Below are 57,671 nucleotides of genomic sequence, written 5' to 3'. Positions count from 1 at the left end.
CGGCGAGCTGCCATCGACACTGTCCTTGCTGGACCAGCGCTGGACGCAATCGGTACTGGCTACCGCGCTGGTTGCCGGTCAGCGTGGCGAAGAAGCCATTCCCGTCCTGCGGGGACTGATCTGGAGTGACAGCCAGCTGTCGACGGCCGAGCGCATGGGCTGGCAGCGTTTGCTGATCCGCGCCTATGAGCAAGCCGACCTGCTCGACGAGGCGCGCATGGCCATCCAGCGTTACCAGCAGGATTACGAATTGCAGGATGACGACTGGACCATCGAGCGTGCGCGACTTGCGTTGCGGGTCATGGCACCCGAGGAGGCCGTCGCACTGCTGCAAGACGTCAATACGCAGAATGCGCAGGTACTGCGCATGATCGGCAAGTTGTGGTCCGGCGCGACACCCCCGGAGAAGATCGTCGAGCAGGCGGTCTCGCTTGGCGTGGACAAGAACATCAAGGAAGGACTGCGCCGCGAGGCCTGGGCAGTGGCAGCGGAAGCTGCAGACATGCTCAACAGTCGCGAAGCACGAATCGCGGCACTCGAACGTGGCCTGATCCTTTCACCGGAGCCGGGCGTAGCACCGATCATCGAGATCAATGCCGACGCCTTGTGGGATGCCTACGTGAAGTATGGCGAGCGTCTCGGCAACCAGGAGCAGTTGATCGTGGGCGAGGACGAGGCCTGGTTCCTGGCGGCGTCCAATCGCTATGACAAGAGTCCCGTCCAGGCGAGAGCCCTGTTTGCCGTCGTTGCACGCCAGGCTTTTCGAGAAGACCAGGCCGACATTGCCCACTGGCAGCTGGCCTCGTTGCTGGACCAGCGGGTCCCCAGTGGCGGCAAGCTGATGCAGGCGCTGTATCTCGATTCGGAGCATTTCCCGACGCCTGACAGCATTCCGCCCGCTGTTCGTTACCTGCTGGTCAATCACGTGCTGGCAATTCCCGACATTCCGCTGGCGTCGAAGCTGGTACGCGGCCTCGAGCAGGCGCCGGAGGAGACCGACCCGGTGGAATGGCATTTGCGCCGGGCGCGCGTGCTGCTGCTGGGCGGCGCGATCGATGCCGGTATCGATGCCTTGCAGACCCTGTTTGGCGGACGCGCCAGCGGCGAGTACACGCTGGATCGCGATCGGGTCCTGCAGGTCGTGTTCGACCTCCAGACCCTCGGTCGACACGCCGCCGCGCTGCGCTTCTTTCACCAATTGTCCATGCTTGAGGCTTCGGAACAGGCGCGGCGGGAACTACACTACTGGATCGCGGATTCGCTCAGTGCAATGGGCCGTCATGCCGATGCCGCGCGGGAATACCTGAGGTCCGCACTGCTGTTTGATCCCTATGCGGCCGATCCCTGGGCGCAGACGTCGAAGTTCAGGGCTGGCGAGGAAATGGTAAAAGCAGGGCTGTACGGCGATGCGCGGGTGCAGTTCCAGGGTTTGTTGAATGCCACACGCGACCCGGGCCGCAAGGCGGTCCTGCGGAATCACTTGCAGCAGGTCGAGCTGCTGGAGCGCGGGACCGAATCCCGTGGCCTGCCGCAGTCGCCGCTGACGGAGCGATAGATGAGAGAACGGATTTTCATGTTGCTGTTGCCGCTGGTCACCCTGCTGGGCAGTGGCTGCGCCAGCCTGGTCAGTGGTGCCACGGACAACCTGTCGCGTGCCATCCTGAACCATGATGATCCGGGCGTGGTGCAGGATGCTGCGCCGGCCTACCTGGTACTGGTGGACAGTTTCATTACCGGCGATCCGGACGACGAGGACAGCCTGCGTGTCGGCGCCAGCCTGTACGCGGCGTACACCGGCATTTTCATCACGGACACCGAGCGTGCCATGCGCCTGTCGGACCGGTCCTATGATTACGCTCGCCGTGCGCTGTGCGAGTACGAGGACGAGCTGTGTGGCCTGGACAAGATGGCGTTCCCCGAGCTGACACGTCGACTCGCCGAACGTGATGACGAGGATGACCTGCCGTTTCTCGGCACCCTGGCGCAGAGCTGGCTGGTCTGGATCCGGGCGCATTCCACCGACTGGTCTGCGGTTGCCGACCTGCCACGCGTCGAGGAACTGCTGAAGACGGTGCTGCGAATAGACGAAACCTGGGAGCAGGGAACGGCCCACCAGTACATGGGCATGCTGCTGACCGTTCGCCCGCCTGCGCTGGGCGGCAAGCCGGAGGAGGCTCGCAAGCATTTCGAGCGGGCCATCGACATGTCCGGTGGTACCAACCTAGGCGCCAAGGTGGCGATGGCAGAGAGCTATGCCCGCCTGGTATTCGATCGCGAGTTGCATGATCGCCTCTTGAACGACGTGCTCGAGGCGGATGTAAATGCCGAAGGCCAGACCCTGCTGAATGTCATGGCCAAGCAGCAGGCCCGGGAACTTCTTGCCTCGGCAGATGACTATTTCTAATTACCTTGTGGCTGGCCAGGCCGTGGCGCTGCCATCCTGAATTCAGAGCGGAGAATCACCTTGAAGCGTTTTGTCATTTCCGGGCTGCTGCTGGCAGCCGCCTTTGTTCTGCCGGCCCATGCCGGTGAAACCACGTTCAAGATTGCCACGCTGGCTCCTGACGGCTCGTCCTGGATGGTCGAGATGCGCAAGTCGGCAGAAGTGATTGCCAATGCGACGGACGGTCGTGTGAAATTCAAGTTCTACCCGGGCGGTGTCATGGGCAATGACAAGAGCGTGCTCCGGAAGATTCGCATCGGCCAGTTGCATGGCGCAGCGTTCACGGCAGGCGGCATCGCCGAGGTCTATCCGGACATCCTCGTCTATTCATTGCCGTTTGCGTTCCGCAGCCACGACGAAGTCGATTATGTCCGAGACAAACTCGACCCGGTGCTGAAAGCAGGCCTGGAAGATGCGGGATTCGTCACCTTCGGTTTTGCCGATGGGGGCTTTGCCAAGATCATGTCCAAGTCGCCGATTCGTTCCGCAGCCGATCTCGATGGCGAGAAGTCCTGGGTGCCGGAAGGAGACAAGATCTCCTATGACGTCCTGAGTGCACTGGGCGTGTCCCCGGTCACCTTGCCGATCACGGACGTGATGACCGGCTTGCAGACTGGCCTGGTCTCGGCAATCGGCGCATCACCGCTGGGTGCCATCGCCTTCCAGTGGCACACCCGTGTGCAGTACATGACGGACGAACCGTTGATGTACCTGATGGGTGTATTCGCCATCGACAAGAAGCGTTATGCGCAGCTCAGCGATGCCGACAGTAAGGTCGTGCGTGACGAACTGGAGCGACTGTTTGCAGCGCTCAACCAGCAGAATCGAAAGGACAACAACTCGGCGCATGAAGCATTGAAGGGCCAGGGTATCGAATTCGTCGAGCCGACCGATGCCGGCCTGGAAGAATGGCGTACGACTTCGGAAAAGGTCAGCCGCCAGCTGGCAGCCGAGGGCGAGTTTTCCGTCGAGCTGACCAACCGCGTTTACGATCTTCTCGAAGAGAAGCGCAATGGCGGCCAGGCTTCCCACTGAGTGATCTTTGCCAACATGCAAGGACGGATGAAAACCTGGCTTGAACGGGCTGACCGAGGCGGTCGCTGGCTGGAGAATGCGCTGCTGGCATTGATGCTGGGCAGCCTCATCCTGTTGTCGGCAGGGCAGATCCTGTTGCGCAACGTTTTCGACTTCGGCTTTGCCTGGGCCGACCCCATGCTGAAGGTGCTGGTGCTCTGGGTCGGCATGCTGGGTGCCGTTGCGGCATCGCGCGAAAACAAGCATATCGCCATCGATGTGTTGTCGCGCATTCTCAAGGGTCGCGCGCTTGCCGTCTTGCAGATGGTGGTGGCGCTCTTCACCTTCATTATCTGTTCCTTGCTGGCCTGGTATTGCTACCAGTTCGTGCGTGACGAATTCACCTGGAGTGACGTCGAGCTGGCGGGGCTGCCCATATGGATGTGGCAGGCGATCCTGCCCGTCGGTTTCGGCCTGATCGCCTGGCGCTATCTCGTGCTGGCTGTCGAGCGACTGGTCGAGTTGCTTTCCCCGCAATCGGCAGGAGATGCGCAATGACAATTGTCATCCTGCTGTTGCTGCTGTTGCTTGCGCTTTTCGGCGCGCCGCTTTTCGCGGTGATCGCTGGCAGTGCCATGTGGTCTTTCTACCAGGAAGACATCGACCTCTCGGTCATGGGTATCGAGATATTCCGCATTGCCGAAATGCCGATTCTTGTTGCGATTCCCCTTTTCACATTTGCAGGTTATCTCCTCAGCGAATCCGGTGCGCCGGGCCGACTGGTGCGCATGACGCGTGGCATGCTCGGCTGGATGCCCGGTGGTCTTGCGATCGTTGCATTGGGTGCCTGTGCGTTCTTCACTGCGTTCACCGGCGCCTCCGGTGTCACCATCATCGCGCTGGGCGCACTGCTCTACCCGGCATTGAACCAGGCCGGGTACCCGGAGAAGTTCAACCTCGGCCTGATCACGACATCCGGCAGCCTCGGCCTGCTGTTTGCACCGTCCTTGCCGCTGATTCTGTACGGCATTGTCGCGCAGCAGGTGAATGTCGGCGAGTCGGTATCCATCGATGACCTTTTCCTGGCTGGCATCTTCCCGGGCCTGCTGATGCTGTTCATGCTCTCCGCTTACGCGCTGTGGGTGAACCGTGCCAACGACATGCCGCTGGAGAGATTCGAGTGGTCGAAAATGAAGGCGGCATTGAATGAATCCAAGTGGGAACTGCCGTTGCCGTTCATCGTGCTCGGTGGCATCTATTCCGGATATTTTGCTGTCTCCGAAGCAGCTGCTGTCACGGCGGTTTACGTCATCCTGGTCGAGGTGTTCATCCTTCGGGAGATTTCCCTTGCCGACCTGCCGCGCATCATGCGCGAGTCCATGGTGCTGGTTGGGGGCGTGCTGGTCATTCTTGGCGTGTCGCTCGCCTCGACGAATTACATGATCGATGCCGGTGTGCCGCAGCAGCTGTTCAATACCATCAGTGGCTGGGTGGAGAGCCCGCTGGCATTCCTGCTGCTGTTGAACGTGTTCCTGTTGCTGCTGGGTGCGATGCTCGACATCTTCTCGGCCATCGTGCTGATCGTGCCGCTGATCCTGCCGATTGCCGTGCAGTACGGCATTCATCCGGTGCATCTCGGCATCATCTTCCTGGCCAACATGCAGCTGGGTTATTCCACGCCGCCCGTCGGCTTGAACCTGTTCATTGCCAGCTTCCGTTTCGACAAGCCGGTCACGTTGCTCTACAAGGCAACGCTGCCGTTCCTGGCGATCCTGCTGATCTCGGTATTGGTCATCACCTATGTTCCTTCCCTGTCGATGACGCTGGTAGAGTAGGGGCCGGACAAGAAGAGGCCTCCCCATGTGGTTTGATCGCGAGCGTTTCCCGCTGATCGAAGACGCCGTAGCGAAACTCGCTGCCGGCTATTCCAACCTGCCCGCCGATGACTCGGCACCGGACTGGGACGCGATCAAGGATGTACTCGGCCGCACGGCCGAACGGCTGCATGACAACTTCCCCTATGGTCATCCGCTCTATGCCGGGCAGATGCTCAAGCCGCCGCACCCCGTCGCGCAGCTCGCCTACTGGCTGGCTACCTTCATCAATCCGAACAACCACGCGCTCGATGGCGGTCGCGCATCCTCGGCAATGGAAAAGGAAGTGGTTGCGGAACTGGCTGGCATGTTCGGTTTTGGCGAGCAGCACCTTGGCCACCTGACCTCGGGTGGCACCATGGCGAACCTGGAAGCGCTTTATGTCGCGGGTCAGGAACGCGAAGGTGTCATCCTGGCTTCCGAGCAAGCGCACTACACCCACTCGAGAATTTCCGGCGTGTTGCGCCTGCCGTTCGAATCCGTCCCGGTCGATCGCTTTGCGCGCATGGACATGGACGCATTGGAACAACGGCTGAAGCAGGGCGGGGTTTCCACCATCGTCGCGACACTCGGCACCACCGCGGCCGGTGCGGTCGATCCGCTGGTCGACATTATCCGGCTGGCACGCGAGCACGGCGTGCGCGTCCACGTCGATTCGGCCTACGGCGGTTACTTCATGCTGGCGGAAGGCCTGTCGGAGAAAGCGGTCATGGCCTACGGCATGATCCGCGAAGCGGACTCGGTCGTCATCGATCCGCACAAGCATGGCCTGCAGCCCTACGGCTGCGGCTGCATCCTGTTCCGCGATCCGAAAGTGGGCCGTCACTACGCCCATGATTCCCCGTACACCTATTTCTCGTCCGACGAACTGCACCTCGGCGAGATTTCGCTGGAGTGTTCGCGCGCCGGTGCTGCTGCCGTTGCGCTGTGGGCAACGCACCAGTTGCTGCCGCCCGAGCGAGGTGGCGAGTTTGCCAACGATCTCGATCGTTGCCTGACCGCCGCGCATCAATTGCATGGGGATCTTGCACAGTCCGAACACTGGCAGACCTTCATGCCGCCGGAGCTGGATATCATTCTCTTTGCAGAAAAGGGTGGAGACAGTGCTTCGGTCTCGGCTCGCAGCCAGGCAATTTTCGAAGCCGCGGCGAAGCAGGACCTGCATATTGCCGTCGCGCGTTTCCCGCGGGCGCTGATCGAACCCTGGTGGCCGCAACTGGAGTGGAATAGCGACAGCATCACCTTGCTGCGCTCCTGCCTGATGAAGCCGGAACACCTGCACTGGCTGCCGGAGATTCGAAACCGACTTGAGGAATCTCTTAACTAACTGTTTTTATTGAAAAATAGAATAAAGCTATCAATGCGGAAATAACAATTCATTAGACCTATAAGTGCTGCTGCGTTTCAATGGCGACCGTTGAAACGCAAACCCACACTCAAGGAGTAATGAACATGTTGACCGTTGGAGACAAGTTCCCCGAGTTCAAGACCACCGCGACCGTGTCGACCGATATGGACAAGGCCTTCGAGGAGGTCACCCACGAGTCCTATCCCGGCAAGTGGAAGGTCGTCTTTTTCTATCCCAAGGACTTCACCTTTGTCTGCCCGACCGAGATCGCGGCATTCGGCAAGCTGAACGAAGACTTTGCCGATCGTGATGCCCAGGTTCTCGGTGCCAGTGTCGACAACGAGTTCGTGCACATGGCCTGGCGGAAGGACAAGGAAGAACTGAAGGACCTGCCGTTCCCGTTGCTGGCTGATGTCAATCGCAAGCTGTCCAGCGGTCTCGGCATCCTTGACGAGGAAGAGGGCGTCGCCAAGCGTGCCACCTTCATCGTCGATCCGGACAACATCATCCGCTTCGCCATGGTCACCGACATGAATGTCGGTCGCAACCCGGACGAAGTGCTGCGTGTCCTTGATGCCCTGCAGACGGACGAGCTGTGCCCGTGCAACTGGACGCAGGGTGACGACACCCTCGAAGCCGCCTGAGGCCGTTCGCATGAAGCCCATGACGTTGGTGATGGCCGTGATGCTGGTGACGACCTTGTCGTCACCGGCCCTGGCCAAGAAGAAACCACTTCGAAAGCCGCCGGCCGTCGCTGAAGTCGTGTTTATCGAACTGGCTGAAGGCCGCACAGAAAAGGAGATTCACGCATGAATATCGATCCGATCAAGAGTCTTGTTCCTGGCTTTGCCAAGGACATCCGCCTGAATGTTTCGTCGGTGTTGAAGGACTCGGGTGCCCCGGGGCTGGATGAAAAACAGATCGCTCTGGTCACGCTGGCATCCGCCTTCGCCGCGCGTAACGCGGCCCTGACAGCAGCTACCGAGGAGGCGGTCAGTGAAACGCTGTCGGCCGAAGAAATCGACTCGGCACGAACTGCGGCAGCGCTGATGGGCATGAACAATGTCTACTACCGTTTCCTGCACCTCGTCGGAAATGACGAGTACGCCAAGCTGCCGGCTCGCCTGCGCATGAATGCCATGCAGAATCCTGGCGTGGACAAGGCCAGCTTCGAGCTGATGAGCATCGCAGTTTCCGCCATCAACGGCTGTGGCATGTGCATCGAGTCGCATGAAAAGGTCCTGCGCAAGCATGACGTTTCGGCCGAGGGCATCCAGAGCGCGGTGCGCATCGCGGCCGTGCTGCACGCTGCAGCCACCGCCATCGAAGCCGCCGGCGGTGATGCCGAGGCAGACCGACAGGCTGCCTGAGTACCGTCCCCGCGCAGCCCGGCCACCTGCCCATTCCCCGGCCGGGCTGCAGCTGCGTCGCAATGCCCCTGGTTTCCCTGCCAGAGCGACGCATTTCACCCCGAGTTCGATACGCTCGGGGTGTTTTTTTTGCACTGCGTCTTAAATGCAGTTTGCGCTGTCGGCACGCCTTCGATACCGTTTCAGGCGTGTCCTTCCCGCTACCGGAATTCCGCGCATGAAAGCAGCGTTGCTGACAATGGTGGTCGCCATGGCCGCGTACGGCCAGCCGGCCGGAGCAGTGCCACTCGACGATATCCGCCTGCCGGACGGCTTCGAGATATCGGTATACGCCGAGGTTCCCAATGCCCGGTCACTTGCGCTCTCGGATGACGGTGCGGTGTTCGTCGGCAATCGTGCCGGTGACAAGGTGTGGGGCCTGCGTGATACGGATGGTGATGACCGGGCTGACGAACGCTGGGTCGTTCTCGAAGGCCTGGACATGCCAAATGGCGTTGCCTGGCACGAGGGTGCGCTATTCGTGGCCGAGAACCAGCGCATTCTTCGCATTGGCAGGGAGGAGGCCATGCGTCGTGATGGCGCGCAACGTTACAAGGTCGTTCGTGACGACCTGCCTGACGACGATCACCATGGCTGGCGCTTTATCGATTTCGGCCCGGATGGCCTGTTGTACCTGTCGATCGGCGTGCCCTGCAATGTCTGCGAGGAACCTGGCTTCGGCCACATCGAACGCATGCGGCCGGATGGCAGCGAGGTGGAAGTCGTGGCGCGTGGTGTTCGCAATTCCGTCGGCTTCGATTTCGACCCCGCCACCGGCGACCTCTGGTTTACCGACAACGGTCGTGACTGGATGGGCGATGACCTGCCGTCCTGCGAGCTGAATCACCTCAGTGAAGTCGGCCAGCATTTCGGTTTTCCGTATTGCCACCAGGGAGACCTGCCCGATCCGGAGTACGGGCGAAACGCGAACTGTGAAGATTATCGTGCGCCGGCCGCCTTGCTCGGTCCGCATGTCGCACCCCTGGGCATGGCGTTCTATGATGGCGGGCAGTTTCCGACGGAGTACCACGGCAAGATATTCATTGCCGAGCATGGTTCCTGGAACCGTTCGGAAAAGATCGGTTACCAGGTCGTGCTGGCGGATCCGGATTTCGATCGCGACAAGGGCAAGGCCAAGGTAACGGTTTTTGCGGCAGGCTGGTTGCAGGGGCAGAGCGCTTCCGGGCGGCCGGTCGACGTGCTGGTGATGCCGGACGGTGCCTTGCTGGTTTCGGATGATGCCGCGGACCTGGTCTACCGCATTTCCTACCGCAAGGCGGATTGATGTTTTCGATAATGGAAGGTGAACGTGGCTACTGTTGAATCCCCATTCCGACAGTTCGTGAAGGTGCTCGATACGATTCGAAGCATCGTGCTGAACACGCTGTTCCTGGTTTTCATGATGTTCCTGCTGCTGTTGTTCTTGGCGGTCGCCGGGCTGATGGCGGAGGAGCCGCCCATGGTTGTCGCAGACGGGTCGGCCCTGGTGATCGCGCCGGAGGGTTTGCTGGTCGAGGAGTTCAGTGGCGAGCCCGTCGAGCGCGCGCTGTCAGAGGCACTGGGCGACGGCGTCCCGCAGGTGCGCATGCGGGACCTGACCGATGCGATCAAGCAGGCGGCAAATGATCCGCGCATCGACTTGCTGGCGCTCGATTTCGATTCCATGGGGGGTGGCGGTCCGGCGATGTATGACGAGATCGCTGCTGCGGTGCGGATATTCCGCAACAGCGACAAGCCCGTGGTGGCCATCGGTGATTCCTACGACCAGCTTTCCTACCGCGTCGCTGCGGAAGCCGACGAGGTCTACCTCCACCCGATGGGGATGGTGTTCCTGCGTGGCTACGGTGCCTACCGCAATTACTACAAGGACCTGCTTGCACGGTTCGAGGTCGAATGGAATGTCTTCCATGCTGGCGAATTCAAGTCCTTTGGCGAACCTTACGTTCGCAACGACATGTCACCCGAAGCGCGCGAAGCGAATCTCGTCTGGTTGACCAGCCTGTGGGAGAACTATACCGGCAGCGTTGAAGCAGCCCGTGAGCTGTCGTCGGGTGAAGTGGATGCCTACATCGAATCACTGGCCAGTGGCGAGCAGGGCGATTTTGCCGAGCTTGCGAGGGACCATGGCCTGGTCGATGGCTTGCTGGAACGCGGCCAGATGAAGATGCGCGTCGCCGAACTGATGTCCCTGCCTGGCGGCGTGGAAGCCGATATCCCCCAGGTGGGCTACCGGGAATACATCGAAGCGCAGCGCGCGGCCCAGGCATTCCAGGAGATGCGCAAGCCCAAGGTGGCCGTGGTGGTTGCCGAGGGCGACATCGTGATGGGTGACCAGCCGCCGGGCGTCATTGCCGCAGAGCGGCTCATTCGTGACATCCGGAATGCCCGTGAGAACCCGGATGTGAAAGCGGTCGTGCTGCGCGTCAACTCCGGTGGCGGGAGCGCCTTTGCGTCAGACCTGATCCAGGCGGAACTGATCCGGACACAGGCGGCGGGCAAGCCCCTGGTGGTGTCCATGGGTACCGCGGCAGCCTCCGGTGGTTACTGGATCAGCATGACGGCAGACCGCATTTTCGCCCAGCCGACGACAATCACCGGTTCTATCGGCGTCGTGGCCATGGTGCCGACCTTCGAGCAGACGCTCGGCAAGTATGGTGTTTACACCGACGGCGTCGGCACCACGTCCTTCGCCGGGGCATTGCGTCTCGACCGCGATCTCAGCGACAACGTGAAGCGGACCTTGCAGGCTTCGGTTGACGACCTGTACCAGCAGTTCATTACCGAGGTGTCGAACAATCGCGGCATTGCTGTCGAAGAAGTCGATCGCATTGCACGCGGTCGTGTCTGGTCGGGTGAGACGGCCATCGAGCTCGGATTGGTCGATGCGAGCGGCACGCTTGACGAGGCCGTCGCTGCTGCCGCGGAACTGGCCGGCATGTCGGATTATGCCACTCAGTTTGTCGAGCCGGAATTGTCGATGGTCGACCAGTTCCTGATCAACGCATTCAACACGACCGCACCTTCACTGCAACAGCGTGACAGTGTGCAGCGTACCCTGATGGGCCTGCCGGCCGTGCGGGCGATGCGTGCCGACCTCGAGCGCATGGCACGGTTCCAGTCCGATCCGCGCGGCCTGTACGCCACCTGCTTTTGCAGCCTGCCGTGACAGCAACAGTGGCAGAGCCCGCGTCCAGGCCGACACTGGCTGGCGCCTGGCTGACCGTCGTGCTCATCTGGAGTACCACGCCGCTGGCCATCCAGTGGAGTTCGGTAGGTGCCGGCCCGGTCTTTTCGCTGGCGTCGCGTTTTGTCATTGGCGCCATCATTTTCGGGGTGGTCCTGCTGTTCACGGGTGTCGGCGGCTTGCGCAGTCGCGATGCCTTGCTGGCATCCCTCATTCTCGGTCTCAACATGTTTGCCAGCATGATGCTGGTCTACTGGGGTGCACAGTTCGTACCCTCCGGCCTCATTGCGGTGCTGTTCGGCCTGACCCCGATCATGACCGCACTGTGGTCCTTGCTGATCCTGGAAAACGAACGCATGACCTTGCTGGGCGTGATCGGCGTGTTGCTCGGCGTTGCCGGGCTGTACCTGATTTTTGGCAGTGGCGATGCGGTGGCTGACCGTGCATGGCTGGGATTTGCGGCCGTGCTGGGCGCGATGACCCTGCAGTCCGGCACGGTGGTGACGCTGAAACGGCTCAGCATGCAGGTCGGGTCGCTGGCGATGACGTCGGGCGGCGTGATTGTCGCCGCGGTCTTCTGCGTGCTTGCCTGGCTGGTCGCTGGCATGCCGATTCCCGCCGAACCGACGACGCGGGCCATCTGGTCGATTCTCTATCTTGGCGCGATGGGATCGGTGATGGGCTTCCTGTTGTATTTCTGGATGCTGCGACGGGTGTCTGCCATCCAGCTGTCCCTGATCACGCTGGTCACGCCGATCACCGGCTTGCTGGTGGGGCAATGGTTCAATGCCGAGCGCCTGCCGCCTACCGTGTGGTCGGGCGTGGCGCTGGTCATCTTCGGTCTCGGTATCTACCAGTTCAGCGACTGGCAGCGCCGGCGCCTTGACTGATTCCTACGGCTGGCCGGCGCCAGCCGTGCCCTCAAGCTCGGCCAGCTTGCGCGCTGCCCGCTTGCCGACTTCCGAATCGGATGTCGCCGCCACCCGGTAGGCCTCGATGGCATCGTCGCGACGGTTCTGCTTCACCGCAATGTCACCCAGGCCTTCGTAGGCGGATGCCGTGGGCAGCAATGTGTTGGCGGCTTCGAGGTCGATGCGTGCGGCATTCAACTCGTTGCCGTCCAGCAGCAGCAGGCCGCGTTGCAGGCGGGTTTCGAACAGGGCGGGATTCAGCTCGATGGAACGATCGAGGTACACCCTTGCCTGCTGGCCGGCATTTTCCTTCAGCTTCAACGTTGCCATCAGGCTGTGGAACTTCGCTTCCCGCGGCTGGATCTGCACTGCCTGGCGCGCCAGCGTCTCGGCATCGCCCGGCCGGTCATCCTTCAGCGCGGCTAGCGCCTGGTTGAAAGCGTCGTAGGCTGGCTGGTCGCGCTTGATGGAGGCAATGGCGCGCTGGTATTCGGCGCGGTTCAGGCGACCGCCATCGGGAAGCTGTGCCGCCGTCATGCGATTCTTTTCCACGCGCTCGCTGGACGGCGGATGCGAGGCAAACAGCCCGCTCAACCAGTCGCTGTTGCGGCCCTCCGACAGCCTGACGAAGGTTTCCTGCAAGGATACGGCGGCATCCGCGTCGTAGCCGGCTTCCCACAGGTACTGCATGCCGTACTTGTCGGATTCCAGTTCCGCTTCGCGGCCATAACGCGTTGAAATCAGCTGGGCGCCAAGCAGGCCGGCGCCGACGGCGAGTGCTGCGTAGTCCGAATCATTGGATGCGACACCGACGGCGACCACACCGAGTTGCAGCAGCATGCCGCGTTCCATCTGCTGCGCCGAATGGCGTGCAGCCGCATGCACGACCTCGTGTCCCAGCACGGCGGCCAGCTCCGCTTCGTTGTCGAGTTCGACCAGCAGGCCGCGGTTCACCGCGATCTTGCCGCCAGGCAGCGCCCAGGCGTTCGGCACGTCATTGTTCAACACGACAAATTCGTATGGGAGGTTGCGCGGTGACTTTGCGGCAACCCGCTGGCCTACACGGGACACGTAGTCGGCCAGGGCCGGATCGACGACGTACTGCCCCCCTTGCATCTGCTGGGTCGGGATGTAGTTTTCCTGGCCGATCTGCACTTCCTGTGCAGCGGAAACCAGGCCGAGATCGCGCTCGCCGGTGACCGGGTTGACCACGCAGCTCGCCAAGATGGTGACCAGGCCGGTCAGGATGGAAATTCGCAGCACTGCTCTCATGATGTCTCTCCTGGGGCTTGCCGGATTCAGGTCCAGTCCAGCACGACTTTGCCGGATTTTCCGGAGCGCATGGTGTCGAAACCTTGCTGGAAGTCATCGACCTTCAGCACGTTGGTCAGTACCGGGCTGATGTCCAGGCCGGATTCCAGCATGGCCGCCATCTTGTACCAGGTTTCGAACATCTCTCGGCCGTAGATGCCTTTCAGCTCCAGTCCCTTGAAGATGACATCGTTCCAGTCGATGACCGTGTCCTTCGGCGGTATGCCGAGCAGGGCGACCTTGCCGCCATGACGCATGGTGGCAAGCATGTCCTTGAATGCCGAAGGCACGCCGGACATCTCCAGGCCGACATCGAAGCCTTCCGTCATGTGGAGCTCCTTCATGACGTCGCGAATCTTTTCCTTCGAAACATCCACCGCCCGGGTGGCGCCCATCTTGCTGGCGAGCTTCAGGCGATAGTCATTCACGTCGGTAATAACGACATGGCGCGCCCCCGCGTGTTTCGCGATCGCAACGGCCATGATGCCGATCGGTCCGGCGCCAGTGATGAGGACGTCTTCGCCGACCAGGTCGAAAGACAGTGCGGTGTGCGTGGCGTTACCGAAGGGGTCGAGAAACGCGGCAATGTCGTCGCTGATCGAGTCGGGCAGCTTGAACGCATTGAAGGCCGGGATGACCAGGTACTCCGCGAAGCAGCCCGGGCGGTTCACGCCGACGCCGACGGTGTTCTCGCAGAGATGGCGCTGGCCGGCGCGGCAGTTGCGGCAATGGCCGCAGGTGATGTGGCCTTCACCGGATACGCGGTCACCGATGTCGAAGCCTTTCACTTCGGAACCCATGTCCACGACTTCACCAGCGAACTCGTGGCCGACCACCATCGGCACCGGAATCGTGTTCTGCGCCCACTCGTCCCAGTTGTAGATGTGGATGTCGGTGCCGCAGATCGCGGTCTTCTTGACACGAATCAGCAGGTCGTTGTGACCGAACTCCGGCATCGGCACGTCTTCCATCCAGATGCCTTCTTCTGCCTTTGCTTTGACGAGAGCCTTCATTGAACTGAGTCTCCAGGTAGTCGATTAAATGATGCCGAGCTTCTTGCCGACCTTGCCGAAGGCTTCGATCGCCTTGTCGATGTGTTCGGGATCGTGTGCCGCCGACATCTGCGTGCGGATGCGCGCCTTGCCCTTCGGCACGACCGGGAAGGAGAAGCCGATGACGTAAATGCCTTCCTTCAGGAGTTCGTCAGCCATCTGCGAGGCGAGCTTGGCGTCGCCCAGCATGACCGGGATGATCGGGTGTTCGCCCGGCAGCAGGTCGAAGCCGAGTGCTTCCATGCCCGAGCGGAAACGTTTCGCATTGCCATCGAGCTTCTGGCGCATCGCCTTGCCTTCGGCGCCGCCCAGCATGTCGAGAACCTTCAGCGAGGCCTCGGCAATGACCGGCGCCAGGGTGTTGGAAAAGAGGTAGGGGCGCGAACGGTTTCGCAGCCAGTCGATGACTTCCTTCTTGCCGGAGGTGTAACCGCCGGATGCACCGCCCAGTGCCTTGCCCAGGGTGCCGGTAATGATGTCGATGCGACCCATGACATCGCAATGCTCGTGCGTGCCTTTGCCGTTGTCACCCATGAAGCCGACGCCGTGGCAGTCGTCCATCATCGTCATGGCATCGTACTTGTCCGCCAGGTCGCAGATGGATTTCAGGTCGGCAATGTAACCATCCATCGAGAACACCGCGTCGGTGACGATCATGATGTGGCGCGCACCTTTTTCACGTGCTTCCTTCAGCTTGGCCTCGAGATCGGCCATGTCGTTGTTCTTGTAACGAAAGCGCATGGCCTTGCAGAGGCGCACGCCATCGATGATCGAGGCGTGATTCAGTTCGTCGGAAATGATGGCGTCCTCGGGGCCGAGCAGCGGCTCGAAGAGACCACCGTTGGCATCGAAGCAGGCGGCGTAGAGGATCGTGTCTTCCATGCCGAGGAAATCGGAAATCTTCTTTTCCAGCTGCTTGTGCACTTCCTGGGTGCCGCAGATGAAGCGCACCGAGGCCATGCCATAGCCCCACTTGTCCAGGCCATCCCGGCCCGCCTTGATCAGGTCGGGGTGATTGGCCAGGCCGAGGTAGTTGTTGGCACAGAAATTGATGACATGGCTGCCGTCAGCCACGTCGATATCCGCCTGCTGCTGCGAGGTGATGACGCGCTCCTGCTTGTACAGGCCGCTGTCTTTCAGTTCCTGGATTTCGTCCCGAAGCTGCGAAATAAAGGCATTTGTCACTGGAATCTCCTTGTGCCAAGCGGGTTTAGAGGCGGGTCGAGGGCGGATTATAGCAGGGCGGGGGCCGCTATCCGAGGCGCTGTCGCCCCTGCTTGCGGGTCTGATGTACAAGTCATGTATAATAAAGGCCCATATGGAGAGGAGTGCACTCATGCGACGCGCAAGCCCCCTGGTCTCAGGCATTCTATTGGCTTTGCTGGCCATGCCCGTGCTCGCGGACGGCGCGGCGCCAGCGCCCCCGGAAGAAGTTTTCAAGCAGTTTCCCGAGCTGGCCTTGAGTGGTTCGGATGACTACAACGTGCTGTTCTGGGACGTCTACATTGCGGCGCTGTGGGCGCAAGAGGGCGAGTATGCTCCGGATGCCGTTCATGTCCTGGTGCTGAAATACGAGCGCGATTTCGAGGGCAAGGCCATTGCGGATCGATCGCTGGACGAGATCAAGGACATCGGCGCCGGTTCGGCCGAGCAGCAAGCGAGCTGGCACGCCAGCATGCTCGCGCTGTTTCCGGATGTGACCGAGGGTGACCAGCTCACGGGCGTGCACCTGCCTGGCGAGCAAAGCCACTTCTACTGGAATGGCGATTTCATCGGTGCGGTCGATGATCCGGCCTTTGGCAGGGCATTTTTCGGTATCTGGCTGGATCCGGACACCAACGCGCCCGGACTGCGCAGCAAGCTGATTGCCGGCCGCACAGAGGACACGGCCTCGATTTCTCCCTGATGCGCGCCGCGTTCCGCGCCCTTTGTTTGATATATTTCCTCCCATGACTGCAGGGATTTCACCCAAGGTTCGCCTGGACAAATGGCTCTGGGCGGCGCGCTTTTTCAAGACTCGCAAGCTGGCCCAGGAGGCCATTCGTGGCGGCAAGGTGCATGTCGCGGGCGAACGTGCCAAGCCGGCGCGCAACATCATGGTTGGTGAATGGCTGGATATCACACGTGGCCAGGAGCATTTCGTGGTTGAAGTGCTTGACCTGTCGGAACAGCGTGGGCCCGCCAGTGTGGCGCGGGCGCTCTATCGCGAGGACCCTTCGAGTCGCGACAAGCGGGAAATGCTGGCAGAGCAACGCAAGCTGTTGAATCAGTCCATGCCCCGGACGGCGGGCAAGCCGGACAAGCATGATCGCAAGCGGCTCATGCGGTGGAAAACAGGGCAGGGCGATTGACGCCTTCACGGGCGTGACACGGTATCCGCTTTTGGGGTGTGGAACTCAGGTACGCAGCGAATTCATTCAGTAGTTTTCCTAGGTTTCATCTCGGAGGCAGCGCCTAGGCTGGATGCAGTCGATTTCCAGAGCACGGCCCCGCATGAATATTGCTCGCCCCCTTTTCATTCCCTCTGCCCTGTCCGCCACACCGGTCCGTCCCGAGGACATCCTGCACGCAGGCCTGGTCGTCGGCCTGCTGATCCTTGCCCTGGTTGCGTCGAGCGTGGCGCGACAACGGCAGCACCGCCGGCAGGCGCGCCAGGCCGAGCTTGAGGAGAGCGAAGCCAAGCTGCGGCTCGCCCTGTGGGGGTCGGGCGAGTGGCTGTGGGAGCTGGATGCCGGCTGGCAGGTCCACTTGCCGGCCGGGCTGCTGCAACATCTCGGCTTTGGCCCGGATCCTGTCTCGCAGCCACTTGTCGAGTCACTGCGTTTTATTCGTCCGGCAGACAGGCAATCGGTCAAGGCGCTGTTGAGCGGTTACGATTTCAAGTCCGTGCGTTCGATCGACCTGACCCTGCGGGTTGCCTGCGGACCGCTTGTCGAATCACGCCTGCGCTGGATCCGCTGGCGCGCCAGGACTGTTCTGCTCCGGGATCGCGAACGGCTGCAGGGTGATCGCAGGTATCGCTTCGTTGGTACCTGCAAGGATGTCACCGAGGAGATGTTGCGGCTGGAGCGTTATACGCGTGCGGCCCAGGTCATGGAAGGAACGCATGATGCCGTTGCCATCCTCGACAGTCGCATGTGCGTCAAGCAGATCAATCGCAACTTCACCCGGATTACCGGCTTCCATGCGAGGGACGTCGTCAACAAGCCGATGAATGTCTTGTGCCTGGATCCGGACAACAGCCAGTTCTGCAGGAAAATCGGCAAGCGGGTACGCAGCGAAGGGGCCTGGGAGGGCGAGGCCTGGCGGTGTCGAAAGGGTGGCGAGCAGTTCCTCGCGCACATGCACGTGGTATTGAGCCCATCCATGTTCGATCGGTCGCCGGACATCGTGATGATGTTTTCCGATATCACGGAGCAGCGTGCTTCGGAAGAGCGGCTGCGATTTCTCGCCAGCTTCGATCCCCTGACGGGCCTGCTGAATCGCGCCTGCTTCCTGGAGCGACTCGGGACAATGATGGCAGCAGACCGGACTGCCAGTTTCGCCGTGTTTTTCATCGACCTGGACTATTTCAAGAAGATCAATGATTCATTCGGCCATTCGATAGGGGATCGACTCATCCGGGAAACCGCGCAGCGCCTGGCGACGGTCGTTGACTCGAATGAGCCGCTCGCACGCCTCGGTGGTGACGAGTTTGCCCTGGCGGTCAAGCTCGGACTGGGGAGCGTGGATAGCCAGGGCATTGCCGAGCAGGTCCTGGCATTGCTGGACAAGGAATTCCTGGTTGACGATCTGGCGATCAAGATTTCCGCGAGTATCGGCATTCGCAAGGTTGCCGGCGAGGATGTGGATGCCCTGCATATCCTCGAGCAGGCGGACATTGCCATGTACCGGGCCAAGGGTGCCGGGCGATGCCGGGCCGTACAGTACGATCCCGGGATGCTGGTCGGCACTCGCGAGCGGCTGGCACTGGAAAGCGATCTGCGGCATGCCGTCGAGCGTGACGAATTTCGACTCCACTACCAGCCGATCGTCATCGCAGGTTCCGGCGAGGTGCGCGGTTTCGAGGCATTGCTGCGTTGGCAGCACCCGACATCCGGTTTGCTGTCGCCCGACAGCTTCGTCAGTCATGCCGAGGAGACAGGACAGATGGAAGCCATCGGCCTGTGGGTCCTGGAGCGCGCCTGTCGAGACATCGTGTCATTGAATGCGCGCTATGGCCGTTCATTTCACATTTCCATCAATGTCAGCGCAGACCAAGTCCGGGCGCCGGGTTTCATCTGGGAACTCAGGGATATTCTCGATGCAAGCGGACTGGATGCGCGCCTCTTGCGTATCGAGATTACCGAGACCCTGTTGCTCGACAGCCAGCCAATGGTCATCAAGAATCTCGCGGAACTTCGCAAGCTGGGTGTCGAGATCGCTCTTGATGATTTCGGGACCGGCTACTCTTCGCTCAGCTACCTGTGTCGATTCCCCGTCGGTTGCATCAAGGTGGACCGATTTTTCGTGCATGAGATGGACCAGCCACAGGCCCGCTCGGTCATTCATGCCATTGTCGCCATGGCCAGGAGCATGGACATGGTCATTGTTGCGGAAGGTGTCGAAATCGAGCGCCACCAGCGCCAGCTGGAGGATATTGGCTGTGACGAGCTGCAGGGCTTCCTGTTCGGACGAGCCGTGCCGCTGGAGGAGATCGATCAGTTCATGCTGAACAGGTCCGTGCATGCCCGGCGCAGCATCACGAGCCTGAAGCACTGAAAAGCACTCTTCACAGATGAAGCTTCATGCCTTCGTGCGAAGCCTTGAAACCCAGGTCCTGGTAAAAGCCCAGCGCGTCCGGGCGCTGCTTGTCCGTGGTCAGTTGTACCAGGTGACAGTGCCGCTCCCGGGCGCGGTCAATGGCCCACAGGAAAAGCTGTCGACCGAAGCCCTTGCCGCGGTGTTCCTTGCTGATGCGCACGCCTTCGACCAGGCAGCGCCAGCCACCCTGGTAGGTCAGGTAGGGGATGAAAGTCAGCTGCAGCATGCCGATGATGTCATCGCCATGCAGTGCCACAAGCAGTTCGTTGTTGGCATCGCGATCAATCGCCGAGAAACTTTCCAGGTAGCTCTCAGGCAGCGGCAAGCGGAAATCCTCCCGCTGTGCGCCGAGCTCGTCATCCGCCAGCATCGCAACCAGGGTCGCCAGGTCCTCCTGGCGCGCGTGCCTGAATGTCAGGGAATTCATCATCCTTCTCCCGTATCGGATACGAATGGGAGGATAATGCGATCCATGCTGCATCGCCATCGAGCTGAACCGATGACGATCGGCGCATGTCCGATATGATGTTCCTGCTGCCGTTCCGGCAGCCTGGTCAAGGGAAGAGGCATGATTCATGACTGATCGAGCCGCACGTCAAAAGCTGTTGCAGGATGCCAGCGCCCGAGTAGCAGCTTACCTGGATGGGCTTGAAACCCGGCGGGCATCTCCTGATGCTGCGGGGCTGCAAGGCCTGGCGAATTTCCATGCCCCATTGGCATCAACCGGCGTGCCCGCTGGAGAAGTGCTGGCCGAGCTGGATCGACATGGCAGCCCGGCGACCATGGCCAATGCCGGTGGTCGCTACTACGGTTTCGTGATTGGCGGCAGCCTGCCAGTCGCCACGGCGGCCAACATGCTGGCCGCCGGCTGGGACCAGAATGCCGGCTTGAACATCACTTCGCCGGTGGCGGCAGCCCTCGAGGATGTTGCGGAAGGCTGGCTGGTCGATGTGCTCGGACTGCCGGCGGGGACGGGTGTCGGCTTTGTCAGTGGTGCAACGGTTGCCAACATGTGCGCCCTGGCTGCCGCTCGTCATGCCTTGCTGGAGCGGGAAGGGTGGAATGTCGAGAAGCAGGGCCTTTACGGGGCGCCACCGATTACCGTCATTGTCGGCGACGAATACCACGCCAGTATCCAGAAGGCCTTGAGCATTCTTGGCCTCGGCAGCCAACGCGTGCAGCGCGTGCCAACCGACGATCAGGGACGTTTCCGGGTCGATGGCTTGCCGGACGTCGAGGGCCCGACACTGGTCTGCCTGCAGGCCGGCAACGTCAATACCGGTTCCTTTGATCCCGTGGGCGAGGTTTGCGACCGCCTGGCCGGGAGCGGTGCATGGGTGCATGTCGATGCGGCATTCGGCCTTTGGGCTCGTGCCTGCCCGGAGCTGATGCCCCTGGCCGAGGGTATGGAGAAGGCGGATTCCTGGGCGACCGACGCGCACAAGTGGTTGAACGTGCCTTATGACAGTGGCCTGGTGTTCGTGCGTGATGCGCAGCAACTGCGTGCGGCACTGGCAGGCGAGGCGGCATACCTGGTGCAGGCCGAGGGCCGCGAGCCCTGGCACTACGCGCCGGAGCTGTCCCGTCGGGCACGTGGTGTCGAAGTCTGGGCGGCAATGCGTCACCTTGGTCGGGAGGGGCTTGCCGAGCTGTTTTCCCGCAATTGCCGCCAGGCCAGGCGTTTTGCCCAGGGCCTTGCCGATGCAGGTTACGAAATCCTCGCCGATGTCGTGCTCAACCAGGTGCTGGTGTCTTTCGGCGATGATGCCAGTACGCGCGCGGTGATCGAGGCCATCCAGGTCGATGGTACCTGCTGGTGCGCGGGCACCGTCTGGAAGGAAAGGGTCGCGATGCGTATCAGTGTCTGCTCCTGGGCGACAACCGATGAGGACGTCGAACAGTCGCTTGCCGCCATGCTGCGCTGTGCTGCCGAGCGCGCTGGTTGACTGGTGCGAATGACGATGTGATGGTGGAACGGAATCCGCGCACGTGACTGGCATGCTCAGACCCGAAACGCCCTTGTTGACCGTCGATGTGATCATCCAGATGAATGATCACCCTGGCCGTATCGTGTTGATCGAACGTCGCCACGAACCGCTGGGCTGGGCCTTGCCCGGTGGCTTTGTCGACGTGGGCGAAACGATCGAGCAGGCGGCCGTGCGCGAGGCCTTCGAAGAAACCGGCCTGGCGGTGACGTTGACGGCCTTGCTGGGGGTCTATTCGGATCCAGCGCGGGATCCGCGAGGCCATACCTGTTCCGTGGTTTTTCTCGGCGAAGCCTGGGGGCAGGCCTCTGCCGGTGATGATGCGGCGAATGCCGGGATTTTCGACCCGGCCGAGCCACCACCGCTGGCTTTCGATCACCAGCGCATTATCGAAGACTTCCTCCGGTTCCGGGACCACGGGGAACGGCCGCCACTCGCCAGTACCGCGCTGCCCGGCAGCCAGGGTGCCTGACAGGCGAACGCTGTCCTGATCGCTTTCGGCTGCGCAGCAGGCGCCAGCCTCCCCAATCCGTTATAATGCGGCGCTTTCTCGCCCCGGCCGGTGTGGCCGAGCTTCGGCGAGACCCGAATTCATTTCAGTAGAACTGGAGAAGATTCAATGGCTTACCAGCACATCAAGCTGCCCGAAGGTGGCGAGAAAGTCACCATCAAGGACGGCAAGCTGAACGTTCCCGACCAGCCCATCCTCGGTTACGTGGAAGGCGACGGTATCGGTGTCGATATCACGCCGCCCTGCCTGAAGATCTGGGACGCCGCGGTCGAAAAGGCCTATGGCGGCAAGAAGAAGGTCCACTGGGCAGAGTTGTTCATGGGCGAGAAGGCCGCCGGCATCTATGACGGTGACTACTTCCCGCAGGAAACCAAGGATGCGCTGAAGGACCTGGTCATCTCCATCAAGGGTCCGCTGACCACGCCGGTGGGCGAGGGCTTCCGTTCGCTGAACGTGTCGCTGCGCCAGGAACTGGACCTGTATGCCTGCGTGCGCCCGGTCAAGTACTACAAGGGCGTGCCGAGCCCGCTGCGCCACCCGGAAGAGATCGACGTGGTGATCTTCCGCGAGAACACCGAAGACGTGTATGCCGGCATCGAGTACGAAACCGGGTCTGCCGAAAACGAAAAGGTCACGAAGTTCCTGCGCGAGGAAATGGGTGCCAAGTTCTTCGACGGCTCCGGCATCGGCATCAAGCCGATCTCTGCTTTTGGTACCAAGCGCCTGGTGCGCATGGCCATCGAGTACGCGATCGACAACGACCGTGCCTCGGTCACCCTGGTGCACAAGGGCAACATCATGAAGTTCACCGAGGGTGCTTTCCGCAAGTGGGGCTACGAAGTCGCCGCGGAAGAGTATGGCGCCGAGCTGCTCGATGGCGGCCCGTGGATGACCATGAAGAACCCGAAGACCGGCAACGAAATCGTCATCAAGGATGCCATCGCAGACATCATGTTCCAGAACATGCTGCTGCGTCCGGCCGATTACGACGTGCTGGCAACCATGAACCTGAACGGTGACTACCTGTCCGATGCCATCGCGGCCGAAGTCGGCGGTGTCGGCATCGCGCCCGGCGGCAACATGTCCGACGAAGTGGCGGTTTTCGAAGCCACCCACGGCACCGCGCCGAAGCACGCCGGCCAGAACAAGGTGAACCCGGGTTCGCTGCTGTTTTCCGGCGTGTCGATGTTCGAGCATATCGGCTGGACCGAGGTGGCCGAGATCATCACCAAGGCCTATGAGAAGACCATCGAGCAGAAGATCGTGACCTACGATTTCGCGCGCCAGATGGACGCTGCCAACAAGGTCTCGACCAGCGATTTTGCGGATGCCGTGATCGGCAACATGTAAGACGCGTAACTTGCTGTATTGAAAGGCGGTTGCCGGTTTTCGGCACCGCCTTTTTGTTGCTCTTTTCAAGCCCGTGAAACGATGATTTGCCGCCACCAATACGGTAAAATGTCCGACTTTACTGCCCACCTCGGACCGAGGCCCGGGCTCCACACAGCACCATGCACGTGAGTGCAGATTCGGGAGTAAACATGGCTACCGCGCGCGACACGATGACCCGCGAAGTGACCCCCGTTATTTATGCCGACCAGGGCCCCGGACTTTCCGAGCTCCGCGCTCGAATGAACGACTATTTCCTGGCCGACGAGACCGCTGTTGTCGGCGAGCTGATGGAAATTGCCCGGCTGTCCGATGATCGTCGCCGCAGCATCAAGATGCGTGCCGAGGACCTGGTACGGGCAGTGCGAAAGAATTCCTCCGGCAAGGGTGGCATCGAAGCGTTCCTGCAGCAGTACGACCTGTCCTCGAAGGAAGGCATGGTGCTGATGTGCCTGGCCGAAGCGCTGATTCGCGTGCCGGATGCAGACACGGCCGACAAGCTTATCCAGGACAAGATGCGCGACGGCAAGTGGAAGGAACATCTTGGCAAGTCCAGCTCGCTGTTCGTGAATGCCTCGACCTGGGGCCTGATGCTGACCGGCAAGATGCTCAAGCTGAACGAGCGCGACGAAGACAGTGCTGGCAGCATCATGGACAAGGCCATCCAGCGCCTGGGCGAGCCGATGGTTCGCACTGCCATGCGCCAGGCCATGCGCATCATGGGTTTCCAGTTCGTGATGGGACGCACCATCAAGGAAGCCATGAAGCGCTCGACCTCGAAGGAGCATCGCGATTACCGCCATTCCTTCGACATGCTGGGCGAAGCAGCACTGACCTATGCCGACGCCGAGAAGTATTTCCAGGCCTATTCCGATGCCATCGATTCCATCGGCAAAAACAAGGGCGAAGGCTTCGATGTGTTCTCCGCACCGTCGATCTCCGTCAAGCTTTCCGCACTGCATCCGCGTTACGAGCTTGCACGCCGCGAGCAGGTACTGGATGAAATGGTGCCCAAGCTGCTGTCGCTGGCCGAGCGTGCGAAAAAGCATGACATCGCACTGACAGTCGACGCCGAGGAGGCCGAGCGCCTGGACATTTCGCTCGACATCATCGAAGCCGTCTACCGTTCGTCATCGCTGGAAGGCTGGGAAGGGTTCGGCCTGGCCATCCAGGCCTACCAGAAGCGCTGCCTGCGCCTCGTCGAATGGCTGATCCACCTGAGCAAGGATGTCGGTCGTCGCATTCCGGTGCGCCTGGTCAAGGGTGCTTACTGGGACACCGAAATCAAGAACTACCAGGTCAATGGCGAGCACGGCTACCCGGTGTTTACCCGCAAGTGCAATACGGATGTTTCCTACCTGGCCTGCGCACGCAAGATGATCGAAGCAGGCGATGCGCTGTATCCGCAGTTCGCGACGCACAATGCGCATACTGTTGCCTCGATCCTGGAAATGATCGGCGATCGTCGCGACTTCGAGTTCCAGCGCCTGCACGGCATGGGCGAAGAGCTGTATGGCGAAATCGTGCCAGCCGAGAAGCTGGGTATTGCCTGCCGGGTCTATGCCCCGGTCGGTGCGCACAAGGAACTGTTGCCGTACCTGGTGCGCCGCCTGCTTGAGAACGGTGCCAACACCTCTTTCGTGAACCGCATTGTCGACGAGAAGATTGCAGTCGAGGACATCGCGTCCGACCCGGTGGCCGAGGTCGACAAGCTGGAACACATCCCGCATACCCGTATCCCGCTGCCGCGCGACATCTACACGTTTGCCGGCCATGATCGTGTCAATTCGCGCGGCATCAACATGGCCGACATTTCCGAGATGAAACAGCTCAAGGCCGACATGGAAGACGCTCTGGCCAAGCCGCGCGTTGCGCAGCCGGTCATCGGTGGCAAGAAGATCAATGGCGACAGCCAGCCCTCGCTGGACCCGATGGACAACCGTCGCCATGTCGGCGATGTGATCCATGCGGGTGAAAAGGAAATCAAGGAAGCGATCGGCATTGCGCACAAGGCGCAGCCGAAGTGGGATCGGACGCCGGCTGCCGAGCGGGCTGCCATCCTGCGCAAGGCGGCGGATCTGTACGAAGAGCACACTGCCGAGTTCATGGCGCTGTGTACCCGCGAGGCCGGCAAGTCGATTGCAGATGGCATTGCCGAGGTTCGCGAAGCAGTCGACTTCCTGCGTTTTTATGCCATGCGTTGCGAAAAGGATTTCGGCGAGCCGATGCAGCTGCCGGGCCCGACGGGCGAATCGAATACCTTGCGCCTGCAGGGCAAGGGCGTATTCATTGCCATTTCTCCCTGGAATTTCCCGCTGGCCATCTTCACCGGCCAGATCACGGCCGCACTGGCTGCCGGCAACGCCGTCATTTCCAAGCCGGCCGACCAGGTCTGCCTGATCGGCTCGCTGGCTGTCGAATTGCTGCATGAAGCCGGTGTGCCCGGTGACGTGCTGCACTTCCTGCCATGCCGTGGTTCTGTGCTGGGCAAGCACGGTGTGGCCGACGAGCGTGTTGCGGGCGTTGCGTTCACCGGTTCCACCGGCACCGGCAAGGTCATCAACCAGACGCTGGCTGCGCGTGACGGCCTGATCCCGACGCTGATCGCCGAGACCGGCGGCCAGAACGCCATGATCGTGGATTCTTCCGCGCTGCCGGAGCAGGTGGTGCCGGATGTCGTGCAGTCGGCTTTCCTGTCGGCGGGCCAGCGTTGTTCCGCACTGCGCGCGCTGTACGTCCAGGAAGAAATTGCCGATCGCGTCATCGACGTACTTGCCGGGTACATGAAGACCATGACCGTGGGTGATCCCGGCCTGCTGACGACCGATGTCGGCCCAGTGATCGACAAGGCGGCGCAGGAATCGCTGCAGAAGCACGCAGACGACATGGCCTCGAAGTTCAAGATCATCGGCAAGTGCGAACTGCCCGAATTTGCGAAGCACGGCACATACGTTGCACCGATTGCCATCGAGATCCCGAGCCTGGACGAGGTGGCAGAAGAAAACTTCGGCCCGATCCTGCATGTCATTCGGTACAAGGCGAAGGACCTGGACAAGGTCATCGACGAAGTGAACCGCACCGGTTTCGGCCTGACGCTGGGCGTGCATTCGCGCATCGACTCCGAAGCAGATTACATCCAGCGCAAGGTGCAGGTCGGCAATGCCTACATCAATCGCAACCAGGTGGGTGCGGTGGTCGGCGTGCAGCCTTTCGGTGGCATGGGTCTTTCCGGTACCGGTCCGAAGGCGGGCGGTCCGCACTACATGCTGCGCTTCGCCAACGAGCGGACGCTGACCATCAACACCGCAGCCGTGGGCGGCAATGCGAGCCTGCTGTCGCTGGGTGAAGAAGGTTAGGGCTGGCTGCCGGTCACCGCGACCGGAAGCAGGCTGGAAGAAGTAAGCTAGGATAAGCAGGCCGGGTTTCGACCCGGCCTGTATTCATTCGGAGATTGGAGAGCGCATGTCGATCAGCGTGTTCGAAATGTTCAAGGTAGGCGTCGGCCCGTCCAGCTCGCACACCGTCGGTCCGATGCGGGCCGCGCGTGATTTCGTGCTGGAACTCGAAAAGCAGGGCCTGCTGGAGAAAGCGACCGCTGTCGTCACCCAGCTGTATGGTTCGCTGGCACTGACTGGCGTCGGCCATGGCACCGACAAGGCCGTACTGCTCGGCCTGACAGGCGCGGCGCCGGACACCATCGATCCCGACACCATCGAGCCGACCCTGCAGGATATCGCCGAGTCAGAAGCAATCGAGCTGCTGGGCAAGCACAAGATCGATTTCGATCGCGACATGCAACTGCTGTTCATCAAGCATGAATTCCTCGATCGCCATTCCAACGGGATGCGTCTTACTGCATTTGATGGCAACGACACGGAGCTCTACTCGATGGAGTACTTTTCCATCGGTGGTGGCTTCATCGTGCGTGCGGACGACGAGGGTGACGGCTCGACCAAGGCCTCCCGGCCGGTGCCGCATGATTTCAGTACCGCGGAAGGTTTGCTGGCCGCCTGTCGCCGGGAAGACCTGGCGATTCACGAGCTGGTGCTGAAGAACGAGCTGGCCTGGCGCGATGAAGACCAGGTCCGCAGCGAGCTGTTGCATATCTGGAAGGTGATGGATGCCTGCATCGAGCGCGGCATGCGCGAAGAAGGCGTCCTGCCGGGCGGCCTGGAGGTGCAACGCCGCGCGCCGAAGCTTTACCGCGACCTGCAGGCCGATGCCGGCAAGGACAACATGGACATCCTGGACTGGGTAAACCTGTTTGCGCTGGCGGTGAATGAAGAGAACGCGGCCGGTGGTCGCATCGTGACCGCGCCGACCAACGGTGCGGCCGGTATCATCCCCGCCGTGCTGCGCTATTACGTGCAGTTCATCGATGGTGCGGATGACGAGGGCATCCTGCGGTTCCTGCTGACGGCCGGTGCAATCGGCACGTTGTACAAGAAGAATGCCGGCATCTCGGGTGCCGAGATGGGCTGCCAGGGCGAGGTCGGCGTGGCCTGTTCCATGGCGGCGGGTGGTTTGATGGCGGCCCTCAAGGGCAGCAACGAGCAGATCGAGAACGCGGCCGAAATCGGCATGGAGCACAACCTGGGCCTGACCTGCGACCCGGTGGCCGGGCTGGTGCAGATTCCCTGTATCGAGCGCAATGCCATGGGTGCCCTGAAAGCGATCAATGCCGCCCGCATGGCGCGGCGCGGTGACGGCCAGCACAAGGTATCGCTGGACCAGGTCATTTCGACCATGCGCCAGACCGGGCGCGACATGCAGTCCATCTACAAGGAAACCTCGCTGGGTGGCCTGGCGGTGAACGTGCCGGAGTGTTGAGCCACCTGGCTGGCTCCATGGGCGATTGTCGAGAAGCCGTGGAGATTGTGCAGCGGCGTTGACTTGACGCGGCCTGCCAGCAAAATGAGATGCAACTTGCCCGTGCTCGCGGGCATACAGTGACAAGCAGTCCCGCAGGGGACTGGTCAAAAAGGAGATTCACATGCGGTATGCAAAGTGGTTGGCGGCGGCCTCGCTGTCGGTAGCGGTAGTAGGTTCGGCATTTGCGGCCGAAACCCGTCGTGACAACTATGGTGACTGGTCGTTTGTCTGCAACAAGGCGGAAGTCGCCGAGGGCGAAACGATGGAATCCTGTACGCTTTACCAGGTGGCTTCGGTCATCCCGGGTGGCGAGAATGCAGCGGAGGATGCCAAGCCTCAGCAGTTGCTGATGACCCGCATTGGTTACGTGCCCGAGAACGAGCTGCCGTTGATGGTCCTGACCACGCCCATCGGTGTGCTGCTGAAGCCCGGTTTGTTGATCGAGGTGGAGGGCCACCCGAATGTGCGCATTCCTTACGATCGCTGCGATTCGGGCGGTTGTGTCGCATCGGTCGCCATGGAGCCGGAATTCGTTGACGCCTTGATGAAGGGCGCCGAGGCCAAGGTGACGTTCATGGATCCGCAGCGTCGCCCGATTGCGCTGCCGGTCTCGCTCAAGGGTGTCAGCAAGGGCATGAACGAATTGGACAAGTCTCGCCAGTAAGGCGCAGTACCAACGCCCTTGAAGAAACCGGCCGCTGGCCGGTTTCTTTTTGCCTGGCTGCTTCTCAAGGTATTGATTTTACTGAGGTTTATTCTTTTCCTGAAAATGTGGTTGATACCCCATATCCGGTACTGTATACATACACAGTAATGGATGGATACACAGCCCCGAGGGGTGGAGGTTCACATGACCACATTGACCGAGCGCCAGGCCGAGATCCTGGAGTTGATTCGCGACACCATTGACGAGACCGGCATGCCGCCGACCCGGGCCGAGATTGCCCAGGCGCTGGGTTTCAAGTCGGCCAACTCTGCCGAAGAGCACCTGCGGGCCTTGGCGCGCAAGGGCGTGATCGAGCTGGTCGCGGGCGCCTCCCGTGGCATCCGGCTGGTGGAGGAAGACCAGGGACTGCCAGTGGTGGGTCGCGTTGCGGCGGGTCACCCCATCCTGGCCGAGCAGAACATCGAGCGGCATTACCGCATGGACCCCGGCCTGTTCCAGCCCAAGGCGCACTACCTCCTGACCGTCAAGGGCATGTCCATGCGGGATGCCGGGATTCTCGATGGCGACTTGCTGGCCGTGCACCGCTCCCCGGATGTGCGCAACGGCCAGATCATCGTCGCCAGGCTTAATGACGATGAAGTGACGGTCAAGCGCTATCGCCAGCAGGGCAGCGAGGTCTGGCTGTTGCCGGAGAACCCCGATTTCGAGCCCATCCACCTGGATTTGAAGCACCAGTCCATGGTGATCGAAGGGGTGGTTGTTGGCGTGATCCGGAACGGTTACTTGCAGTGATATGTCAGAGTTACTGGACAGTCTGCCGGGTGTCTGGCGAGGCGCTGGTCGGCAGGATTTTTCAGGACAAAGTGTAATACCTAGTAATATCAAGGAGTTAGACAAGGTTCTTCCGAACGGAGGTTGGCCGCGAGGCGCGCTGGTAGAAATTCTAAGCACAAACCCGGGAGTGGGTGAGCTAAAATTGATCCTGCCGACGCTGACTGGTTTCGCACCCGCCGAGGGTGCTGGAATCACCGCATCGGTAGATCGGGAAGCGGGATGGATAGTGTGGGTTTCACCACCGTTTGTTCCATTCGCTCCGGCGCTTGCGCAGGCAGGTTTCGACCTGGATCGTCTTTTGCTGGTGTCACCACGACGAGACAAGCAAGAGACCCGGAAGGAAAGCCGGCGCACCGTGCTCTGGTCGACAGAGCAGGCGCTCAGGTCCGGTGATGCAGATGCCGTTCTGGCCTGGATAGACGATGGCGATGATCGAACGATGCGGCGCTTGCAACTGGCCGCAGCCGAGGGTGACGCTCTCGGGTTCCTGTTCCGCTCGCTGCGCCAGGCCCGCCAGTCATCACCAGCGGCCATACGCCTGCGCATCGACAGCAGCGACGACACCGGGCAGGTCATCAGCCTGCTGAAGTGTCGAGGCGGCCGGCCGGTGAGCGGTATCCGCCTGCCGTGAGACCTTCCCGGTCAACAACATGATCAGGTTCGGGCCCGGTGCCCCAACATGCGACCCAGGCGATGCTTTCTACGGTTTTACGGCTTGTAGAAGCGATCCTCCCAACCGACGCTCAGGGTCGTATCGGCACCGGGCCTTCTTATGCCTGCCGCGTTTGTCCGATCGCCGGATCCTCTTGAAGAAGCTTGCCTGACTCCTGTTCCTTGAGGAGGTTGGCATGGCGCCATCCCTTGATGACAGGCGGTCTTCGTTGCCTGCGCAGCAAAGCCTTTTTCCCGAGGCCCGTGTCGCCAGTACGCGCCCGGCCAGCGCGCCGCTGCGTCCGTCACAGCGGGCTGACACGAAACGATTGCGCCGCGACCTGTGGCTGGCCATCGAGCTCGAATCCTTGCCCCTGCAGGTGTTTCACCAGGCTGCGTTGGCGGAAACAGCGCAGGCCGTAATCGAAGAGCAGGGCAGTACCGTGACGGTCGTGGCCGTGAATGCCATGGCCGAGTCGGCGGGTGTCGTGCCCGGCATGAGCCTGGCAGCGGCCTGGAGCCTGCTGCCCGATCTTGCCGTGCAGGATCGCGATGCTGCACGCGAAGCCGTGTGGTTGCGGCGGCTGGCCTGGTGGGCGCATCGCTTCACGTCGCAGGTGGCACTCGATGGTGCGGGTCTGTTGCTGGAAGTGCGCGGTTCGCTGCGCCTGTTCGGTGGCGGCCGCGCGTTGTTGCGCCGGGTCCGGCAGGGGCTGGATGAACTGGGCGTCAAAGCCAGCCTGGCGATGGCGCCGACACCGCGGGCGGCGCGCTGGTTGTCCCGGGTGCATGACGGTGTGCTGCTGGGTTCCAGCGAGGCCTTGCCGGGCAAGCTCGGGTGCCTGCCGCTGGCGGCCACGGATCTTCCTCTCGCCTTGCAACAGCGCCTGCAGCGCATGGGTGTGCAGCGGGTGGCCGATGCCTTGCGCCTGCCGCGTGATGCCTTTGCCCGGCGTTTCGGGAAATCCTCTCTCGCGATGCTGGACCAGGCGCTTGGCCGCCAGCCAGACCTGCGCACAAGCCTGTCCTTGCCGGCTCGATTCCGATCGCGGCTCGATCTCGTCTACGAAATCAGTGATGCCCCTGTGCTGTTGCATCCTGCCATGCACCTGCTGGAGGAACTCGCCACGTATCTGCATGTCACCCAGCAAGGCGTGCGTGGATTGAGGTTCACCTTGCTGTTGCGTGATCGCAGCGAGCAATCGTTCACCGTTGGCTTTGCCCGTCGACTGCGTTCGCTTGCTCGCATGCGGGCACTGCTGGAACAGCAACTGGAGAACCTCCGGCTCGAGCAACCCGTGCGCAGTATCAGCCTCGAGGCCTTGTCGCTGGAGAGCTTCGCTGGCGAAGCTGCCAGCCTGTTCCCGAACTGGCAGCGCCAGCAGCAACGGCTGGCGCTGGTGGAACTGCTGCGAGCTCGCCTGGGACATGATGCCGTGCAGGGCCTGTCATCTCGTGCCGACCATCGCCCCGAGCTGGCCTGGCACTTTGTCGAACCGGGTGGTGCGGACGTCGACCTTGCGCCGTCATTGCCGCGACGACCGGCCTGGTTGCTGCCTGAACCCGAGCGACTGGTCCTGCGTGCCGGCTCGCCCTGCTACCAGGGGGCGCTCGAGCTGCTGGCAGGGCCCGAGCGCATCGAGTCAGGCTGGTGGGATGGCACGGATGTGCAACGGGATTATTTCCGTGCCCGCACCCGGGCGGGCAGCCTGCTGTGGATCTTTCGTGACCGTCGGGACCGGCAATGGTGGTTGCAGGGTTTCTTTGCATGAGTGCGCCCGGGTACGCCGAGCTGCACTGCCTCTCGAACTTCACTTTCCTGAAGGGCGCCTCGCATCCGGAGGAGCTGGTGGCACAGGCGGCCGCACTGGGCTACCAGGCCCTGGCGATCACGGATGAATGCTCCGTGGCTGGTGTCGTGCGTGCCTGGGAGGCGGCCCGCGAACATGGCATCAAGCTGCTCATCGGCGCCGAGTTCCGGCTCGAAGAGGGTCCGACCCTGGTGGTGCTGGCCCGGGACCGGGAGGGTTACAACAGCCTGTGCCGGGTCATCACGCGCGGCCGGCGCGCAGCCGACAAGGGCGACTATCTCCTGCACCAAGAAGACCTGGCAGATGGCTTGCCGGGTTGCTGGGTGCTGTGGATCCCGGGCGACATCATCGATGTGGCAACAGGCCAGTGGCTCAAGGGCTGCTTTGGCGAACGTGCAAGGCTGGTTGCGGAGTGGTTCGGCAGCGACGAACGCCAGGCGCGCTTCGCCCAGCTCGAACAGGCGGCAATGCAGCTGCACCTGCCCATCGTGGCTTGCGGTGGCGTGCAGATGCACGTGCGCGGGCGGCGTGCCCTGCAGGACACCCTGACGGCAATACGCCTGCGCCTGCCGCTGGCGATCGCCGGCTACCATCTCAATCCGAATGGCGAGCGACACCTGCGTTCGCGAGAACGGATTGCCCGCATCTATCCTTCGACCTGGCGCGAGGAAAGCCTGCGGCTGGCAGCAAGCTGCACTTTCCGGCTGGACGAGCTGCGTTACGAATACCCGGAAGAACTGGTGCCGGCCGGTGAAACGCCAACTTCGCATTTGCAGCAACTGACCCGGCAGGGCATGAAGCAGCGCTGGCCGCAGGGTGCGCCCGATAGCGTGCAGCGGCAAGTCGAGCATGAACTCCGGCTGATTGCCGAAATGCGTTATGAACCCTTTTTCCTGACGGTGCATGACGTGGTGGCCTTTGCACGTTCGCGCGACATTCTCTGCCAGGGTCGTGGTTCGGCAGCGAATTCGGCCGTGTGTTTCTGTCTCGGCATTACCGAGGTCGACCCGGCACGCATGTCACTGGTGTTCGAGCGTTTCATTTCCAAGGAGCGCGACGAACCGCCTGATATCGATGTCGATTTCGAGCACGAGCGCCGCGAGGAAGTCATCCAGTACATCTATGCAAAGTATGGTCGCGAGCGAGCGGCACTGGCAGCGACAGTGATTACCTACCGACCGCGCAGTGCGGTACGTGATGTCGGCAAGGCGCTGGGTCTTGCGAGTGCGCAGGTGGAAAACCTGGCACGTGCCTTCCAGTGGTGGGATGGTCGCAAGCAGGTGGCCGAGCGCATCGAAAGCGCGGGGCTTGATCCGGCCAACCCGGTAATCCACCGGCTTTGCGTGCTGGTCGACCAGTTGCTGGGTTTCCCGCGACACCTTTCCCAGCACGTCGGTGGTTTCGTGATTGCGCGCAACAGTCTTGACGAACTGGTGCCGGTGGAAAATGCCAGCATGGCGGAACGCACCGTCATCCAGTGGGACAAGGATGACTTGGAGTCACTGGGGCTTTTGAAGGTCGACGTGCTGGCGCTCGGCATGCTGACGGCGATCCGGCGCGCGCTGGACATGGTGAACAACTGGCGTGGCAGTGAGTACAGTCTTGCGACCGTGCCGGCGGAGGACCCGGATACCTATGCCATGATCCAGCAGGCCGACACGATGGGCGTGTTCCAGATCGAGTCGCGTGCGCAGATGGCGATGCTGCCGCGACTCAGGCCAGCCTGTTTCTATGATCTCGTGATCGAGGTGGCTATCGTGCGCCCCGGGCCCATCCAGGGCGACATGGTGCATCCCTACCTGCGGCGGCGCTGCGGCGAAGAGACAGTGTCCTATCCCAGCGATGCCGTGCGACACGTGCTGGAACGTACCCTGGGGGTGCCGATCTTCCAGGAACAGGCCATGCAACTGGCGGTCGTGGCTGCGGGCTTCACGCCGGGCGAAGCCGACCGCCTGCGGCGGGCGATGGCAGCCTGGCGCAAGCGTGGTGGCATCGAGCCGTTTCGCGAGCGGCTGCTGGACGGCATGCGCGATCGTGGTTACAGCGAGGCGTTTGCCGAGCAGATCTACCGGCAGCTTCAGGGCTTTGGCGAATACGGCTTCCCCGAGTCGCATTCAGCCAGCTTCGCCTTGCTGGTGTATGTCTCGGCCTGGTTGAAATGCCATGAGCCGGCTGCCTTCTGTGCTGCCCTGTTGAACAGCCAGCCAATGGGTTTCTATGCACCAGCGCAACTGGTGCAGGATGCGCAACGACATGGCGTGAACATCCTGCCGGTGGACGTTCAGTGCAGTGACTGGGATTCAACCCTGGAACGGCAGGCCGACAGTGAACAGGACCGCGAGCCGGCAGTGCGGCTCGGACTGTCCCGCGTACGTTCGCTGGATGTCGAGTCGGCCGAGCGCCTGGTGGCCGCGCGACGTGACCGGGTGTTCCAAAGCGTCAATGATCTCGCGCGTCGTGCCGGCTTGTCGCGCCAGGCCCTGGAGGCATTGGCCGCAGCCGATGCCTTGCGCTCGCTCGGCGGGCACCGACATCGCGCCTTCTGGAACGTCGCGGGCGTGGAAGCACCGATGCCCTTGATCCGCGAGCCCGAGTTCGCCGAGGCACTGCCCATGCTTGCAGCACCCACCGAGGGCCAGAACATCGTGCAGGATTATGCCCAGCTAGGCCTGACCCTGGGGCGGCATCCACTGGCCTTGTTGCGCGCCCGACTGCTCGAGGCACGTTGCCGTTCCGCTGCCGAGCTCTGGAAGCTGCCGACGGACATGCCGGTGCGCGTTGCCGGCATCGTGATCAATCGCCAGCGGCCGAGCACCGCCAAGGGCGTGACTTTCATGACCCTGGAAGACGAGACCGGGCAGGTGAATCTCATCATCTGGCGCAAGCTGGCCGAGCAACAGCGCAAGGTGATGCTGCAGTCACGCTTGCTGGTGGTTGACGGTCAGTTGCAGCGGCAGGGGGATGTGCTGCATGTCATTGCGGGGAATCTCGAAGATCGCAGCGAATGGCTGGGCCGCCTGGCGACTCGCTCCAGGGACTTTCATTGAGCAGGAATTCTCATGGCGATGAATGCAGTCTTGCAAGAATCGAGGGGAGACAGATCCGCAACTGCCGGCAGGGCCGGCAGCGCAGGGTGGGCAAGTTCGAAGCGAGCTACTGCCAGTCGTCGTCGAAGACGTCGCTCAACTGGCTGCGCAGTCGCTTGTTCTCGAGGTAATCCTCGACCGATTGCCAGGCAGCGGTCCGGGTCCGCGTCTTGCCAGGCTTGCGGGCATGCCGTTTTTCAAGGCTGGCTTCGATGGCATCGAACTCGTCGTCGCTGCCCTCCAGGTCGAAGTCATCCAGGTCTTCATCTCTACTGACACCCATCGCATTGTCCTCATACGCCAGGTAGTGCGTCAGACCAGCGCGCACCGGAAGCGGATCCCGGCGAGCACATCGGAAGAAACATGTCTTCCTTGAGCGCTATATAGTTGCTGGCCGGAGCGAAATCAACAGAAATTTTCCCGGATGTTGCCAACCGCAAGCTGGCAGCCGATGAACGGTTGCTGCCGTGCAGGCATGGATGCAAAAAAGCCGCGGTACCTTCACGGTACCGCGGCCCCGGAGTTGTTGCTTCATCCGGATTCAATAACCGTCAGGCGCCCCGGTATGCGGTTTCGCTGCGCGCCAGGCGTTCCTGACGACGGGCATGCTTCCGGTCTTCGTACTTCGCCTGGATCATCAGCAGGGATGGCGTGACGATCAGGGTCAGGAGCGTAGCGAAGAACAGTCCGCCCGCGACCGCCGAGGACAACTGGATCCACCACTGTGTTGACGGGCCGCCGATGCTGATGTGCCGACCAATGAGGTCGATGTTCACGCCGAGCACCATCGGCATCAGGCCGAGGATGGTGGTTACCGTGGTCAGCAGCACCGGCCGCAGTCGCTGGGCACCGGTTCGCAGCACGGCTTCCATGGCCTCCATGCCGGACTTCCGGAGCACGTTATAGGTGTCGATCAACACGATGTTGTTGTTGACCACGATACCGGCCAGCGCGATCACGCCGATACCGCTCATCACGATGCCGAAGGGCTTGTTCATCAACAGGTGACCGAGGAACACGCCGCCCGTGGAGAAGATGATGGCAGTCAGGATCAGGAAGGCCTGGTAGAAGCTGTTGAACTGCGTGACCAGCACGATGGCGATCACGAACAGCGCTATGCCAAAGGCCTTGCCAAGGAACGCCTGTGCCTCGGCCTGCTCCTCGTCCTCACCCTTGAATTCCACTTCCACGCCGGGCGGAATGTCATCGGCGCTCAGGCTGTTGCGCAGTTCTTCGACCAGCTCGGAGGACAGGGTGTCCGGCGCATGGTCTGCCATGATGGTGACCGTGCGCCGCATGTCGGCGCGCTTGATGGTGCCGACCTTCTGGCCTGCCTCGCGCGTCACGAAATTTGCGATCGGCACATTGCCCTGGTTGGTCGGGATGCGCAGCATGTCCAGCTGATCGAGGTTGCGCTCGGCAAGCGGAAAGCGCACGCGGATGTCGATCTCGTCATCGGAGTCGTCTGGTCGATATTCACCGACCTTGATCCCGTTGGTGACGAACTGCACCACGCCACCCACCGTGGCCACATCCGCACCGAAGCGTGCTGCCATCGCACGGTCGACCTTGATGCGCCACTCGATGCCCGGCAACGGTCTCGAATCCTCGATGTCGCGCATGCCGTCGATGTCGGCCATGGCGGCGCGCAGATTGTCGGCGGCTTCGTCGAGACGTTCCGGGAAGCGCGACGAGACCTGCAACTGGATGGGCTTGCCCTGGCCCGGGCCCGCATTTGGCGTGGTGGTTTCGATTTCAATGCCGCTCAGGTCATTGGTTCGCTGGCGAATCTCCTCCATGATCTCGGCGGCCGGGCGGCGCAGTTCCCAGTCGACCAGCTTGAGACTGATCTGGCCGATCTTGTCTTCGCGGTTGCTTTGTCCGCCACCGCCACCGCCGCCACCGACGCGGGTATAGACCGAGGCAAATTCTTCCATGCCGAGAATGCGCTGTTCCGCTTCGCCGACCAGCACGTCCATTTCATCCACCGACAGGTCGCCGCGAGCGTAGATGTTCACCCAGGCCACTTCCGGCTCCACGTTCGGGAAGAACTCCGTGCCGCGACCGAACTGGCCGTAAGCCAGGAAGATGACAACCAGGGCCATCGTGGAAAAAACGAGAATGCGGCCAGGCGCATGCAATGCCTTTTCCAGCACGCCGATGTACCAGCCGGTAAAGCCACCGACGGCATGAATGTCGCCGGTTTCTGCTGCTGCAAGGCGTGAACGTGTGACTTCGTTCATGGAGCCTGCCTTGCCGTAAATCGAGCCGAGCGTCGGCACGAAGATCAATGCCATCAGCAGGGAGGAGGCCAGCGTGGCGATCAGGGTGATCGGCAGGTATCCCATGAACTGCCCGACCATCCCGGGCCAGAAGACCAGCGGTGCGAAGGCCGCCAGGGTGGTGATGGTGGAGGTGATGATCGGCCAGCCCATGCGTTGCGAAGCGGCCGCATAGGCACCCTTGCGATCCATGCCTTCGGCCATCTTGCGGTCGGCGTACTCGGTGACGACGATTGCGCCATCGACCAGCATGCCGACTGCCATGATCAGCGAGAACAGCACCACGATATTGACGGTGATGCCGGACGCGCCGAGCCACATGAGTCCGGCGAGGAAGGAGCCGGGAATGGCGATGCCGACCAGGCTGGCCGTGCGGGCGCCAAGAATGCCGATGATCACGATGACAACCAGCAATACGGCAGACAGCACGTTGTTCTGCAGGTCGGTCAGCATGTTGCGAATGTCATCCGACTTGTCACGCGAGTAGGTGACCTCGATGCCGGGCGGCCACATCTGGCTTTCGTCGGACACGATGGCGCGCACGGCCTCGACCGTTTCGATGATGTTCTCGCCCGCGCGCTTGACGACTTCCAGGCCGATGGCCGGTTCACCGTTGATGCGGGCGTAGCTGGTCGCATCCTTGTAGGTGCGGCGCACGCTGGCAACATCACGGAAGCGGACTACACGGTCGCCGCTGACTTTCAGGGGCAGGTTGAGCACGTCATTCGGATCTTCGAACACACCCGGCACCTTCACCGGTGCCTGTCCCAGGGTGCTGTTGAGACTGCCCGCCGCGACCAGCTGGTTGTTGCGGGAGAAGATCGGATAGATGTCTTCCGGTGCAAGGCCGTAGGATTCGATGGTGAGCGGATCGACGACCACTTCCAGCAGTTCCTCGCGGTCACCATAGAGATCGACTTCGAGGACGCCGGAAACGCCCTCGATCTTGTCCTTGAGATCCTTGGCAATGCGGACCAGCGTGCGTTCCGGAACCTTGCCGGAGATGTTGATCACCAGCATCGGGTCCTGCTTGGAAATCTTCACTTCGTTGACCGTCGGGTCGTCGGTTTCCTGTGGCAGCTTGGCCTTGGCCGCATCGACCTTCTCGCGCACGTCGAGCAATGCCTGGTCGGTGTCCACCGTGCCGGCCTCGAACTCCAGCGTTACGTTGGCACCACCCTCGTAGGCGGCGGCTGTCATTTCCTTCAGGCCCTCGATGGCACGCAGTTCCTGTTCCATCGGCCGTACCAGCAGGCGCTCTGCATCCTCGGGCGAAATTCCGTCATGCTTCATGCTGACGTAGATGACCGGAATGTCGATGTCGGGTTCCGCTTCCTTCGGGATGGTGACGTAGGTTACCGAACCGGCAACCAGGATCAGCACCAGGGTCGAGAGCACGGTTCGCGAGTGCGCCAGGATGGTGGCAATCGGTCCGGACATTACTGCTCTCCCTTGCCAGCCAGTGCTGCTGCCGGTGTGGTCGTCTCGACGACCGGCCTGACCCGGTCACCGTCGCGCACGAAGCCCTGGCCGACAGTGATGATGCGCGCCTTGCTTCCCAGGCCATCGATCCAGATGCCATTGTCGGTGGACTTCACGACGGTGACGGGCATGAACTGCACGCGGTCGTTGTCATCGACAACCTTGACGCCGATATCACCGTTCTTGTCCAGGGCCAGGATGGCAGGCGAAATGCGATGCGCGAGACCCGTGCCGATCGGCAGGTCGATTTCCGCAGTGACGCCGGCAGGCAGGGCATGGTCACTGTTATCCACTTCGATCTCCACCAGGAACGTACGGGTGGTTTCCTCGGCGACCGGGGCGATGTAACGGATCTTGCCGCTGGCAGTCTGGCCGGTAATCAACCTGGCGCTGGCCTGCTTGCCGACCTCGAGGTTGGCGCGCTCGGTCTCGGATACGCTGCCGGTGATGATCAGGGTGTCGAGCTCGACGAATTCGCCAATAGGGTCTGCCACCTTCACGTAGTCACCCACTTCCACCATGCGCGTATTCAGGCTGCCGGCGAAGGGTGCCTTGATGGAGGTCTTGTCGAGATCGATGCGGATGCGTTTCAACTCGGCTTTCGCCGCCTCCAGTCCTGCCATGGCTTCGGCAATGCGCACGTCTGACGACAGGCTGTCGCCCTGCAAGCGCTTTTCGGCGTCATACTGGATGCGGGCCTTCTCGACATCGGCCTCGGCACGACGCAGCTGCTCGCGGCGGTCACGCGTGTCGATGGTGACCAGCGCGGTGCCGGTCTCGACATGCAGGCCGCGTTCGGCGTTGACAGCGGTTACCGTGCCGGCGGTTTCGGCTTTCAAGGTCACGCTGCGGGCCGGTTCGCTGCGACCATAAACCGTCACGAAACGCGCAACCGGCTCCGCCTGTTGCTCGGTTACCCGCACTTCCTGCAACGGTTTCTCTGCCGTGGCCGTCGATCCTTCTGCCGCAGGGGATTCTTCGGCGGGCATGAACAACGCCGAACTCATCCAGATGACAATGGCCAGCAGGATGGTGCCGGATAGGATCCAGGGGCTGCGGTTGCTGTTGCTCGACATGTTTCTTTTCCTTGCTCTTGTCGTTCAGAAAGTTGATTGCGAGTAGTCAGGCACGCTTGCGAGATGTCTGACTGCCCCTGGTCGTGATTTGTTCCAGCAAATTCTGGCGGTATTCAGTGATGAAATCGCGGCTGGCTTTCATGGCCGCATGCGCCATGCCGGCACCGAAGCGCTGCCCCGGCTCGATGTCCCATTCGCCGCGATCATGCTGGGCGAACAGATGTTCCAGCATGGACAGGTCGCGTGTCAGTTCGCCCAGCCGCTCGTCGATGATGGCGCGCAGCCGGTCCTCGGGAAGCCGGTGCGCAAAATGCAGCAGCACCAGGAATTCCGAGCGGATCTTGTGGCGTGGTGGCGTGCTTTCCAGGGATTGCTGGAAGACCTCGCGGCCGGCAGCGGTGATGGCATAGACCTTGCGATCCGGCCTGCTTGCCTGGGCTTCCGCACGACAGGTCACCAGGCCTTTCTCGGTCAATTCCGCCAGCGCCGGGTAGATCGAGCCGAAACCCGCCACGAAAAAATGGCTGAAGGTGCATTCGAAGGTTTTCTTGATGTCATAACCGGAGGCTTCGCCTTCGGTCAGCACACCCAGGCAGAGGGTCTTGACGTCCATGGAACAGTCTCGTTGCGAGAAAGCCTGGTAGTTTACTATATCGAAACGTTATATCGAAGCTATATAAAAGTGAATTTTCCCCCACTGCGCGGGGTCTGATTATGGCCTTGCAGAACAAGGACTTGTCGCTACCATGAGCAGGGTCGCTCAAGGGGAGGAACAGGCATGGCATTCCAGGACATCATCGAGTTCGAGACCGGCGGCCGGGGTACCGAGGACATCACCGCGCGGGTCAACGCGGCACTGGAGCATGCGGGCATCGAGACGGGTATCTGCCAGTTGTTCATCCTTCATACCAGTGCCTCGCTGCTGCTGACCGAGAATGCCGATCCCGACGTGCGCGGTGATATCGAGACCGTCCTGGCCGACCTGGCGCCGGATGGCGATGCCCGCTTCCGGCATCGCGACGAAGGTCCCGATGACATGTCGGCGCACATCAGGACCATGCTGACCGAATCGTCACTGGTAGTGCCGGTTGCTGCGGGCCGCCTGAAGCTGGGCACCTGGCAGGGCGTGTTCCTTTATGAACACCGGGCAGCGCCACACCGGCGCCGAATCGTTGTTACCGTGCTGGGCTGATCAGGCTGTCAAAGCAGTGATTCGACAAACGCCTTGTGCTTGCCGATGCGGAAATCGGCAAGTACGGCATCCTTGATGGTTCCATCCTGGTCGATGAGATAGGTAACGCGTCGCACGCCGATGCCCAGCGGGCCATTGGCATCGTAGGCCTTGATCACGCGCTTGTCCTCATCCGAGAGGAGGATGAATGGCAACTGGTGTTCGGCCCTGAATTTTGCATGTGATGCCGGGCCCTGCGGGCTGACCCCGGCAATGCTCATGCCCTTGGCCTGGCTGCGCGGGAACTGGTCACGCAGGTTGCAGGCTTCCTTGGTGCATCCCGGCGTGAAGTCGGCCGGGTAGAAATACAGGAGGACCGGACCATTCTTCAGCAGCGTGGTGAGTGAAACCTCGCCATCACGATCGGAGGGCAGGGTGAAGTCGGGGGCCTTGCTGCCAATTTCCAGCATGTCTTTCTCCTTGTTCGGGAATGTCGTCGTCAGCCCGTGGCGCGAAAGTCCACTTCCAGCAGGTTGTAGTGGGTGTGCTGGAAGCCCAGCGCCAGGTAGACGGCGGTTGCGTGTTCGTTCTGCTTCTCCACGTAGAGCCGGATGCCGCAGACGTCTGGCTCGGTTTCCGCCAGCTCTTTTATATGGCGATACAGTGCGCCAAAAGCGCCACTGCCACGAATCGAGCGGTCGACGTACACGCTCTGGATCCACCAGAACCAGCCATTGCGCCAGTCCGACCATTCGTAGGTGATCATGGTCTGGCCCAGTGCCTTGCCATCGACCTCGTAGATGAAATAGCGGCCCTTGTGCGGATCAGACAACAAGGCACCCACCCCGGGTTCGAGCACCGCGGCCGGTATGTCCTTGTCCTCGGTTTCCTTGGCCAGCAACTGGTTGAAGCGCACGATCGTGTCGCGGTCGTCAGGCCTGGCGTTGCGAATGCTTGCTTTCATGACCCCATACCTTCCTGCATGACGCATTACCGAGTATGTCGAGTATGTTGCACGGTGCTCCGGCTGTCGAATGGCGGAATCCGGGCGCAGACTGGCCCGGGGCTTGCGGCTGGCAGGTGCCTGCATGAATGCAGGCTGGTGGACCTGGCGCGCTTGAGCTTGCTGCATCGCATCTTGATTCCGCCATGCCGTACCTGTCAGATAGTCGCCTTTGCCGCGGGCGGGGCCTGGAGACGAAATGCCGATGTACTGGAAAAGCATGTGTGCCTGCGTATTGCTGCTGACGCTGCTGCCACTTGAAAGCGTGGCGGACGAGGACAAGTTCTTCGATCCGACCGAGCGGACCACGACGGATTTTTCGTTCACCTACCACGCTGGCGTCCTGGCCTACGAGCGCAGGACCCTGCGGAAGACCGAAACGTACCGGAACTGGAGTGGCGAGCAATTCGAAATTGAAATTTTCGAGCCCAACCTCAAGTGGCAGCACGAGTATGTCCAGGTCGGTGCGACTTCCCGTTTCGGTCGCTTCATCGATCTCGATTTTCGCATTGGCATTGCAACGTCGGACAGCGATACCGAGATCTTCGACGATGGCAGCACCAACGAGGTCGAGCGGGAACTGAACTACCTGCTCGATGCCTACGCGAGAATCTATGACCATCGGCGTACGGAATGGCGTCCGTTCCTGGTCTTCGGGCTGCGCAAGCAGTCGGCCAATGTGTTTGACGACAACGGTTTCATGCTGGGCGGGGGAGTGGAGTTTGCCCTGTCGCGTGAATACTGGGTCAATATCGAATACAAGGAAATGATTTCCGGTGGGCAATTCCAGTCCAACAGCCTCAATTTCTCCTTGCAGTATTTCTACCGGTAGCCCGCCACGGCGGGGGTGAGGCCGATGGGTCTTTCGGTTACAATCCGGCGGCTTGTGAGCCTATCGCCCCGGTAGCTCAGCTGGATAGAGCAGTCGCCTCCTAAGCGACAGGTCGCAGGTTCGACTCCTGCCCGGGGCACCAATCTTGCTGGTTGAAAATTCGCTTAAAATCAGCGATATCTCGACAAAAAGCGATAAATGTCGCCAAATGAGGTGAACGCCAGCACTGGCGTTCTCGGCTTTTCGCGCCTGGCTGGCTGGCGGTGATCGCCGCGCCGCGTTGCCAGGTGCTGTCGACGAGCTTTGGCATCCGGCAATAATGCGCTTCAAATGCCCGCCATGCTTGGATTTTTTCCGGAAACGGCGTTTCTTCTTCCTGCCAGATCAGCTAAACTTTCCGCCCTGTTGCTCGTGTCATCACAGCGTTTCCCCGGATTGATCGCTTTCGGCCGTTGAAGTCGAAAAAGTTCCCGAAATTCAAGGGCTTGGGTGATGCGGCGACTGCAGGGCCCCGACCAAGGGGTTACCGTCATCAATTCCGCGACCAAGAAGGGCGTTGATAACAACACAATGAGTGACTCATACGAACAGCAATTGAAGTCCTCCCTTTTTTCCGGTGGCAATGCAGCCTACCTGGAAGAACTCTACGAACATTTCCTGGCTGATCCCTCCAGCCTGCCCGACGAATGGCAGGATTATTTCCGTGGCTTCGAGGCGGCGGGACACGAGGGCGGCGGCATTCCGCACGGCCCCATCAAGCAGGAATTCGCCGCGCGCGCCCGGCAGCCACGGCTGGCCGCCAGTGGTGGTGTCGATGAGAGCCTGATTCGCAAGCAGGCCTCGGTGATGCGCCTGATCGAGGCCTATCGCGGTCGCGGTCATCGGCGTGCCAAGACCGATCCGCTAGACCTGACCGAACTGCCCGACGTTCCGGACCTGACCCCGGCCTTCCATGGCCTGGGCGATTCGGACATGGACACCGAGTTCGCCACGCTTGCTGATGGCGGTGATGCCACCATGAAGCTGCGCGACCTGGTCTCCATGCTGGACGAGACCTACACCGGTTCCATCGGTTTCGAATACATGCATGTCACCAACTCGGAAGAGCGCGGCTGGCTGAAGCAGCAGATCGAAGGCAGTCGTGGCAAGGCGGACCTGCAGAAAGACGAAAAGATCAACCTGCTCGAGCAGCTGACGGCTGCCGAGGGCATGGAAAAATACCTGCATACGCGTTACGTGGGCCAGAAGCGATTTTCGCTGGAAGGTGGCGAGAGCCTCATTCCGATGTTGAACGACCTGATCCAGCAGGGCGGCAAGCAGGGCGTCGAAGAAATTGTGGTCGGCATGGCGCATCGCGGTCGCCTGAACGTGCTGATCAACGTGCTTGGCAAGAGCCCGTCGGAGCTGTTCTCCGAATTCGAAGGCAAACATGACAACCACGAAGATCGCTCGGGTGATGTGAAGTACCACCAGGGCTTCTCGTCCGACATCAAGACCGAAGGTGGCAATGTCCATCTCGCGCTGGCATTCAATCCGTCGCATCTCGAGATCGTCAATCCGGTGGTCGAAGGATCCGTGCGTGCTCGCCAGGATCGTCGTTGCGACAAGCATGGCGAAAAGGTCATGCCGATCCTGGTGCATGGCGACGCCGCCTTTGCGGGCCAGGGCGTGGTCATGGAAACGCTGCAGCTGTCGCAGGCGAGAGGTTTCGCCACCGGCGGCACGGTTCATATTGTCTGCAACAACCAGGTCGGATTCACGATTTCCGACCCGCGCGATGCGCGCTCGACGCCGTACTGCACCGACATTGCCAAGATGCTCGAGGCACCTATCCTGCACGTGAACGGTGACGACCCCGAGGCGGTCATCCATGCCACGCGCATTGCATTGAATTACCGCCAGCGCTTTCACAAGGACGTGGTAATCGACCTCGTCTGCTATCGCCGTCATGGTCACAACGAGGCCGACGAGCCTTCGGCTACCCAGCCGGTCATGTACAAGACCATTCGCGCCAAGAAAACCACGCGTGGCATTTATGCCGACCAGCTGGAAGGCGAGGGCGTGGTTGACGGCGATGCGATCAAGAAGATGCTGGACGACTATCGCGGCGGCCTGGAAGAGGGCCAGACGCGTGCCAAGTCGCATCTCGGCATGATCGGCAACGAATACACGGTCGACTGGTCGAAGTATTTCCGCCAGTCGCTGGAAGACGAAGTCGACACGACCATCAAGAAATCCGACGTCAAGAAGCTCGGCGATCGCATCATCGATGTCCCTGACGACGTCGAACTGCACAGCCGTGTCGAAAAGATCGTCGAGGGGCGTCGCAAGATGCTGGCCGGCGAGATCGACATGGACTGGGGTTTCGCCGAGACAATGGCCTATGCATCGCTGCTGACCTCCGGCAGCCCGGTACGCCTGGTCGGCCAGGATTCCGGACGCGGTACCTTTTTCCACCGCCATGCGGTCTGGCACAACCAGAAGGATGCCGGCACCTACGTGCCGCTCCGTCACCTGTCGGATGACCAGCGCAGTTTCACGGTAGTGGATTCACTGCTGTCGGAAGAAGCGGTGCTCGGTTTCGAATACGGTTACTGCACGGCTGATCCGACCACGCTGGTGATCTGGGAAGCCCAGTTCGGCGACTTCGCAAACGGGGCGCAGGTTGTGGTCGACCAGTTCCTGTCTTCTGGCGAGGCCAAGTGGGGCCGCCTCTGCGGCCTGGTCATGTTCCTGCCGCACGGTTACGAAGGACAAGGCCCCGAGCATTCCTCGGCGCGCCTCGAGCGCTACCTGCAGCTTTGTGCCCAGCACAACATGCAGGTCTGCGTACCGACCACGCCGGCCCAGATGTTCCACATGCTGCGCCGGCAGATGGTTCGCGAATTGCGCAAGCCGCTGATCGTGATGACGCCGAAGAGCCTGCTGCGCCACAAGCAGTCGGTTTCGCCGCTGTCGGACCTGACGGGTGGCAAGTTCCACCTGATCATCCCGGAAATCGACGACATCAAGCCCAAGTCGGTCAAGACGGTGGTCTTCTGTTCCGGCAAGGTCTATTACGACCTCCTGGAAGAGCGCCGCAATGAAGAGCTGGACGACGTCGCTCTGGTCCGCATCGAACAGCTGTATCCCTTCCCCGAGAAGGAATACGCAGAAGAGCTGGCAAAGTATTCGAATGCCACCGACATCGTCTGGTGCCAGGAAGAGCCGATGAACCAGGGTGCCTGGTACCAGATTCGTCACCGCCTCCAGGGTGGGCTCGGCAAGAAACACGAACTGCGCTACGCAGGCCGCGAACATGCGGCGTCGACGGCAGCTGGTTACTACCAGATGCATGTCGCAGAGCAGAAAGCATTGATTGATGACGCATTGAATGGCGGTCGCAACACTGCCAATTCCAACAAATCCAAGAAAACAGGTACGGAGTAGTCATGAGCACCGAAGTCAAGGTTCCGCAACTTCCGGAATCCGTCGCCGACGCGACGCTGGTCAACTGGCACAAGAAAGAGGGCGATTACGTCGAGCGCGACGAGAACCTCGTCGACATCGAGACCGACAAGGTCGTGCTCGAGTGCCCGGCACCGGCATCGGGTGTCCTGAAGTCGATCAAGGCCGAGGATGGCTCGACCGTCGGTAGCGATGAAGTGATTGCCGTGATCGAAGAGGGCGAAGGCGCTCCGGCCGGTGATTCTGATGGCGACAAGAAGGAAGACAAGCCTGCCGCCAGCCAGGAAAAGAGCGAGAGCAAGAGCGAGCAGAAGTCGAGCGGTGGCGACAAGCCATTGAGCCCGTCGGTTCGCCGCCTGGTCGAAGAGCATGACCTCGATCCGTCGAAGATCTCGGGTACCGGCAAGGACGGCCGCCTCACCAAGGCCGATGTGCTGGATTACATGGAGAACGGTGGCGACAAGGGCGGCAGCCAGCCGGCCGACAAGTCGTCAGCGGCTAGCGGTTCGGCAGCGCCGGCCGCGCGAGGCAGTCGTGAAGAGCGTCGCGTGCCGATGACCCGCCTGCGTTCGCGCATTGCCGAGCGCATGATGGAAGCCAACAACGACACCGCGATGCTGACCTCGTTCAACGAGATCGACATGACGGCTGTCATGGAACTGCGCAAGAAGTACAAGGAATCCTTCGAGAAGGAGCACGGCATCAAGCTCGGCTTCATGTCCTTCTTTGTCAAGGCGGCGCTGGAAGCGCTGAAGAAGTTCCCGGTCGTTAATGCCTCCATCGAAGGCAACGACATCATCTACCACGACTACTTCGACGTCGGCATTGCCGTGTCGACCGAAAAGGGCCTGGTCGTGCCGGTGCTGCGTGACGTCGATCAGATGAGTCTCGCCGACATCGAGCGCACCCTGGCGGACTTCGCCGGCAAGGCACGCGACGGCAAGCTGGCGCTGGAGGACATGACCGGCGGCACCTTCACCATCACCAATGGCGGCGTGTTCGGTTCGCTTTTCTCGACGCCGATCCTGAACCGTCCGCAAAGCGCGATCCTCGGCATGCATGCCATCAAGGAACGTGCTGTGGTCGTGGATGGCAAGGTCGAGGCGCGACCGATGATGTACATCGCCCTGACCTACGATCATCGCATCGTCGATGGCAAGGAAGCGGTGCTGACGCTGGTGACCATCAAGAACATGCTGGAAGATCCGGCTCGACTCCTCATGGGCGTCTGAGCAGGATCCGGCAATCGAACTCGAAACTGACTTGAACAAGATTTAGGAGTTGTAATGGCTAAGTCCTACGACGTGATCGTCATCGGTGGTGGTCCCGCCGGTTACCCGGCAGCGATTCGCGCCGCCCAGAACGGTTTCAAGGTGGCATGCATTGATTCGTGGAAGAACTTCGATGGTTCGCATGCCTTTGGTGGTACCTGCCTGAACGCAGGCTGCATTCCCTCCAAGGCGATGCTCGAATCTTCGGAAATGTTCCACAAGGCGAATCACGAGCTCTCGAAGCATGGCGTCAAGCTGGGCAAGGTCGAGCTCGACCTCAAGACCATGCAGGAACGCCGTGCCGGCATCGTCAAGCAGCTGACCAGCGGCATCGGCCAGTTGCTGAAGGGCAACGGCGTCGATCCGATCAAGGGACACGGTCGCCTGTTGAAGGACGGCAAGGTCGAGGTCACCGACTTCGACGACGATTCCAAGAAGGAAGTGCTGGAAGGCAAGCACATCGTGATCGCTGCGGGTTCGCAGCCGATCGAACTGAAGTCGGTCGCACCGTTCGATGATGAAGTGATCGTCGACTCCTGGCGTGCCCTGGAATGGGACAGCGTGCCGAAGAAGCTCGGTGTCATCGGTGGTGGTGTCATCGGCCTGGAAATGGGCAGCGTCTGGAAGCGCCTTGGTGCCGAAGTTACCGTTTTCGAAGCGATGGACAACTTCCTGTTCATGGCCGACCAGCAGGTTGCCAAGGTCGCGCAGCGCGATTTCAAGAAGCTGGGTCTCGACATCAAGCTGGGTGCCAAGGTCAGCAAGGCCAAGGCAAACAAGAAATCGGTAACGGTGACTTACGAAGACAAGTCCGGCGAGCAGGAAATGAAGTTCGACAAGCTGATCGTCGCGGTCGGCCGTCGCCCTTACACCGAGAACCTGCTGGAAGATGGTTGTGGCGTGAACCTCGACGATCGTGGCTTCATCAAGGTTGACGAAGAGTGCCGTACCGACAAGGCCAACATCTATGCCATTGGCGACTGCGTGCGCGGCCCGATGCTGGCGCACAAGGCCACCGAGGAAGGCATCATGGTCGCGGACCTGATTGCCGGCAAGGTGGCGGAAGTGAATTACGACGTCATCCCGTCGGTCATCTATACCCACCCGGAAGTGGCATGGGTCGGCAAGACCGAAGAGCAGCTGAAGGAAGAGGGTGTGCCTTACAAGGCTGGTACCTTCAACATGGCTGCCAACGGACGTGCCAAGGCCATGGAAGCGGCTTCCGGCCTGATCAAGTTCCTGGCGCATGAAAAATCTGACGAGATCCTCGGCGTGCACATCGTCGGTCCGATGGCCTCCGAGCTGATTGCCGAGGCTGTGGTGGCAATGGAATTCCGCGCCAGCGCGGAAGATATCCAGCGCACCATTCATGCGCATCCGGCGCTGGCCGAGGGCATGCATGAGGCGGCGCTGGCCGTGGACAACATGGCCATTCACGCCATCAACAAGAAGTAATCGCTGCAGGCAGCAGCGTGAAACGAAACGGAGCGCACTGCGCTCCGTTTTTTTTTGTGGCATCTTCGGGCAAATCCTGAGAACCAGGAGGAAGTGCATGCGCCTGCTTTGTCTAGTTGTCCTGTTCCTTGCCGCACCCGCCCAGGCGGGCGTCGTGTTCATGTATCACCGCTTCGGCGAAAGCGAGTACCCTTCGACGAATATCCGCATGGAGCAGTTCGAGCGCCAGCTCGAGTATCTTGCGGAGAACGGGTACGAGGTCTGGCCGCTTCCGAGACTGGCAGCTGCCCTCGAGGCAGGCGAGAACATCCCGGACAGGGTGGTCGCACTGACCATCGACGATGCCTATGCGAGCGTTCATGGCAAGGCATGGCCATTGCTGCGTCGATACGATTTCCCGTTCACGGTGTTCGTCTCGACCGACATGGTGGACTCTGGTGCGAGCGATTACATGAGCTGGCAGCAGTTGCGCGAGCTGCATGCGGCGGGCGTTACCCTGGCAAACCATACCGCCACCCATGATTACCTGGTGCGGCGGAAGGATGCTGAATCCGAGACGGCATGGCTGAGGCGGGTCTCTTCCGATATCGGCAAGGCCCAGCGGCGGTTGCAGGAGGAGCTGGGCAAGGAAGCGAACGAATCACCACGGCTCTTTGCCTGGCCCTACGGTGAATACAGCCTTGCCTTGAAGGATCGTGTCGAGAAAATGGGCTACCTGGCCTTCGGCCAGCATTCTGGCGCCGTCTACCCGGGAGCGGACTTGCAGGCCTTGCCGCGTTTCCCGGTCAACGAACGTTATGGCGAGCTGGATGACTTTTCACTGAAAGCCGGAACGCGTGGTTTCCCCGTGCAGACGGTCTCTCCCGTCGATCCCGTTCGGAATGATGCCGTGGCACCGGAACTGCGAATCCGTTTCGGCAACAGTGATGCTCGCCTGGGCGAGATGGTCTGTTATTTCGGCAGTGAGCGGATCGAGCCCGAGCAGGTTTCGCCGGGCGAGTTCGTGGTCCAGGCAGGCGGCGATCTGCCGATGGGTCGCTCACGCTACAACTGCACCGCACCGGGTCCGGACGGGCGCTATTACTGGTACAGCCACCTGTGGATCAGGACGCGTTGATCACTTTCCGCCCGACTGCGCTTCGAGTTGCAGGCGTTTCAGTTCGTCCAGGTCGTTCTGTCGAAGCATCGCGGCGAGTTCCTCGACGTAGGCCTCGCCACGCTGGGAGTAGCTGTCCAGCTCTGGAGCCAGGGTCAACGGATCGGGTTGTTTTCCCTGTGCGCGCTGGCTGGCGCGCAATTCGCGAAAGCCGCGGTACGCCGAGCCGGTATTGAGGGTGTACATGTAATTGGCGACCGAAGCGCGAAGGTTCTCGAAAATGCGCACGTAATGACTGGCGTCCTCGCTGCGTTCCGAGGGTTCGAGTCCCTTGTCGGGATCCCAGGTCCACATGCCGAACAGGTTGTTTGCCTCGCGCGCGAAACGGGAGGTACCCCAGCCAGATTCGTTGGCGGCCTGGGCCAGCGCCAGCCCTGGCGGAATGATGTCGACCCGCAGCAGCAGCTCGTCTTCCATGTCCGGCGTGAAATTCCTCCCGTCCATGCCATAGCGTTCCGACATCACCAGCAATTCGCGTTCGACCTTGCTGTTGGCCGGGCCGGCTCGTCGTGCCGCCAGCAGTTCCGTCAGCCGGCGTCGATCTGCCCGGATGCGCGCGTTTTCGGCCGCGACCAGCGGCGCGAGGATCCGGAAGAACACGGCTTTCTTCTCGGCAACCGGCAATGCATCCATGTCCTCGGGCAGGGCTTGCACCGAAATGGGCGGCAAGGGAACTTCGGGCGGCCAGTGGTATCCGGTTTCCGCAAACCGGGTCGCCAGGTCCTTGCTGTCGCGCTCGCTCCAGCGCTCCCAGCTGATGTTTTCATGGAGGTTTGCAGCGCCAGGCAGCAGCACTCGTCCGAATACCGCAAGCAGCAGCACGCTGCCGGCTGCCAGCAGGACGATTCCCCAGTTATGCAAGCGCTCTTGGTCTGCCATGGTCACCGATCAATGTTGTCGTTCATGAAGGTGCCGCCATCAATGGCGGCCTACGCGCCGGGCGTCGAAAACACCGGGCATCGACGCCAGACGGTGCAGTGCGCGACCCAGTTCGTCAAGGTCTGAGACTTCCAGCGTCAAGGAGAGTTCAACCACATCCTCCTCCTCCAGCCGCCGGGTATTCAATGAGAGAATGTTCAGCTTCTGGTCGCTCATCAAGGCCGTCACGTCGCGCAAGAGTCCGCGGCGATCGTGCGCTTCGATGCGAACATTGACGGCATGGCGCTGGCCTTCATCTTCACCCCAGGACACCGGAATCACGCGGTTTGGTTCCTGGTTTTCCAGGTGCATGAGATGCGGGCAGTCTGCCCGGTGAATCGAAACACCGCGACCACGGGTGATGAATCCCCGAATGGCATCGGGTGGCACGGGCTGGCAGCAGCGCGCCGGGTGCGAGGCGAGGTCATCGACACCGCTCACCAGGAATTTCTGACGTGTGCGCCTCGCCGTGGCCTGGCGCGGCCGGATTTCGGGTTCGTCCAGGCCGGCCAGCCTTTGCAGGGCATTGTCCACCTGGTGGGCGGAAACATCGCCAGCTCCGACAGCAAGGCAGATGGCGTCGGCATCGCGAAGCTTGAAGTGGCGCGCAAGGGTCTCGATGTCGATACCTTCCACGCCCAGGCGTGCGATTTCCCGTTCGAGGATTGCCCGGCCTCGCGCGAGATTCGTCTCGTGCGACTGCTGTCGGAACCAGTAGCGAATCTTGTCGCGTGCCCGCGAACTGACCACATAGCCGTATTGCGCGTTCAACCAGTCACGCGACGGATCACCTTGCTTTGCCGTGATGATCTCGACCCGATCGCCCGTGTGCAGTTTCTCTGTCAATGGCACGATGGCGCCATTTACCTTGGCGCCGCGACAACGATGACCGACCTCGGTATGGACATGGTAGGCAAAGTCGATAGGCGTGGATCCGACGGGCAGGTCGATGATCGCGCCCTTCGGGCTCAGCACGTAGATGCGATCGTTGAAGACCTCGTCCTGGAAGCGATCGAGAAAGTTCTCGTCGTTCTCCGCATCCAGCAATTGCCGCAGCCAGGAGACCTTCTCTTCCAGGCCAACGTCACGACCGCCTCCTTCCTTGTAGCGCCAATGGGCGGCCACGCCGAGTTCGGCATGATTGTGCATGTCCCAGGTTCGGATCTGGATTTCCAGGGTGCGTCTTTCCGGACCAATCACGGCGGTATGCAGGGACTGGTAGTTGTTTCCCTTGGGCGTGGCGATGTAGTCGTCGAACTCCTTCGGAATGTGGCGCCATTGGCCATGGACAATGCCCAGCACGGTGTAGCAGTCGCGCACGCTCTCGACAAGGATCCGGACTGCGCGAAGGTCGAAGAGCTCGTCGAGATCGACATCCTTGCGTTGCAGCTTCTTCCAGATGCTGAAGATGTGCTTCGGACGCCCCTTGATGGATGCCTTGATCCCGCTGTCGTCCAGCAGTTCCTGCAGCTCGGTGATCACACCACTGATGTAGCGTTCCCGCTCGCTGCGCTTTTCCTGCAGGCTGGTGGCGATCTGCTTGTAGGTATCCGGATCGGAATAGCGGAAGGCGATGTCCTCGAGCTTCCACTTCAACTGCCAGATGCCGAGGCGGTTGGCGAGCGGCGCATAGACCTCAAGAACATGTCGTGCAGCCTGGGCCTGGGAAAGCCTGTCCGACCCTTTCAGGTCCTCAAGCTCCAGCAGGACCTGGCCGAGCCTTAGAATCAGCATGCGGATATCGCTGACAATGCTCAGCAGCATCTGGCGAATGTTTTCTGCCTGGGCCCGCGGCACCGGGTGATCGGCATCCAGCGTCAGGTCGTCGCCAGGCCGGGGCAGGCGCGCAGCTCCCAGTGCCAGCTGTGCCAGGTCAGGGCTCAGGGCCTGCTCCAGCGCCGCGTCGTCGAGAGCGCCCGCTTCGATGGCCGGCAACAGCAGGGCGGCCGCTTCGATATCGGCCTGCAGGCCCAGTTCGGCGACATGGCGGCGCAGATCCCTGCCGCGCGCCTGCAGTGCTGGCGAAATATTCACCAGCAGCTGCTCGGCTGCCTGCAATTCCGGATTTTCGGTGGAATGGTTTGAATTCATGAGGGTTTTTGTCGGTCAGAACCTGTGCAGTCTGCTCCCAAAGCAACCATCAAAGCGGTTATGATACGCGGCGAGACACGGAAACAGGGCCGCTGCCCGCGACCCGGGTTTCAAATCAAAGGCGGAGCCAAGGGAGCCCCACGAATGCCGTTCCAGACACCTTTATATAATGCGTTCCGTTCCATTGCCATCGCATCGCTGCTCGCCGTCGCGTTGAATGCGCCGGTCGCTGCAGCCGAGCTGAATTTCAATGTCAGCGACGAGGCGGCCAAGATTGACTATGCCAGCAACTACTCCGGCGGCAGCCGGATCAGCACGGGCCTGCTGCACAATGACGAAAACGCCGATGTTTATGTCGGGCACCTCGGCCTGCACCTGGTCGACAATGCCGCGACCGAGGCCCGGCCGGTCATCGTCGGCCTGGGTGGCAAGCTGCTGTTTGTCGACAGTGATGTCCAGAGTGGCAGTGCCATCGCCCTCGGCAGCTTCTTCCGCTTCAATTTCGCCCAGGCCAATCGTTTTGCCGTGGCGGGATCCGTGCACTACGCGCCCGATGTCATCGCATTCAATGATCTCACGCAGTACATCGAATACGACATTCGTGCCGAGTATGAAGTCCTGAAGAACGCGAGTATCTACCTCGGGTATCGCAACCTGGAGGTGGAGGTCGACGGTGCTGTCGATGTGGAGCTGGATGACGGCCTGCATTTCGGCATGCGCTTCGTCTTCTGATCCGATTCATCCACGTTCAGTCCAGAGGAAAGTTTCACTATGGCCGGTCACAGCAAATGGGCCAACATCAAGCACAAGAAGGCACGTGAAGATGCCAAGCGCGGCAAGATCTTCACCAAGCTGATTCGCGAAATAACGACAGCGGCACGACAGGGCGATCCCGATCCGGCGACCAATCCGCGTCTCAGGCTGGCGGTCGACAAGGCCTACGGTGCCAACATGCCGAAGGATACCGTCGAGCGAGCCATCAAGCGTGGCAGCGGCGAAACCGATGGTGCGGCAATCGAGGAAATCCGTTACGAAGGTTATGGCATCGGCGGCGTGGCGGTAATGGTCGACTGCATGACCGACAATCGCAATCGTACCGCTGCGGAGGTGCGCCATGCCTTCACCAAGAACGGTGGCAATCTCGGTGCCGACGGCGCCGTTGCCTACCTGTTTACGGAGCAGGGCGTGCTGAGTTACGGCGCGGACACCGACGAAGAGAAGTTGATGGAGGCCGCACTTGAGGCCGGCGCCGAAGACATCGTGTCGAACGATGACGGCAGCTTCGAAGTGCTGACGACACCTGGCAATTACATCGAGGTCAAGGAGGCGCTCGGCAAGGCCGGTCTCGAGCCCGAGCACGCCGAGGTGACGCAGCGACCATCGACGCTGGCCGAGGTTGACGCCGAGGCGGCGCCGACCATTGTCAAGATGATCGACATGCTGGAAGACCTGGATGACGTGCAGGCGGTTTACTCGAACGCCGATTTTGCGGAGGGTGCGCTGGATTCGCTGTAAGCGATTCCGGTGACCTGCATGGCGCGCATCCTCGGCATCGACCCCGGTTCCCTGCTGACAGGCTGGGGAATCGTCGATACCGAGGGCGCCACTGTCAGGCTGGTAGCGAGCGGCACGATTCGCACCAATGGTGTCGAATTCGTCGAGCGCCTGCGAATCATCGCGGCAGAAGTGGCGGAAGTGGTTGCAATGCACGCACCGGACGAGGTGGCTGTCGAAAGCGCTTTCGTGCAGAAGAACGCGTCCAGCGCACTGAAGCTCGGACACGCTCGTGCTGCTGCGATTTGCGGCACCTTCGGCAGGCAGTTGCCGATTTCCGAATATGCGCCTCGTGCGGTCAAGCAGGCTGTCGTCGGCAAGGGCGCAGCCGACAAGCAGCAGGTGCAGCACATGGTATCGGTCCTGCTGGGTATCAAGACGCCGCTGCAGGCCGATGAGAGTGACGCACTGGGCGTGGCGCTATGCCATGCCTTCCAGCGCAACATGCGAGGCAAGGTCGGCGAGCTCGGCAACCTCGCTTCGCGAACGAGACGGGGAGGGCGACGTCGATGATCGGTTTCTTGCGGGGTACCTTGCTGCTCAAGCAGCCGCCGTTGCTGCTGGTGGATGTGCAGGGCGTCGGATATGAAGTCGAGGCACCGATGTCCACCTTCTACGAACTTCCCGACACCGGCAATGAAATCACCCTGCAGACGCACCTGGTGGTGCGTGACGATGCGCACCTGCTGTTCGGCTTTGCCACCAGCGGCGAGCGCGCACTGTTTCGCGAGCTGATCAAGGTCAGTGGTGTCGGTGCCCGTGTCGCCTTGACGATTCTTTCCGGTGCCAGCGTCGACCAGTTTTCCAGGGCCGTGCACGAGGGCGATGCAGCCTCGCTGACCCGGCTGCCCGGTATCGGCAAGAAGACGGCCGAGCGACTCATTATCGAAATGCGTGACAAGCTGGACAAGGGCAGCTTCGAAGCTTCCATTGGCAGCTCCGGGGCTGCGCCGCAGCCGGTTGACGAAGCCATGGATGCGCTGGTTGCGCTGGGCTACAAGCCGGCAGAGGCACAGCGCATGCTGAAGGCTGTTGCAGCGGATGACCTTGGCAGTGAAGAACTCATCCGCCTGGCATTGCAGGCTTCCATCAGGAAATGAACATGGAAGACGAACGACTGATCAGCGGACTGGCCAGCGGTGACGACGATGTCATCGATCGTGCCATCCGTCCGAAGAAGCTCGAGGATTACGTCGGCCAGCCGATCGTGCGCGAGCAGATGGAAATCTTCATCGAGGCGGCGCGCAAGCGGCGTGAGGCACTGGACCATGTCCTTATCTTCGGACCGCCGGGACTGGGCAAGACCACGCTGGCACACATCATTGCCAACGAGCTCGGCGTCAACCTGCGCCAGACTTCCGGTCCGGTGCTGGAGCGCGCGGGCGACCTGGCGGCCTTGCTGACCAATCTCGAAGAGAATGACGTCCTGTTCGTGGACGAGATCCATCGCCTCAGCCCGGTAGTCGAGGAAGTGCTGTATCCGGCGATGGAGGACTACCAGATCGACATCATGATCGGTGATGGTCCGGGGGCGCGCTCGGTCAAGCTCGACCTGCCGCCTTTCACGCTCGTCGGCGCCACGACCCGTGCCGGCTTGCTCACTTCGCCGCTGCGGGATCGCTTCGGCATCGTGCAACGTCTCGAATTCTATTCCAACGAGGATCTCGCCAGCATCGTCAGTCGCTCGGCCGGCATCCTGAATCTCGATATCAAGGAAGAGGGTGCCGTGGAGATCGCGCAGCGCTCGCGCGGCACGCCGCGTATTGCCAATCGCCTGCTGCGTCGTGTCAGGGACTATGCCGAAGTCAAGGCGGACGGTGCCGTCTCGGCGGATATCGCGCATGCTGCATTGGACATGCTGGATGTGGACAAGCATGGCTTCGATGTCATGGACCGCAAGCTGCTGCTGGCCATCATCGAGAAATTCGACGGCGGCCCGGTCGGCGTGGAGTCGCTGGCTGCAGCCATTGGCGAGGAGCGGGGCACCATAGAGGACGTGATCGAACCCTTCCTGATCCAGCAGGGCTTCCTGAAGCGGACGGCACGTGGTCGCATGGCGACGCGCTCGGCCTATGCCCATTTCGGCCTGGTGGCCCCGGGTGGCCAGGGGCAAGCGGGGGACCTGTTCGACCATAACGGTTGAGCAACGACCGATCGGTCCTGCGGATAGTGAACTTTTCGTGAATTGGCGGTGCAACACCGTGCAGGGCGCCGACGAAGCAGACACAATGATCGGCAATTCAGCCATGGGGTGGATGGTGTGACTGAGCAATTCAGATGGCCTGTTCGGGTGTACTACGAAGACACGGATGCCGGTGGCGTCGTCTTCTATGCGAACTACCTGAAGTACCTGGAACGAGCCCGTACCGAATGGCTGCGCTCGATGGGTTTCGAGCAACAGCGGATGATCGAGGAGCAGGATGCGCTGTTTGCCGTCGTGTCCATCGAAGGAAACTACCGCAAGCCGGCACGACTGGACGACGAACTGGCCGTTACGGTGGAGGTCGAGGCGAGCGGTCGCAGCTCCTTGCTGTTCCGGCAACGGGTTGTCCGCAAGCAGGATGACATGCTGCTGTTCGACGGCACCGTCAAGGTGGCCTGCCTGACCGCATCGACATTTCGTCCGCAAGCCATTCTTGCCAATGTCCGGGAGAAGTTCTCAGCATGAGTACCGATCTTTCCTTTTTCGAACTGATTGCCAACGCCAGTTTCCTCGTGCAGCTCGTGATGCTGGCACTGCTGCTGGCTTCCTTTGCATCCTGGATGCTGATTTTCCGG

The 57,671-nt window shown here is 61.3% G+C and carries 50 protein-coding genes and 1 tRNA gene (1 of these 51 running past the window's edge); 39 read left to right on the top strand and 12 right to left on the bottom strand.

Going from position 1 to position 57,671, the window contains the following annotated elements:
* From R3217_00905 to R3217_00850, 12 genes are all read left to right on the top strand, one after another.
* Positions 1-1,555 carry the 3' portion of a hypothetical protein gene (locus tag R3217_00905; protein ID MDX1453992.1) on the top strand. The gene continues 413 nt to the left of window position 1, outside the view, so the window shows 1,555 of its 1,968 coding nt (coding positions 414-1,968); its start codon lies off the left edge, out of view; it ends in the stop codon at positions 1,553-1,555.
* Complete coding sequence (locus R3217_00900; GenBank protein MDX1453991.1) at positions 1,556-2,404, top strand: TRAP transporter TatT component family protein; 849 nt, start codon at positions 1,556-1,558, stop codon at positions 2,402-2,404. It abuts the gene before it with no gap.
* 60 nt (positions 2,405-2,464) lie between these two features.
* Positions 2,465-3,478, top strand: a complete 1,014-nt coding sequence (gene dctP / locus R3217_00895; protein MDX1453990.1) for a TRAP transporter substrate-binding protein DctP — start codon at positions 2,465-2,467, stop codon at positions 3,476-3,478.
* Between the two features lie 27 nt (positions 3,479-3,505).
* Positions 3,506-4,015, top strand: a complete 510-nt coding sequence (locus R3217_00890; GenBank protein MDX1453989.1) for a TRAP transporter small permease — start codon at positions 3,506-3,508, stop codon at positions 4,013-4,015.
* Positions 4,012-5,292 (top strand): TRAP transporter large permease, encoded by a 1,281-nt coding sequence (locus tag R3217_00885; GenBank protein MDX1453988.1) that lies wholly within the window; start codon positions 4,012-4,014, stop codon positions 5,290-5,292. The genes R3217_00890 and R3217_00885 overlap by 4 nt, the downstream gene beginning before the upstream one ends.
* Before the next feature lie 25 nt (positions 5,293-5,317).
* A complete protein-coding gene (locus R3217_00880) occupies positions 5,318-6,658 on the top strand; it encodes an aminotransferase class I/II-fold pyridoxal phosphate-dependent enzyme (protein MDX1453987.1) in 1,341 nt (446 codons plus the stop codon).
* 125 nt (positions 6,659-6,783) lie between these two features.
* The gene (locus R3217_00875) at positions 6,784-7,323 is read left to right on the top strand and encodes a peroxiredoxin (protein MDX1453986.1); all 540 of its coding nucleotides are present in this window, start codon (positions 6,784-6,786) and stop codon (positions 7,321-7,323) included.
* Positions 7,324-7,333: 10 nt separating this feature from the next.
* Positions 7,334-7,492, top strand: coding sequence for a hypothetical protein (locus tag R3217_00870; GenBank protein ID MDX1453985.1), 159 nt, complete (start codon positions 7,334-7,336; stop codon positions 7,490-7,492).
* Positions 7,489-8,049 carry a carboxymuconolactone decarboxylase family protein gene (locus R3217_00865; GenBank protein ID MDX1453984.1) on the top strand — a complete coding sequence of 187 codons (561 nt, stop codon included), beginning with the start codon at positions 7,489-7,491 and terminating at the stop codon, positions 8,047-8,049. The genes R3217_00870 and R3217_00865 overlap by 4 nt, the downstream gene beginning before the upstream one ends.
* Positions 8,050-8,266: 217 nt before the next feature.
* Positions 8,267-9,373, top strand: coding sequence for a PQQ-dependent sugar dehydrogenase (locus R3217_00860; protein ID MDX1453983.1), 1,107 nt, complete (start codon positions 8,267-8,269; stop codon positions 9,371-9,373).
* Positions 9,374-9,397: 24 nt separating this feature from the next.
* Positions 9,398-11,254, top strand: a complete 1,857-nt coding sequence (gene sppA, locus R3217_00855) for a signal peptide peptidase SppA (protein MDX1453982.1) — start codon at positions 9,398-9,400, stop codon at positions 11,252-11,254.
* Positions 11,251-12,162, top strand: coding sequence for a DMT family transporter (locus R3217_00850; GenBank protein ID MDX1453981.1), 912 nt, complete (start codon positions 11,251-11,253; stop codon positions 12,160-12,162). Before sppA ends, R3217_00850 begins: the two co-directional genes overlap by 4 nt.
* 3 nt (positions 12,163-12,165) lie before the next feature.
* On the opposite strand, the gene R3217_00845 is transcribed toward R3217_00850, so the two are convergent.
* Genes R3217_00845 through R3217_00835 form a run of 3 tightly spaced genes read right to left on the bottom strand, consistent with a single transcriptional unit; the run spans position 12,166 to position 15,731 of the window.
* Entirely contained in the window at positions 12,166-13,455 is a 1,290-nt protein-coding gene (locus tag R3217_00845; protein MDX1453980.1) for a M48 family metalloprotease, read from the bottom strand.
* Positions 13,456-13,481: 26 nt separating this feature from the next.
* Positions 13,482-14,507 carry an L-threonine 3-dehydrogenase gene (gene tdh, locus R3217_00840; GenBank protein ID MDX1453979.1) on the bottom strand — a complete coding sequence of 342 codons (1,026 nt, stop codon included), beginning with the start codon at positions 14,505-14,507 and terminating at the stop codon, positions 13,482-13,484.
* A 24-nt stretch (positions 14,508-14,531) separates the two neighbouring features.
* The gene (locus R3217_00835; protein MDX1453978.1) at positions 14,532-15,731 is read right to left on the bottom strand and encodes a glycine C-acetyltransferase; all 1,200 of its coding nucleotides are present in this window, start codon (positions 15,729-15,731) and stop codon (positions 14,532-14,534) included.
* 151 nt (positions 15,732-15,882) lie between these two features.
* On the opposite strand from R3217_00835, the gene R3217_00830 reads away from it, so the two are divergent.
* From R3217_00830 to R3217_00820, 3 genes are all read left to right on the top strand, one after another.
* Complete coding sequence (locus R3217_00830) at positions 15,883-16,452, top strand: chalcone isomerase family protein (GenBank protein MDX1453977.1); 570 nt, start codon at positions 15,883-15,885, stop codon at positions 16,450-16,452.
* Positions 16,453-16,495: 43 nt separating this feature from the next.
* The gene (locus tag R3217_00825) at positions 16,496-16,897 is read left to right on the top strand and encodes a S4 domain-containing protein (protein ID MDX1453976.1); all 402 of its coding nucleotides are present in this window, start codon (positions 16,496-16,498) and stop codon (positions 16,895-16,897) included.
* Positions 16,898-17,039: 142 nt separating this feature from the next.
* On the top strand, positions 17,040-19,307 hold the full coding sequence (locus R3217_00820; protein MDX1453975.1) for an EAL domain-containing protein: 2,268 nt from the start codon (positions 17,040-17,042) through the stop codon (positions 19,305-19,307).
* Positions 19,308-19,317: 10 nt separating this feature from the next.
* Here R3217_00820 and R3217_00815 read toward each other — a convergent pair whose 3' ends face one another.
* Positions 19,318-19,776 (bottom strand): GNAT family N-acetyltransferase, encoded by a 459-nt coding sequence (locus R3217_00815; GenBank protein ID MDX1453974.1) that lies wholly within the window; start codon positions 19,774-19,776, stop codon positions 19,318-19,320.
* Positions 19,777-19,924: 148 nt separating this feature from the next.
* On the opposite strand from R3217_00815, the gene R3217_00810 reads away from it, so the two are divergent.
* From R3217_00810 to R3217_00765, 10 genes are all read left to right on the top strand, one after another.
* Positions 19,925-21,295, top strand: a complete 1,371-nt coding sequence (locus tag R3217_00810; protein ID MDX1453973.1) for an aminotransferase class V-fold PLP-dependent enzyme — start codon at positions 19,925-19,927, stop codon at positions 21,293-21,295.
* Between the two features lie 73 nt (positions 21,296-21,368).
* Entirely contained in the window at positions 21,369-21,806 is a 438-nt protein-coding gene (locus R3217_00805) for an NUDIX hydrolase (protein MDX1453972.1), read from the top strand.
* 147 nt (positions 21,807-21,953) lie between these two features.
* A complete protein-coding gene (icd, locus tag R3217_00800; GenBank protein ID MDX1453971.1) occupies positions 21,954-23,195 on the top strand; it encodes an NADP-dependent isocitrate dehydrogenase in 1,242 nt (413 codons plus the stop codon).
* A gap of 191 nt (positions 23,196-23,386) precedes the next feature.
* Complete coding sequence (gene putA / locus R3217_00795) at positions 23,387-26,590, top strand: bifunctional proline dehydrogenase/L-glutamate gamma-semialdehyde dehydrogenase PutA (GenBank protein ID MDX1453970.1); 3,204 nt, start codon at positions 23,387-23,389, stop codon at positions 26,588-26,590.
* A gap of 106 nt (positions 26,591-26,696) precedes the next feature.
* The gene (locus R3217_00790; GenBank protein ID MDX1453969.1) at positions 26,697-28,064 is read left to right on the top strand and encodes an L-serine ammonia-lyase; all 1,368 of its coding nucleotides are present in this window, start codon (positions 26,697-26,699) and stop codon (positions 28,062-28,064) included.
* 163 nt (positions 28,065-28,227) lie between these two features.
* Entirely contained in the window at positions 28,228-28,770 is a 543-nt protein-coding gene (locus R3217_00785; GenBank protein MDX1453968.1) for an invasion associated locus B family protein, read from the top strand.
* A gap of 186 nt (positions 28,771-28,956) precedes the next feature.
* A complete protein-coding gene (lexA, locus tag R3217_00780; protein MDX1453967.1) occupies positions 28,957-29,565 on the top strand; it encodes a transcriptional repressor LexA in 609 nt (202 codons plus the stop codon).
* A gap of 1 nt (position 29,566) precedes the next feature.
* On the top strand, positions 29,567-30,238 hold the full coding sequence (imuA, locus tag R3217_00775) for a translesion DNA synthesis-associated protein ImuA (GenBank protein ID MDX1453966.1): 672 nt from the start codon (positions 29,567-29,569) through the stop codon (positions 30,236-30,238).
* A 217-nt stretch (positions 30,239-30,455) separates the two neighbouring features.
* A complete protein-coding gene (locus tag R3217_00770; protein MDX1453965.1) occupies positions 30,456-32,030 on the top strand; it encodes a DNA polymerase Y family protein in 1,575 nt (524 codons plus the stop codon).
* A complete protein-coding gene (locus R3217_00765) occupies positions 32,027-35,116 on the top strand; it encodes an error-prone DNA polymerase (protein ID MDX1453964.1) in 3,090 nt (1,029 codons plus the stop codon). The genes R3217_00770 and R3217_00765 overlap by 4 nt, the downstream gene beginning before the upstream one ends.
* 106 nt (positions 35,117-35,222) lie before the next feature.
* Here the strand turns inward: R3217_00765 and R3217_00760 are convergent, their stop codons facing one another.
* From R3217_00760 to R3217_00745, 4 genes are all read right to left on the bottom strand, one after another.
* A complete protein-coding gene (locus tag R3217_00760) occupies positions 35,223-35,483 on the bottom strand; it encodes a hypothetical protein (protein MDX1453963.1) in 261 nt (86 codons plus the stop codon).
* A gap of 223 nt (positions 35,484-35,706) precedes the next feature.
* Positions 35,707-38,877, bottom strand: a complete 3,171-nt coding sequence (locus R3217_00755; GenBank protein ID MDX1453962.1) for an efflux RND transporter permease subunit — start codon at positions 38,875-38,877, stop codon at positions 35,707-35,709.
* Positions 38,877-39,995 (bottom strand): efflux RND transporter periplasmic adaptor subunit, encoded by a 1,119-nt coding sequence (locus R3217_00750; protein MDX1453961.1) that lies wholly within the window; start codon positions 39,993-39,995, stop codon positions 38,877-38,879. The genes R3217_00755 and R3217_00750 overlap by 1 nt, the downstream gene beginning before the upstream one ends.
* A gap of 46 nt (positions 39,996-40,041) precedes the next feature.
* Positions 40,042-40,608, bottom strand: coding sequence for a PadR family transcriptional regulator (locus R3217_00745; protein MDX1453960.1), 567 nt, complete (start codon positions 40,606-40,608; stop codon positions 40,042-40,044).
* Between the two features lie 165 nt (positions 40,609-40,773).
* Here R3217_00745 and R3217_00740 point away from each other — a divergent pair, with 165 nt between their 5' ends.
* Positions 40,774-41,187, top strand: coding sequence for a secondary thiamine-phosphate synthase enzyme YjbQ (locus R3217_00740; GenBank protein MDX1453959.1), 414 nt, complete (start codon positions 40,774-40,776; stop codon positions 41,185-41,187).
* Positions 41,188-41,195: 8 nt separating this feature from the next.
* Here R3217_00740 and R3217_00735 read toward each other — a convergent pair whose 3' ends face one another.
* Both R3217_00735 and R3217_00730 read right to left on the bottom strand, forming a co-directional pair.
* Positions 41,196-41,636 (bottom strand): peroxiredoxin, encoded by a 441-nt coding sequence (locus tag R3217_00735; protein MDX1453958.1) that lies wholly within the window; start codon positions 41,634-41,636, stop codon positions 41,196-41,198.
* 29 nt (positions 41,637-41,665) lie between these two features.
* Positions 41,666-42,130, bottom strand: a complete 465-nt coding sequence (locus R3217_00730) for a GNAT family N-acetyltransferase (GenBank protein MDX1453957.1) — start codon at positions 42,128-42,130, stop codon at positions 41,666-41,668.
* A 238-nt stretch (positions 42,131-42,368) separates the two neighbouring features.
* On the opposite strand from R3217_00730, the gene R3217_00725 reads away from it, so the two are divergent.
* The 6 genes from R3217_00725 to R3217_00700 all read left to right on the top strand — a co-directional run bounded on the left by R3217_00725 (position 42,369) and on the right by R3217_00700 (position 50,291).
* Positions 42,369-43,001 carry a hypothetical protein gene (locus tag R3217_00725; protein MDX1453956.1) on the top strand — a complete coding sequence of 211 codons (633 nt, stop codon included), beginning with the start codon at positions 42,369-42,371 and terminating at the stop codon, positions 42,999-43,001.
* 65 nt (positions 43,002-43,066) lie between these two features.
* A tRNA-Arg gene (locus R3217_00720) sits at positions 43,067-43,143 on the top strand.
* 428 nt (positions 43,144-43,571) lie between these two features.
* The gene (locus R3217_00715; protein MDX1453955.1) at positions 43,572-46,430 is read left to right on the top strand and encodes a 2-oxoglutarate dehydrogenase E1 component; all 2,859 of its coding nucleotides are present in this window, start codon (positions 43,572-43,574) and stop codon (positions 46,428-46,430) included.
* Positions 46,431-46,432: 2 nt separating this feature from the next.
* Entirely contained in the window at positions 46,433-47,680 is a 1,248-nt protein-coding gene (gene odhB, locus R3217_00710; GenBank protein ID MDX1453954.1) for a 2-oxoglutarate dehydrogenase complex dihydrolipoyllysine-residue succinyltransferase, read from the top strand.
* 54 nt (positions 47,681-47,734) lie between these two features.
* Complete coding sequence (gene lpdA, locus R3217_00705) at positions 47,735-49,174, top strand: dihydrolipoyl dehydrogenase (GenBank protein MDX1453953.1); 1,440 nt, start codon at positions 47,735-47,737, stop codon at positions 49,172-49,174.
* Positions 49,175-49,271: 97 nt separating this feature from the next.
* On the top strand, positions 49,272-50,291 hold the full coding sequence (locus R3217_00700) for a polysaccharide deacetylase family protein (GenBank protein MDX1453952.1): 1,020 nt from the start codon (positions 49,272-49,274) through the stop codon (positions 50,289-50,291).
* Here the strand turns inward: R3217_00700 and R3217_00695 are convergent, their stop codons facing one another.
* Together R3217_00695 and R3217_00690 are read right to left on the bottom strand one after the other, a co-directional pair.
* Positions 50,292-51,209: a glucosaminidase domain-containing protein gene (locus R3217_00695; protein ID MDX1453951.1), complete on the bottom strand. Its 918-nt coding sequence runs from the start codon at positions 51,207-51,209 to the stop codon at positions 50,292-50,294. It lies immediately after the preceding gene.
* Between the two features lie 39 nt (positions 51,210-51,248).
* Positions 51,249-53,339: a bifunctional (p)ppGpp synthetase/guanosine-3',5'-bis(diphosphate) 3'-pyrophosphohydrolase gene (locus R3217_00690; GenBank protein MDX1453950.1), complete on the bottom strand. Its 2,091-nt coding sequence runs from the start codon at positions 53,337-53,339 to the stop codon at positions 51,249-51,251.
* Between the two features lie 144 nt (positions 53,340-53,483).
* On the opposite strand from R3217_00690, the gene R3217_00685 reads away from it, so the two are divergent.
* From R3217_00685 to R3217_00655, 7 genes are all read left to right on the top strand, one after another.
* Complete coding sequence (locus tag R3217_00685) at positions 53,484-54,071, top strand: YfaZ family outer membrane protein (GenBank protein ID MDX1453949.1); 588 nt, start codon at positions 53,484-53,486, stop codon at positions 54,069-54,071.
* A gap of 39 nt (positions 54,072-54,110) precedes the next feature.
* The gene (locus R3217_00680) at positions 54,111-54,854 is read left to right on the top strand and encodes a YebC/PmpR family DNA-binding transcriptional regulator (GenBank protein ID MDX1453948.1); all 744 of its coding nucleotides are present in this window, start codon (positions 54,111-54,113) and stop codon (positions 54,852-54,854) included.
* An 18-nt stretch (positions 54,855-54,872) separates the two neighbouring features.
* A complete protein-coding gene (gene ruvC, locus R3217_00675; GenBank protein ID MDX1453947.1) occupies positions 54,873-55,406 on the top strand; it encodes a crossover junction endodeoxyribonuclease RuvC in 534 nt (177 codons plus the stop codon).
* Positions 55,403-55,993: a Holliday junction branch migration protein RuvA gene (ruvA, locus tag R3217_00670; protein MDX1453946.1), complete on the top strand. Its 591-nt coding sequence runs from the start codon at positions 55,403-55,405 to the stop codon at positions 55,991-55,993. The genes ruvC and ruvA overlap by 4 nt, the downstream gene beginning before the upstream one ends.
* A complete protein-coding gene (ruvB, locus tag R3217_00665; protein MDX1453945.1) occupies positions 55,990-57,036 on the top strand; it encodes a Holliday junction branch migration DNA helicase RuvB in 1,047 nt (348 codons plus the stop codon). The genes ruvA and ruvB overlap by 4 nt, the downstream gene beginning before the upstream one ends.
* A 117-nt stretch (positions 57,037-57,153) precedes the next feature.
* A complete protein-coding gene (ybgC, locus tag R3217_00660) occupies positions 57,154-57,561 on the top strand; it encodes a tol-pal system-associated acyl-CoA thioesterase (GenBank protein MDX1453944.1) in 408 nt (135 codons plus the stop codon).
* Positions 57,558-57,671 (top strand): protein TolQ (locus R3217_00655; protein ID MDX1453943.1); only part of this gene is annotated, 114 nt, incomplete at its 3' end. The genes ybgC and R3217_00655, both read left to right, overlap by 4 nt.

It is taken from the genome of Gammaproteobacteria bacterium, from assembly GCA_033720895.1.
In the GTDB taxonomy this organism is placed as follows: Bacteria; Pseudomonadota; Gammaproteobacteria; order Natronospirales; family JAJUFS01; genus JAWWBS01.
This window is presented reverse-complemented; position numbering and strand designations above follow the sequence as displayed.

Excerpts from the sequence above, each read along its gene's own strand:
- R3217_00900 (MDX1453991.1), top strand. The coding sequence starts at position 1,556 with ATGAGAGAACGGATTTTCATGTTGCTGTTGCCGCTGGTCACCCTGCTG.
- R3217_00890 (MDX1453989.1), top strand. The coding sequence starts at position 3,506 with ATGAAAACCTGGCTTGAACGGGCTGACCGAGGCGGTCGCTGGCTGGAG.
- R3217_00885 (MDX1453988.1), top strand. The coding sequence starts at position 4,012 with ATGACAATTGTCATCCTGCTGTTGCTGCTGTTGCTTGCGCTTTTCGGC.
- R3217_00880 (MDX1453987.1), top strand. The coding sequence starts at position 5,318 with ATGTGGTTTGATCGCGAGCGTTTCCCGCTGATCGAAGACGCCGTAGCG.
- R3217_00875 (MDX1453986.1), top strand. The coding sequence starts at position 6,784 with ATGTTGACCGTTGGAGACAAGTTCCCCGAGTTCAAGACCACCGCGACC.
- R3217_00870 (MDX1453985.1), top strand. The coding sequence starts at position 7,334 with ATGAAGCCCATGACGTTGGTGATGGCCGTGATGCTGGTGACGACCTTG.
- R3217_00865 (MDX1453984.1), top strand. The coding sequence starts at position 7,489 with ATGAATATCGATCCGATCAAGAGTCTTGTTCCTGGCTTTGCCAAGGAC.
- R3217_00860 (MDX1453983.1), top strand. The coding sequence starts at position 8,267 with ATGAAAGCAGCGTTGCTGACAATGGTGGTCGCCATGGCCGCGTACGGC.
- R3217_00845 (MDX1453980.1), bottom strand. The coding sequence starts at position 13,455 with ATGAGAGCAGTGCTGCGAATTTCCATCCTGACCGGCCTGGTCACCATC.
- tdh (MDX1453979.1), bottom strand. The coding sequence starts at position 14,507 with ATGAAGGCTCTCGTCAAAGCAAAGGCAGAAGAAGGCATCTGGATGGAA.
- R3217_00830 (MDX1453977.1), top strand. The coding sequence starts at position 15,883 with ATGCGACGCGCAAGCCCCCTGGTCTCAGGCATTCTATTGGCTTTGCTG.
- R3217_00825 (MDX1453976.1), top strand. The coding sequence starts at position 16,496 with ATGACTGCAGGGATTTCACCCAAGGTTCGCCTGGACAAATGGCTCTGG.
- R3217_00820 (MDX1453975.1), top strand. The coding sequence starts at position 17,040 with ATGAATATTGCTCGCCCCCTTTTCATTCCCTCTGCCCTGTCCGCCACA.
- R3217_00815 (MDX1453974.1), bottom strand. The coding sequence starts at position 19,776 with ATGAATTCCCTGACATTCAGGCACGCGCGCCAGGAGGACCTGGCGACC.
- R3217_00810 (MDX1453973.1), top strand. The coding sequence starts at position 19,925 with ATGACTGATCGAGCCGCACGTCAAAAGCTGTTGCAGGATGCCAGCGCC.
- icd (MDX1453971.1), top strand. The coding sequence starts at position 21,954 with ATGGCTTACCAGCACATCAAGCTGCCCGAAGGTGGCGAGAAAGTCACC.
- putA (MDX1453970.1), top strand. The coding sequence starts at position 23,387 with ATGGCTACCGCGCGCGACACGATGACCCGCGAAGTGACCCCCGTTATT.
- R3217_00790 (MDX1453969.1), top strand. The coding sequence starts at position 26,697 with ATGTCGATCAGCGTGTTCGAAATGTTCAAGGTAGGCGTCGGCCCGTCC.
- R3217_00785 (MDX1453968.1), top strand. The coding sequence starts at position 28,228 with ATGCGGTATGCAAAGTGGTTGGCGGCGGCCTCGCTGTCGGTAGCGGTA.
- lexA (MDX1453967.1), top strand. The coding sequence starts at position 28,957 with ATGACCACATTGACCGAGCGCCAGGCCGAGATCCTGGAGTTGATTCGC.
- imuA (MDX1453966.1), top strand. The coding sequence starts at position 29,567 with ATGTCAGAGTTACTGGACAGTCTGCCGGGTGTCTGGCGAGGCGCTGGT.
- R3217_00770 (MDX1453965.1), top strand. The coding sequence starts at position 30,456 with ATGGCGCCATCCCTTGATGACAGGCGGTCTTCGTTGCCTGCGCAGCAA.
- R3217_00765 (MDX1453964.1), top strand. The coding sequence starts at position 32,027 with ATGAGTGCGCCCGGGTACGCCGAGCTGCACTGCCTCTCGAACTTCACT.
- R3217_00755 (MDX1453962.1), bottom strand. The coding sequence starts at position 38,877 with ATGTCCGGACCGATTGCCACCATCCTGGCGCACTCGCGAACCGTGCTC.
- R3217_00750 (MDX1453961.1), bottom strand. The coding sequence starts at position 39,995 with ATGTCGAGCAACAGCAACCGCAGCCCCTGGATCCTATCCGGCACCATC.
- R3217_00745 (MDX1453960.1), bottom strand. The coding sequence starts at position 40,608 with ATGGACGTCAAGACCCTCTGCCTGGGTGTGCTGACCGAAGGCGAAGCC.
- R3217_00740 (MDX1453959.1), top strand. The coding sequence starts at position 40,774 with ATGGCATTCCAGGACATCATCGAGTTCGAGACCGGCGGCCGGGGTACC.
- R3217_00735 (MDX1453958.1), bottom strand. The coding sequence starts at position 41,636 with ATGCTGGAAATTGGCAGCAAGGCCCCCGACTTCACCCTGCCCTCCGAT.
- R3217_00730 (MDX1453957.1), bottom strand. The coding sequence starts at position 42,130 with ATGAAAGCAAGCATTCGCAACGCCAGGCCTGACGACCGCGACACGATC.
- R3217_00725 (MDX1453956.1), top strand. The coding sequence starts at position 42,369 with ATGCCGATGTACTGGAAAAGCATGTGTGCCTGCGTATTGCTGCTGACG.
- R3217_00715 (MDX1453955.1), top strand. The coding sequence starts at position 43,572 with ATGAGTGACTCATACGAACAGCAATTGAAGTCCTCCCTTTTTTCCGGT.
- odhB (MDX1453954.1), top strand. The coding sequence starts at position 46,433 with ATGAGCACCGAAGTCAAGGTTCCGCAACTTCCGGAATCCGTCGCCGAC.
- lpdA (MDX1453953.1), top strand. The coding sequence starts at position 47,735 with ATGGCTAAGTCCTACGACGTGATCGTCATCGGTGGTGGTCCCGCCGGT.
- R3217_00700 (MDX1453952.1), top strand. The coding sequence starts at position 49,272 with ATGCGCCTGCTTTGTCTAGTTGTCCTGTTCCTTGCCGCACCCGCCCAG.
- R3217_00695 (MDX1453951.1), bottom strand. The coding sequence starts at position 51,209 with ATGGCAGACCAAGAGCGCTTGCATAACTGGGGAATCGTCCTGCTGGCA.
- R3217_00690 (MDX1453950.1), bottom strand. The coding sequence starts at position 53,339 with ATGAATTCAAACCATTCCACCGAAAATCCGGAATTGCAGGCAGCCGAG.
- R3217_00685 (MDX1453949.1), top strand. The coding sequence starts at position 53,484 with ATGCCGTTCCAGACACCTTTATATAATGCGTTCCGTTCCATTGCCATC.
- R3217_00680 (MDX1453948.1), top strand. The coding sequence starts at position 54,111 with ATGGCCGGTCACAGCAAATGGGCCAACATCAAGCACAAGAAGGCACGT.
- ruvC (MDX1453947.1), top strand. The coding sequence starts at position 54,873 with ATGGCGCGCATCCTCGGCATCGACCCCGGTTCCCTGCTGACAGGCTGG.
- ruvA (MDX1453946.1), top strand. The coding sequence starts at position 55,403 with ATGATCGGTTTCTTGCGGGGTACCTTGCTGCTCAAGCAGCCGCCGTTG.
- ruvB (MDX1453945.1), top strand. The coding sequence starts at position 55,990 with ATGAACATGGAAGACGAACGACTGATCAGCGGACTGGCCAGCGGTGAC.